Raw genomic sequence first — 54,745 nt, 5'->3', positions numbered from 1 at the left:
CACGAGCATATTTGCCAAAAGGCTCTGGCCGCCGAGGATTGGGACAACCGGGGAGAGGAGCACCCCTCCGATCTCACCAATCTCCGGGAGGATGTAGTTGTTCTGGATGACCATCGCCGCCCCCTGCCATGCGACAAGGATGAGAACGATGACCACAAGGCCTTTGCCGTATTCACGCAGTGTTTGTCGTAAAGTCAGTACCATAAAATTTCACCGAGAGATTTTCGTATTCACATGCCTCGCGCACCATGTCCTCAGGGATGGAGCTCTGCACGGTCGCGATCACGACGGGTTTCCCGGCAGCAGAGCGGATTTTTGCCCAGCGGACAAAACCATCCCAGTCGTTACAGGGAGCGGTGTTTGCGACCACGAGGCCCGTGCCGCCCGTGTTAATCGACTGGATAATGGTCGCCGGGTTGCCAAGGCCGATCTGGAGTTCGGCCGGCACGGATCCAAGGTAGGCGCCTTCGAGGGCTTTCTGGCCGATCGTGGTCATGATCCCCCCGCCCGACTGGCCGGGTTCCAGGGTGACGTGGGCCATCGGGGTCCCGTTATAGAGAAGCGTGCAGGCGACCGGCCGGCTGGCTGAGGGGGAATCGGGGACGAGGCAGAAATTGTACCGGTCGCAAAAATACTGCGAGTCCTTGACCATGACATAGAGCGGAGCGTAATTATCGCTTGAAGGGATGTACCCGATGTTGAGGGTCGGGATATTTTCAGGAATCCGCGGGACGGCCGAACCATTTAAGAACGCGAGCCCCCGGAGCACTACGGCCCCGGGGTTGTCGGCATCAGGTGCTACCGCTGCCACACTTTTGACAATGCCGGAATCCGCAGGAACTGCAGTGGCAGTAAAGACCATGTTGTTAAAGGAGCGTTGTTCCACGGCGAGCGGTTCAAGCGATCCCACGGGTGTCAGGATCGGTTCATCCCCAAAGACCCATGCCGCCGTGATCTTCTCGGCACGGGCCGGGTCATCGTTGGTGCGGTTAATGGCTGCCATGGTCAGTGCGGAGAGGAGCGCCGAGATGTCCGGGTACTGTTCGATAGTATCGTTGCGCAGGACGAGGACGTTGATGGCGGCCGCATCCCATTTCCCCGGGGGCGGGAGATCTGACGGGACCGCAACCCGTTTTCCGATACCCGAGAGCTCGGCATTGGAGACCACCGGTTCCCAGACGAGAAACGCATCGATCTGGTGGGTGTTGAGCAGCTGGGGCATTGTTCCTGCCGAGGCGTACAGGAGGTAGACTGACGGGGAAGCACTGGTTGGGGAGGAAAGCCCGGGGACTGTGCCGAAACTTAACAGGATCAGAAGGGAGACGAGGAGGCAACTGGCAATAACAAGAGCGATAATCGGTTGGACTCCCCTCATGATGGCACAACTTTCGGATATGTACGGTCTTCCGGTATTTATGCTGCCGGAAAATGATCACGACAGCCCGGTTTTAGGTTACTATCGCAAAATTTTAAAATTCCCGTTCTGGTTTTCAGTACCGATAAATAGCATAGTCGGCCAATTTTTACAGGCAGAATCATGAAAGTCCCGTCCAGTGAACTAACACGAAGAATGGCCCGGTTCCGGGACCGGATGGACCGCGATCACCCGGACTGGGAGGTCGCGGGGATCACCGGGAAGATCAATCTCTATTATTTCACCGGCACCATCCAGGATGGACTGCTGACTATCCCGAGAGACCGGGACGCGGTCTTCTGGGTCCGGAGAAGCTACGAACGTGCAACCGCGGAATCAGAATTCCCGGATATCCGGCGGATGACGAGTTACCGGGACGCAGCGGCAGTCACCGGGAAAGTGAACAAACCGGTGTACCTGGAACTCGATACGGTCACGCTCGCCCAGTACGGCCGGATGAACAAGCATTTTGCATTTTCCGGCGTTCAGCCGCTTGACGCACAGGTGGCGAAAGTCCGGTCGGTAAAAAGCCCGTACGAATTTTCCCTCATGGAGCGGGCGGGAAAGATCCACCGGCATGTGTTAGAAGACCTCGTGCCGGACCTTCTCTTGGAAGGGATGGACGAGGTCGCGCTTGCCACCGAACTCTATTCGGTCATGGTACGGGAAGGTCACCAGGGGATCATTCGGTTTGGCATGTTCAACGAGATGGTTCTTGGCCAGATCGATTTCGGGACCAGTTCGATCGCTCCCATCTGCGTCGACACCCCCGGGGGGATCTCCGGCCTGCACCCCGCGATCCCCCTCATGGGGAGCCGGGAACGAAAACTCAAGAAAGGCGATCTCGTGGTGATCGATATCGGCTGCGGTGTCGAGGGATACCAGACCGACAAGACCATGACGTACATGTTCGGAAAAGCGATTCCCGATGTGGCGATCCGGGCCCACGAGCGGTGCGTCGCGGTGCAGGACGATGTCGCCTCGCTCCTTGTACCGGGTGCGATCCCCACCGAGATTTATTCAACGGTCATGGGCAGGCTCGAACCGGAATTCCTCGAAAACTTCATGGGCTACGGGCAGAACGCGGTGAAGTTCCTCGGGCACGGGATCGGCCTTGAGATCGATGAAAGCCCGGTCATCTCCAAAGGATTCGACGAGCCGCTCGAAGAGGGCATGGTCTTTGCCATCGAGCCAAAGAAAGGGATTAAGGATGTCGGCCTTGTCGGGATCGAGAACACGTTTGCCGTGACACCGGTCGGCGGCCGGTCCCTGACCGGGAACCACCCCGGGCTGCTGCCGGTCTATTAGGGCGGCCGTGATCCGGCCCGGATAAAAATCCATACCTATTTATCCCGTCTCATGATATCGCTCACCAATGATCGGTATCTCGACCTACTGCCTCATTGAAGAGCCGCTCTCCGATGCGCTGGACCGGCTCTCAGCTCACACCCGGCTTATCGAGGTCATGGACGAGGGCCTCCATTCTGTAACAAGCCCGGAACTTTTCGGGAGTTATTCCGCAGATTTCACGATCCATGCCCCGTTCCACGGCCTCAACATCGCCTGCGTCTTTGAGCCGATCCGCACGGCAAGTGTCGGGGTGATAACCGATTGTTTTGCGGTAGCCGCAGAGATTGGCGCCCCGGTTGTCCTCCACCCGGGGTATTTTGCCTGGGAGAACGAACGGGAGCTTGCCGGCCGGCAGTTCAAAAAATCCCTTCGGGAACTCAACGCCGCCGCCCGCGATCTCTCGGTCACGTTCTCGTTTGAGAACATGGGAGGCATGAATTTTTTCAACCTGCGGACTCCTGACGATCTTGCGATCATTGAAGGTTCAAAATTCACGCTCGATGTCGGGCACGCGAACCTCAACCGGTGCCTGCCGGGATTTCTTGCCACACCCTTTTCCCACCTGCACCTTCACGACAATAACGGAAAACAGGACTCCCACAGTACCGTGGGGGAAGGGAACATCGATTTTCGCCCGGTTATTTCTGCGATGAAACAGAAGAATGCGACCGCAGTTATCGAAGTAAAATCGTTCGACGGGGCCGTGGAGAGTTTACGGATCCTTGAAAGATGGTGAGGGTTTTCGGATTTTACATCACGCGGTCCCATTTTAAATAATTTTATGCCATACCAGCAAAGTATGATCGAATCACTTGTTGAAAAGGTCAGGGGATTCCTGTTCAGTCCCGGTGAAGCATTCCAGAAAGCAAAAGCCGATGAGACAGGAAACGTGTTTACCTATTTTGCCATTCTTGTCGTGATAAACGCAGTCCTATCTGCGATTATCGCTGCCATCTGGACGTCCATGACGCCCCTGTATGCACACGTGCTCGGCGGGGCGGCCGTTCCGATCCTTGTCTTTTTCATCGTGCTTGTTGCAGAGATCATTATCACGCTGGTTTTTGGGGCCTGGCTCCACCTGTGGGTCTATGTTCTGGGCGGACGCAAGGGAATCATGCAGAGCATCAAATCGGTGATTTACGGAAGCACACCGCGCCTTCTCCTTGGGTGGATACCGTTCATCGGCATTATCTTTCTCATCTGGTCGCTCATCCTCTGGATCCTCGGAATCCGCGACCTTCAGGAAATGAGCACCGGCAAAGCGATCCTTGCTGTCGCCATTGCGGTCATCATCCCGCTCATCGTCATCCTGCTCCTCGCAGCATATTTCATGACGTCGTACGTGATGACCTCGGAGACCCTCTCGGCGCCAACCAATTTCCTCTGATCATTTACCACTCTTTTTTTTACAACCAGGCCGGTTCACGCGGTTTAAATAATGCCGATAAGAAATTACACCGTGAACTGAAATGATCGATAACCGTCTCGTGATCATCCCGATCGTGATTCTCGCCGGGCTGGGCCTCATACTTGTCGCAAATATCTATTCTGCTCCCGCCCCGGGAGGGACCGGAGCCCTGCAAAAGACCGCGGTTTCCCTTCAGGATACCCCGACCATTGCCATAAACCAGAGTATCGCCCTGCCGGAGCCGGACCACAGCACCGCTAAAACGCTGGACGATGTCCTTCTAAACCGGCGCTCGGGCCGGCAATACCAGAACTCCGCACTCACGCTCCCACAGGTATCAAAAATACTCTGGGCCGGGCAGGGAATAACCAATAAAACAACCGGGAAGCGAACCGCACCCTCCGCGATGGCCACTTATCCGCTGACCCTGTACCTTGCAGCACACAACATCACTGGACTTCCGCAGGGTGTGTATGCGTACCAGCCAGCCGGCCACTCGCTTGTCATGTACGAAGATGGGGCGGGGATGTCGGCACTTTTGCAGGCAGAAGGTCAGAATTCTGCACTCACTGCTCCGGCAACAATCTTCATCGTCGCAAATTACACGCCGTTTGCACAGTTCGGCAACGACATGGCCCTCCAGAGCACGAGCATTGAAGCAGGGCACGTAGCCCAGAATGTCCTCTTAATGGCAACCGAACTAAATCTCGGCGGCGTTCCTATGACCGGGTATAATGCGACCAGTGTGGAAAACGCCCTCTCCCTTGACAAAAACCACCATGCGATCTACACCATCGCGTTCGGGGTCTCCCAATAATTTTTAGTGATCTTTCCCGTTTTTGATTTTTTATTTGCAGGAACGGATTCCCCGGGTCCAGTACTTCTCTATTTTTACGTTGAAAGAACAACCGCCGAAAATTCGTATGAGCCAGATCTGGAAGCGGGAGTACCCTTTTTTTGGCAGCCGCCACCCTCCTTTATGCCAGGAGGGGGTACCCCTCATTTAGGTGACACCCCCCACACCCGGGCCACAAGAGGGGGGTGGGGGTATCATGCTATTAAAAAATCGGTCGGGGGTCAGGGTACCTCTCATTTTTGGGAGCGGGGGGTACACCTTTGCAAGAAAAGAGGCCCCTACCCCCCCAAGCCATCGGCCGGCAAAATATACCTTCAGACGATAACTCCACGCGAATCACAGGTTTTGGAAATGCAGGAATGGGGGGTAGGCCCCCTCTTATGCCCGGACAGGTGGGTGGGGGTATCGTGCTTTTAAAAAATTGGTCGGGGGTCAGGGTACCTCCCGGTTTTGGGAACGGGGGGTGCCACCCCGGGCTGGTTGAGGTGGGTACCCCCAATGGACCGGGAATCGATTCGGCAAGTCCTATTAAAAAATTCTGATGTTTGCAAAGGAAAATTTAGAGAAGTACTGGGGTCAGGAATAAATTACCTGCGATTTTCCGGTCACACCCGCTTTTTCTTTTGATGTGGCGGGGGGAAGGAGAATTCTTCCCCATCGATAAACCGTCTCCAGTTGAGTTGGGTCATCAGTTTCATCTGGAAGATCGTACCCTTGTTCCTCGTATTGAGAACCGAAACCGATCCTGATACAAACGGCGGGATCATGAGAATCTCCTCGTCATCGACGAGCAGTTCAAGGGTATTTGCAAAATTCATGAATTTATTGGCTTTTGCAAATTCCGGGGGCGCAAATGGTGGAGGGACCATAAATTTTTCCGAGGATACAACATGGAGGTCTGCATTTTTTCCCGGGAATAGTTCATGCAGTTTTCTCTCAATGTCCGGTGAATCTGAGATCACGATAAGCCGCAACGAAACATTCCCGATGTTACAACGCTCAATACATGGAAGGTACCGCTCACCAATCATGCAGGTGATCTGGCTTTTTGCCTTCCTGAAAAGATCACGGATTTTGTACCCGATATTTGCATCACCGTAGATTGTCCACAGAGCGTCTTCCTTATCGGTCGGCACCTTCTCTGTTTCCAGTTTTTTTAAGCCCTCCAGTGCCAGGTGTGCGGCCCGCTTGTGATTCCCCATCAGGAGATCAATGGCCATTTCCGGGGAGACCGCACTGTACCGTGCCGGCTTGGACACTCTTTTTACGGCAAGCCCCATTTCCGCCAGATGATCCAGGGACTCGTACACGCTTGGCTTTGAGATGGAGAGAAAACCCACGAGATCTTTTGCTTCTGCATTATCGTACAATACCAGCGCGGCGTATACGCTCGCCTCGTAATTGGATAAACCGAGATCATTGAGCGATTTGACAAGAGACGCAGAAATGCCCACCATCTATCTAATGGTGATCGTTGAGTTGTTAAAAATTTTACTGCTTTTACAGAAACATTATTAACAATGTAAGGTAGACCTAACAAAGCAAGTTGTAAAAAATTTTACTACAAGTTTGAGGAAAAGCAAATGTTTGGAATAACACAACTTCGGAAAGACCCGGGTATCCGGGATCTGACAACACACAACAGATTGTCGCATCTGGGATCCGGGAAACAAATTTCCCCCCGCCGATCCGCGTTCGGAGCGTTCCTGCTCCTTATCGTAGCCATAGGATTTCTGGTACTTCCTGCAGGTGCCTACACTACACCCGACTCCCTTGTAGCTGCGGGCAAGGTCTACGTATCCAGTTATACGATCGATCCGGCCGTCCTCTTTTCCGGCGATACCGCCACAGCGACATTTTCTGTCACCAATGGCAACTCGAACTCCGGGAATACAACCACGCAGGGCATTGTAGTCAACCATGCGACATTCGGGGATAATAATATCCGGCTCGTGAGCGGGACATACGACACATCCTCAAATGTCGGGCCTCTCCAGATCCGGACATACGTGTTCTCCGTTGCAACCGACGAGTCTGACGGAACCTATTACCCGACGTTCTCGTTAGACCTGCGGGATGCCGACAGCCTGTTTTATCGTACCCCGGTCAAAGTGGACAATACCCCCCTTATGATGAGTGTTATAAGCAAGCCGGACACGTTCACTCAAGGGAAGAAGGAATCGGTAACCGTGCAGATAGCCAATCCCCGGCAAAATGATGTGAAAAATGTCATTCTTGAAGTAACTGGTAACGGGACAACGATAACGCCTTCAACGCAGTATCTCGGTGCGCTCAGCGCAAACTCCGCCACAAATGTGACGTTTTCTGTTACCCCGGATACGGAATCAGTTCCGACCATGACGGTGAAATATGACAACGGGGACAACCACCACTCGATCACCCAGTCACTACCGATAACGTTCGGGACCGACAAGAAGCAGGCAGCCCCCGAGATCAGTAATATTGTAGTGAAACTTAACGATGGGGTCTATCACGTTACCGGAGATGTGACAAACGCCGGCCTTACAACTGCAAACGGTGTGACGGTAAATGCCCTGTCTCCGGCCGTACCTCAGGACCCGTACAAAACCTACGTGATCGGTGCCTTAAAGCCTGACGATTTCGGCAGTTTCGAAGTAACCTTCGCCGCCAGCGGAGAGACCAGTATTCCGCTTCAGGCATCCTACAAGGATTCCGACGGGAACCTCCTCTCATCCGGGCAGATGGTGAGCCTGAGCCAAGCCACAGAAACCGATTCAAAGAACCAGCAGGGGGGCACATCGTTTGTCATCCCGGGCATCATCATCCTGATTGTGCTGGGAGCCGGCGGTTGGTATGTTTACACTAAAAAGATCAGGAAACAGTGAGGCCACATCATGGCACCGGTCATCCAGTTTAAGGATGTCGTAAAGATCTACCCGCTCAAGTCCGGGGATGTGATGGCACTCGATCACATCTCCTTTGAGATGGAGCGTGGGGAGTTTATCTCGATCATGGGGCCGTCAGGTTCGGGCAAATCAACACTCCTGAACATGATGGGCTGCCTTGATATGCCCACGAGAGGGGATATCTTTATCAGCGGGATTGGTGTCCGTGCGATGAGCGATGTCGAACTCACCAACCTGCGGCGGGACCGAATCGGGTTTATCTTCCAGTACTTCAACCTCTTCCCGCTCCTAAACATCATCGAGAACGTCAGTTTCCCCCAGATGCTCAAAAGCCAGAAACAGGTAGATGAGAAAAAGGCGATCGAAGTACTCCGGGCCGTCCAGCTTGATGAGGCACTCTATACTCATACTCCCCTTGAACTCTCGGGCGGCCAGCAGCAGCGGGTTGCAATCGCACGGTCGCTGATTAACGATCCCGACATCCTGCTCTGCGATGAGCCGACAGGCAATCTCGATTCAAAGACAGGGGCAAGCATCCTGGAGCTCATGACAGAACTGCACAGGAAAGGATCGACGATTATCGTGGTTACCCACGATCCCCATGTCGCGGAGTACACTGAACGGACGATCCGGATCGTTGATGGGAGAATCGCATCATGAGCGGGATATTCTGGGAGATCTCAAAGCGGAACATCCGGATCCACATGCTGCGCTCGAGCCTCGCCATGCTCGGGATCATCATCGGCGTCGTCGCCATAGCGTCCATGGGAATTCTCGGAAACAGCATGACACAGTCTATCAGTTCGAGTCTGTCCTCGGTCGGGGACAGCGTGATTGTCACACCCTACGCTGGCAGCGGCGGCATGGGACCGGGAGGCGGTGGAGGTGGCGGATCATCATCCGATCTGTATCTGACCGATCAGAACTACCAGAAGATCAAACGGGCAGTTGCCCCGAACGTGGCGATTCCGGTAATGTCAAAATCCGCCCACATGAAAGTGGGGGTGGGCAGTGATGATATCGTTGCGACCATGTACGGTCTGCCCCAGGATGATACAAAAGACCTGCTCCCGGATCTTGAAGCCGGGGATTACCCAAGCGGAAACTCGGCCTGCCTTGTTGGATCGACGTTTGCAAAGGACCATAATGTCAAAGTGGGGTCGCGGATCACCATAGGGCAGGACGGAGAGTACGGTACGCTCAGGGTGTCCGGCATCATCAAGGAACGGGGCATGAGTTTCGACATCAGCACCGACAGCGCCCTTGTGGCAACCAAGGACTGGTTCAAGACGGCCTTCGGCACGACCGATGACGAGCTAAACGAGGTCATCGTCAAGGTCAGCGATGGCGATACTGCCGATGTCAAGACCACCATTGAAAAGCAGCTCAACCGGAATACCAAGGATAAAACCGTTTCCGTAACCGACAGCAAGGCAACGCTCTCATCCATCTACGAGACGTTTGGGACGGTAACAACATTCGTGACTGCGATCGGCGGGATCTCAATGCTTGTTGCCGGGGTCTCCATCTTCAACATCATGATGATGTCCGTAAATGAGCGGATAAAAGAGATCGGGATCATGCGGAGCATCGGCACCCAGAAAAAAGAGGTGATGAATATGTTCATCTACGAGGCAGCGATCATCGGTGTGACCGGGAGCCTGATCGGAGGGGTCCTCAGTTTCCTTGGAGGGTATGCGGTGAGTGCCCTGATGCTCGGAACCACGGAGTATCTCTTCACCATAGCAAGCCTGGAATCCGTGGTCGAGGGCGTTGGGTTTGGGATCTTAATCTGTATTGCCTGTGGGGTATACCCCGCGTGGCAGGCAGCAAACCTCAACCCGATCGATGCGTTGCGGCATGAATGAGGAGGAATAAATGCGTATTCCATTTTTTCAGCCAAAGAAAAAAGATCCCGTAACCGGGTGTAGTACGGACTCGACAGAAGGCGTCGAGATCCTGACCGGCAATCCGAAAAAAGCGATCATCAGCCTGTCAACACCGCTAATCATCGCCATGCTCCTGATGTCCAGTTACAACGTGGTAAACGCTATCTGGGTCGCAGGGCTTGGCTCCGATGCTCTTGCAGCTGTCGGGTTCATAAGCCCCATGTTTATGATCCTTCTCGGCCTGGGCACGGGTATAGGGGCAGGTGCAACTTCGGCGATTGCCCGGAAAATCGGTGCCGGCGATCGGAATGGTGCGAGTAACACGGCCCTTCACGGGATTGTTATTGCGGTCATTATTTCCCTCGTCCTCACGATCCCGCTTGTCGTTTTTGCAAAGCCTATCGCGATCCTGTTTGGCGCCGGGACAACAGCGGGTCTTGCTACATCGTACGGGCAGGTCATTTTCGGCGGCACGTTTTTTATTATCTTTGTCAATGCCGCATATGGGATCCTGCGGGCGGAGGGCGATGCCAAGAGAACCATGTACGCCATGGTGGCAGCGTCCATCCTGAATATTATCCTCGACCCGATCCTAATCTATGGCTTGGGCCTCGGAGTCGCCGGGGCGGCCTGGGGGACGGTCATCTCCCTTGCAGCAGTAACCGCGGTGCTCCTGTACTGGTTCTTTGTCAAAAAAGACCTGTTCGTCTGCCTCTCGTGGCGGATCTTTGCACCGTGCCGGAGTGAGGCACAGGATATCCTGACCGTCGGGATTCCGGCCAGTGTCGAGTATCTTGCGATGTCGATCTTAAATATTATTCTTAACCTGATGCTGGTTCTCGTAGCAAACACCGATTCGGTCGCCGTCTTTTCGGTGGGCTTTCGGGTCGTATCGTTTGGGATCGTCCCGGTCGTTGCAACCGGGACCGTGGTCGTATCGGTAGTCGGTGCAGCGTACGGGGCCCGGCATATTGACCGGATCCGGGAAACTCACCGGTTTGCGATCCTGTTCGGGATCCTGATTGCACTCTGCGTGAGCACGATCACCTGGGTGTTTGCCAATCAGATCGCCGCGATATTCTCGTATTCTCAGGAGGGGGCGCATCTCTATCCGACAATTGCCGCATTCATCCAGGTGATGTGCCTGTTTTATCCCTTTGTGCCGTTGGGGCTTATCTCGTCTTCAGTCCTTCAGGGTGTGGGAAAAGGGCCAACCTCGCTGTTCCTGACTATCATGCGAAGCCTGGTTTTTGCCGTTCTCTTTGCATACCTGTTCACGTTTATCTTTGGTATGGGAGAGACCGGAATCTGGTGGGGCATAGTGGCTGGGGAAATAGTCGGGGGGTTGTTTGCCTTTTTCTGGGTGTGGATATACCTGTCAAAACTGGAGGTCCAGAAACCGGGGGGTGACCAGCATGTATCAGAGTAACCACTGGTTTATCATCACCTCTGATGAAATCAGCGAAATACGCAGGCATCTGCAGGTTCTTGAAGAAGGGGGATCCCAAAAATGCCGAGACAGCGCCCGAGTCATTGCCAAAATCCTCAACACGGTTGGACAGCGCCTAGCATGACCGGGTAATGGGAGAGCAATGAGATGGAGGAAAATTACGATAAAGTGCTAGGTGAATGCCAGTATGGAACTTAGAGAAATTACCTATTTCACAGAAGATGATGAAACCGTAATAGATCTTCTCGTAGAACTTGGAGTCAAGAGATCCTTTTCCAAAGTACTTGTGTACCTGCTATCAAAACCGGAATCCACAATACGAGATATTGAGAGAGGGGCAAATCTCCGCCAACCTGAAGTCAGTCTTGCGACTACATACCTGCTCAACAGAAACTGGATATCCTGCCGAGCAGCACAAGGTGGGGTAAAAGGGCGGCCGGTGAAGAGATTCCGGCCCGCAAAGCCATTTGCGGAGATTCTCGCGGACATTAAAGAACAGAAAATGGAGGAGGTCCGTGCCATGATGCTGAACGTGAGGATGCTGCAGGCCCATGCTCGTGATTGTGGCATTCTGAAGCCATATTAGTTCCGTGATGTAAGGGATCCTCTCCGAAATAGATGGAGAAGAATTCTAACCTCTAAAATACCGGAACAGGAGATCCCCTCAGTGCTATAAATCGCCGGGGTGGTTTGTGTGTGATTTATTGAGTGAACGATGCCAAGACCCGAGACGATCCAGAAGACGCCATACCCAGAGAACATTTCCATGCCAGCGAGGTCGGCCGGACTGCAAACAGCCCTGCTCGTTGCGGAGGATCTAATGCCACCGTACCCCAGTGCCCCACCCGCACTGGACCGAGATTCACCGATCCTCATTGCCGTCATTAATCATGCCATGCAGATTATATTCACCGTCGCATCAGGCACTCGCATTCGCATACAGGATCTGCCTTTTACCGTTGGGTATCCGGGGACGAAATTTTCCAGGATCTGATGAGATGCTGCGGGATTACACAGCAGGATAAAAATGGAATTCAGGAACGTCATACCCGGGAACAATCGCCGGTACATGGCGATGGTCCCTATAAGGAGGTAGTGAAGCCTTACCGGAATACCGGTGAGGCAGGAGCGGGCAAATGTACAATGGCAATCTCCTTGTACTTTTGCGCCCTCCCTTCCGTTGAGGACACGCCGGGGGTAATTCCTTGCTGGTATGATCAGCCAGAAGTACCCTCTCCCCCTCTGTCGTTCCGGCCCCGGGGACGAAATTCCTGAATCCCCCCAATCCGTGGCATATACGACCCGGTAAAACGATTTGCATCTCTATCTCATTACATAACCGGCCCCGTCACGGTATTTTTTCGGTTCTGCTAAAGGCATAGTGATTACTAGACTTGTGGCGACCCCGAATGTATTTCGAATGGCGCTCTCCTCTCTAAGACCTTTTTTAAGCTCCGGGTAAAACATTAGTGGAACTATATGCAGAAGGAAACTGCAGATCAGAGGATGCGCGAATGTTCTTATATAACCGCTTTGTAAATGGCCATGGAATCCGGGATATATTGTTTGAAAGGAAGCAGGGTGTTTTGGGAAAAGGGGCACGGTGTATGCCCCGCAGCACCCGAACCGGTTTTGTACTATTCATGTTCCTTCTTGTGGCATTCGGAGCGCTCGTCCTTCCGGTGAGTGGTTACACAACATCGGATTCAATTACCTCTGCAGGCAGGGTGTATGTATCCAGTTATACCATCGACCCCGCAGTCCTCTTTACCGGAGATACTGCAACCGCGACCTTTGCAATCACCAATGGCAATTCAAATACCGGCAATACCACAACTTCAGAGGGTATTATGGTCAACCATGCGACATTTGGTGACAATGACATCGCTCTCACCAGCGGCACGTACGATTCCTCGTCCAATATCGGCCCGCTCCAGACCCGGACGTATGTATTCAATGTTATGACCAATGAGCTGGATGGTACGTATTACCCGACGTTCTCTCTTAATTTCCGGGATGCGGACAGCCTGTATTACCGTACGCCGGTAAAAGTGGACAATACGCCCCTTATGCTAAGTGTCATCAGTAAACCGGACACTTTTACTAAAGGGAAGAAAGATACAATCGTTGTCCAGATAGCCAACCCTCGTCAGAATGTAGTGAAAAATGTTATTCTTGAGGTTACTGGTAACGGGACAACGATAACGCCTTCAACGCAGTACCTTGGCCAGCTCGGCGCCAATTCCGCCATAAATACAACGCTTTCTGTTACCCCGGATATGGAATCCATCCTGACCATGATGGTGAAATATGACAATGGGGATAACCACCACTCAATTGCCCGGTCATTACCGGTAACATTTGGAACCGATAAGAAACAGGCAACTCCCAGGGTCACCAATGTTGTGGTGAAACTCACCGGAGGGGTCTATCACGTAACAGGTGATGTGACAAACGCCGGCCTCACGACCGCAAATGGCGTGACGGTTACGGCATTATCCCCGGCGATTCCCCAGGATCCGTACCGATCCTACGTGATCGGTGCGCTCAAGCCAGATGATTTCGGTAGTTTTGAAGTAACCTTTACGGCAGCAAACAACACGGTTAGCGTACCGATCCAGGTATCTTTCAAGGACTCAGACGGGAATGTCATCTCCACCCTGCAGGATGTCGGCATTTCCGGTGCAATGGCCGACACTGCGAACCAGCCGGGGAACCCGCTGCTCTTCCCGGGGATTATCATCATCGTCATTCTTGCAGCCGGCGGCTGGTACTACTACACCAAACGGATCAAAAAACAGTGAGGCTGGAAGCCATGGTTCCGGCTATCCAGTTTAAGGACGTGGTGAAAGTCTACCCGCTCAAGGCAGGGGATGTGACCGCACTCGATCACATCTCTTTTGAAGTGGAGCACGGGGAGTTCATCGCGATCATGGGGCCGTCAGGTTCGGGCAAATCCACCCTCCTGAACATGATGGGCTGCCTTGACACGCCGACCACCGGGGATATTTTTATCAGCGGGATCGGTGTCCGGTCCATGAGCGATACCGAGCTCACGAACCTGCGAAGGGACCGTATCGGGTTCATCTTCCAGTACTTCAACCTTTTTCCCCTCTTGAACATCATCGAGAACGTCAGTTTTCCCCAGATGCTCAAAAGCCAGAAACGGGTCGATGAGAAAAAAGCAGTCGAAGTGCTCCGGGCCGTCCAGCTCGAAGAACGGCTCTATACCCACACCCCGCTTGAACTCTCGGGCGGCCAGCAGCAGCGGGTCGCAATCGCCCGGGCACTCATAAACGATCCCGACATCCTGCTCTGCGATGAGCCGACCGGCAACCTCGACTCAAAGACCGGGGCAAGTATTCTGGATCTCATGACCGAGCTCAACCGGAAGGGATCGACGATCATTATAGTCACGCACGATCCCCGTGTCGCGGAGTACACCGACCGGACGATACGGATCGTTGACGGGAGAATTGCAGAATGACCGGGATATTCTGGGAGATCTCAAAAAGGAACATCCGGATCCATATGCTCCGGTCGAGCCTTGCGATGCTTGGGATCATCATCGGCGTCGTTGCTATTGCATCCATGGGGATCCTGGGAAACACCATCGTGCAGGAGGTTTCCTCCAGTCTTTCCTCGGTGGGAGACAGCGTGATTGTTACCCCGTACGCCGGTGGTGGCGGCATGGGCCCTGGCGGTGGTGGCGGGGGGAGCTCGGCCAACCTGTACCTGACGGACCAGAACTACCAGCAGATCAAACGTGCGGTCGCCCCAAACGTGGCAATTCCCATCATGTCGACATCGGCGCACATGAAAGTCGGGGTGGGTAGCGACGACATCGTGGCGACTATTTACGGCCTTCCTACGGATGATACCAAGAAACTCCTCCCTGATCTTGAGGCCGGCGATTATACCAACGGGAACTCCGGCTGCCTTGTCGGGACGACGTTTGCAAAGGACCATAATCTCAAGGTCGGATCCCGGATCTCTATCGGCAAGGACGGTGAGTACGGGACGCTCCGGGTCACCGGTATCATCAAGGAACGGGGGATGAGTTTTGATATCAGCACCGACAACGCGGTTGTGGCAACCAAGGACTGGTTCAAGACCTCCTTCGACAGGAGCGACGACGAATTAAATGAGGTTGTCGTCAAGGTGACTGATGGCGATACCGCCGATGTCAAGACTACCATCGAAAAACAGCTCAACCGGAATACCAAGAACAAAACGGTGAGCGTGATCGACAGCAAGGCGACGCTTGCTTCCATATTTGAGACGTTCGGCATGGTTACGACCTTTGTCACGGCCATTGGCGGGATCTCGATGATCGTTGCCGGGGTCTCCATCTTTAACATCATGATGATGTCCGTGAATGAACGGATTAAAGAGATCGGGATCATGAGAAGTATCGGTACCCAGAAAAAGGAGGTGATGAGCATGTTCATCTTCGAAGCAACCATTATCGGTGTTGTCGGGAGCGTGATCGGAGGGATTCTCAGTCTTGTTGCCGGGTACGCAATAAGCTCCCTCATGTTCAAGACTACCGAGTATCTCTTCACCGTGGCGAGCATGCTATCGGTTGCTGAAGGAGTAGGATTTGGTATTGTCATCTGTATTGCCTGCGGGATATACCCCGCGTGGCAGGCGGCAAACCTTAACCCGATCGATGCACTCCGGCACGAATAAGAGAGAGCTCAACATTTTTTATTTGCCGGAATCCGGTTGACTATCTTTTAAGTCAGGGGACCGGTACGTACCGGCTTTGTGCAGACAAAAACCGGTGTTATTCCGGTTTTCTTCCCCGCACGAGCCAGCCGGTGTACCCGGATGTGAACGTGCCCGCTTCGGCCTGGCATGAGAGATCGTTGTTGATCGCGGCAATGTCGCTATCGCCGAAAATACCGGCCTGTTTCATCCGGCCGAGCAGGGCCGGGATATCGAAAACTTTCTCCGCGAGGAAGAGATCGGTGAGCGTGAGTGTCTTTGGCTCCGCACAAATATCGGAGAGCCCGGCGTCCCGGAAGATGCCGGCCAGATCTTTTCCTATCCGGCCCGATGCGAAGCTGTCGCTCCAGAACCGGGTGAGCCGGGCCGATACATCCGTGTTGTTCGTCCCAATGGAGAGCGTGTCCCAGTCGTTGTCGAATGCGACGAGCGTCCCACCGGGTTCAAGCACCCGGACGAGTTCCCGGATCGCCCGCCCGGGGTCAGGGATGTGCTGGAGGACCCGGTCGATCCGGCAGGCTGAAAACATACCGCTCCTGCAGGGGATATTCGTGAGATCGCCCCGGACGAGGCTGCACCGGTCCCGGTAAGCCATCGTCCGTTGCGCTGCGGTGGAAAGAAGGGTGGCACTCGCATCAAGCCCGGTAATCCGGGCAGCGGGCGGCAGGAGTTGGGCGAGGGCACCGAGATCGTTACCCGCCCCGCAGCCGGCATCGAGCACGTGGGCCGGTTCTGTCCCGGCAATGATCCGGAAACTTTCATTTTTTATGTCGCGGAAGAACGGAATATCGGCGAGCAGGTCGAGGCAGTTTGTGCAGGCCGTGGTGTCGCCAGACCGGTCCACGTCGCGGAAGCCGGTCGCGAGATACTGCTGTGGGGATTTGCCGGGAACGGTCATACAGGGCCTCTGGAATTTGCAGGGTTTAGCGGAGGAGGTTGAAAGGATTGAGACTGGTGGAGCCTTGGACACCTCTGAAACGGCGGTGCCGGCAAAAGCCGGCAGGTCCGAACGGTGCTCCCCTTCACCCGCCATGAGTCCCGGGGAGATCATCCGGGGGAACCGACCGCTTCTCCCACATCCGGTCCGTGAAGATCACGATAACCGCCCAGGCAAGCAGGAGGAGATCAAAGATCCGGGGCGCCCAGCCGGTCTGTGCCGGCAGGATCTGGGAGAAGGAGTCCATGGATGCATGGAAGAGCACTGCAATGAGGAGGTTTCCCCCGGACCGGTTGTAGATCCAGGTAACGACGAGGACGCCCGGGATGAAATCGACCAGCCGCAGGATGATCGCGGTCGTATCAAACGCATAGAACCCGGTGAAATAGAGCGGGATGTGCCAGACCTGCCAGAGGAACCCGAGGATGATGCTTGCGACGATCGGGTTGTACAGGATCTGGAGCCGGGGGAGGGCAAAGCCCCGCCAGCCCGGTTCTTCCTGGAGCGGCCCGCCCAGAAGGAAGATCGTGGCAAAGAGGATGAGCGCTGACAAGGGTTCGATGGCGAGGAGTCCCGCAGCGTACGACGAGAGCGGCTGGCCGGAGATCAGGAGATCGAGAACGCTGCTTGCCATGACAAGGACCGGCCAGGCAAACAGCGCGATGGCAAACCAGACCGGGTGGACTCTCCACCGGCCAAACGAGGCCATGAGATTTTGCACCCCGGACCTTCCCGCAAAGAGGCTGGAGATGACAAACGCCGAGAGGAACGAAAGGACCGCACAGAGAAGAAGGAAGGCCGGATCGGCCGGGTTGCCTTTGAGGCCGGGCCAGTACACCGCAAACGGGAGGATGACGCAGAAAAGAATTGCGCAGATTCCCCACCGTTTCAACGGAGATCTCCCGGTCGGCTCCGGGCGCAGGAAACCTGAAAGGGCAATGGCGGCCGCAGCCGGCCCGAACGCTCCGATGACCCCGACAAGCATGACATAGGTTGGGTTCTTTACGGCCGCAGGAGTCGGGATCGCCCAGATAATCCATGAGATGCCAAACGCGAGAATAAAAAATGCCGTGATCGGATGACGACGGATCTGGTCGGACAGGATATTTGTCATGCGTATTCTGAATAATTCTTCTTCGGTATCCGATTTAGGTTTGTCTTTTTGAGATTTTCATGAGCCGTAAAATGGCCGGGTGTTCACCGTGGGGGAGGGGTCAGTGGGGGAATTTTGGTTTTTGTGAAAACCGGGGCAAAGCAATATTTCTGTCGTAATTTTCTCAGTTCACCCTTTTGTTCAGGCTAAAATAAACAAAGTGTACCCATCTGACCCCCCCTCCCTCCTTTCGCATTTTTCGGGAAAAATGTCTGTATTTAACGTGACATATTGAGGATATTTGTGGCTGAATGGTGTGAAGGGGGTCGGGTGGGTACATTATGTGGAACAGGATATTGACCGCTTGAGCAAGGGGATATATGGAACTTTTGAAAATTTTCTCCTACCTGCAATACAGTATCAAAAAAAAGGTGAATCGAATTTGCCTTTTTTAAGTAATTGATGAAAAACCCCGGGTGGTGTTTCATGCCTTGTTACGGGTTGTCGGATAGACCCCGGAGTTTGGCCTCAATATGCGGTGAGATCTGGTAACACCCGGGGGTGGATAACGAACCCGTTTCCCGGTTGATCGCTATTTCTAAATCATCTTCCGAGATCCCATGTTTATCAGGGTCTATTATTTCGTGGAAGAATAGTTTTCCTGCAGCGGGCACGATCCGGCACAGGAATCGTATGTCATTCTCCGCACGAATATAATAGTAGGATGATCCGATGAGCGAGCGGTGGTACTCCTGCAACTGCTCAAGGAGTTCATCGTATTCCGGAACCGACATATCCGGCTTGATGTACCGCGGTAATGGTTCCATACCGCGAATTTTTTTTACTTTCGGCATATTCCCCTCCCCCCATTTCCTGCATCCCCAACCCGTATCTTCCGGATACGGTTGAGGTACGAAGGAAATATACTTCCAACGTTAATATAACTTTTGACAATAATATGACCTGTCGAATGTGAAATTTACCATTTTCTATTTGCAGATGACCATATGCAATTTTGAAAAATTGCGAGAGTTCCCCCATCTGGTGCAGGTCGTTTGATCACTTTTTGAGGGGCCTTGCAAAACCTCATTTTCCCAAAGCTTCACCGGAAAAAACCGGGTGAAAAAATCAGGGGGAGGACCGGATAAAGGTGCCGTTTCGTCCTGGCAGGTCGAACTGGGAGAACCTGACGTTTGTTACCGTCCCGTCTTTTCCGACCGTGAAAATCACACCGGTATTTGACGTTATATCCCGGAATGTGTCCCCGTTATAGGGAACGAGGATTATCGGGGTCGTGCTCTTACCGGCGTACGCCAGGAGTCCTGTGGAATTCGTGTCGATCCTGACCGTCCCGATATAGTCCTGCGTGTACGAACCGCTGTAGGTGGCAGGGGACCGGGCCGGCTTTGCATTGGCCGGTGCAGCCGGGAGTTCCGTAGTGGGGCTCATGGTCGAGGCCCCGGGCTGGAGCGCCGCAAGGATCTGCGGCTCGATCACGGCGTACCAGTCATTCCGGACTGCGCCCGTGGAATACAGGTCGTCCCATCCGTGGAGCAGCGCCTTGTTGAGGCTGTATCCCCCGGGGAACCCGTTTGAGAGAATGATAACTTCCATCTTCTCGTTCGGGTAGAGTATGAGATCGGTCGAGGCGCCGGTCTCAAACTCGCCGTCATGCCAGACTCTCGTCCCGCTGTTCTTTGCCGAGACCTGCCACCCGAGGCCGTACCCGGAAACCCCGGTGTTGTCGGAATGTATGACGTTCTGGACCTTGTGGGTTTCTGCGAGAGCCGTGGGGTCGATCAACTGTTTCCCGTCAAGACTGCCATCGTTGAGCTGGAGCCGGGCGTACCGGGTCATGTCGTTGATGGTCGAACTCACGCTGCCGGCGGGACTGTTGACATCATCGTTCATGAGTTCGCTGGCCGTCGCCGTGCCGTTGAAGACCTTGTAGGTGTCCGCGTGGTTTTTTGCCGCGACAAAGTCAGCGAACCGGGCGCTCGTGTTGTTCATGCCGGCCGGGACAAAGACCCGTTCGGTTACGAGGTCTTCCCAGGGCGTTCCCGCCCGGTGTGCAGCCGCGTCGGCAGCGGCAGTAAAGCCGATGTTTGTGTATGCGTAGGAGGAGCGGTAGTCGCCGGTCAGGTTGACGTACCGGAGCCGGCCGAGGATCTCCGACCGGTTGTACCCGAGGTCCTGGAGGTCGTCGCCGGCGTACTCCGGCAGCCCGGTCCGGTGGGAGAGGAGGTCGCGGAAGGTGACATGCTGGCTCACCCACGGGTCAGAGAGCCGGAAGTCCGGAGTGATGGTTGCAACCTTCGTATCCCACGAGAGTTCGCCGTCGCCGACCATGGATGCGATCGTGGCGGTGGTAAAGGATTTCGAGATGGACGCGAGCTGGAACCGGGTGTCGGGCGTGACCGGTTCTTTGGTCGTGGTGTTTGTTACCCCGAAGCACCGCATGTAGACAACAGAATCATTCTGTACGATGGCGACTGCCATCCCCGGGACGCCGCTCCGGTTGAAGGTCTGTTCCGCGTAGGTATGGAACTGCGGAATGAGGGCGGTTACATTTTGTGGACCGGTTGTTCCGGAAAGCGTTGTCCCGTTTTGTACTGCTGCGGTCTTTTCTGGTGAGGATGTCGTGCAGCCGGAAACGAGGAGTATGCAGAAAAGCCCGGCGATGAGGAGGTGTGTTGCGGGTTTTGTGAGAATGGTATCAGATCTCCCTTGTGTCAGGTATCGTTATTTTCCCGGCGGGATTTTAGTGTTGTGATTTGGAACCGATGATACGTGGATAGGGGAACGGGAGTCAATCCTAAAAAAGAGCGAGGGTTCCCACCACCTGATGGGGGTCGCTCGGCCTTCTTGTCGGGGCCTCTGCCCGGGCAAGGGAGGTGAAAATCTTATTTTTATTCGTGTTTGGGTACATCAGAGATGAATTATTTTGATATCACGAAAATGTCGCTGGATGTATTCCGCCAGTAGTCTCCGATGACACTGATCCGGGTGTTCTTCACTGCAAAGAAGACATGCACCGTCAAGATTCACAGGCTCCAGTGTTTCACTAATTTTTCTTTTTTCCAGCAAAGCAAGATATTTATCTTGGTATTCAGTCCAGGAAATCTCTCCCTTCTGATATTGTTTTAAGATATCCTCTGTGGGCGCATACATGAGAATATGTACATAGGAAATTCCTGCAATTTCATGAAGGAAGTACTGCAAATCCTCCCCTTTACTAAATCCTGCCAGTTGGGATTTATTATTTAACCGGATATCAATTACTTTTTTAACGTTATTCTTTTTTAAAATTTCAAAAAACTGTTTTGCCGTTTTTTTTGTAAATCCGATAGTATACAGGATCACGTATATCACACATTCAGGGTCTGGTTTTCAAGTCGTTTGTGTGGTGTCCGGGCCTCTTTATTCACTGAATACCCAACATCCTGATTTCTGAGTTCATACAGTTTTTCTGTTGGAACATTCCCATACTTTTGCAGTAATTTTTGTTCAAGATCTCCATTTGAAATCGTATCGCCACTTGCAAGGATATGATCGATTTCCACCTTTTTTTGAGCCAGACTGTGGGATACCAGTAAAAAGCGGTGACAATCCAAAGGATCTTTTTCTGTGCACATTATGGCCACAGATTTACCCATCAGTATTAATTTAAATAAATCTTCCAGGCCCTGCTGGAATTTTGTAGTTTTTCTGACTTTATTGTAATCAACCACACCGTTTTTGAAAAATAACGTGCGATCCTCGTAACGCCCCCCCAGTTTATCCCCCATATAGATATACTCAATTTTTTGGGAGGGTGCAAGGTCCGTTGCTTTTGTGAACCCCTCTCCCGCAATGAAGGTTTTCGTGTTTTGGGTAGTAATATCTTCGATTAACTGGTTTTTATTGAATTGCGGCTGGTACTGGCTGAAGGGAGTGCTTCGTACATCGACAAGGGTATCGATGTTATATTTTTTGAGCAGTTGGAAAAAATCCTCTGAAGTATGATTTGAATGCCCGATGGTGTAGCAATGCCATGAAGGTGAAGTGGTCTCTCCAAACCATGATCTCATATCACTGTCCCTCCGGGATTCTGATTATCCCTACAACCAGTTTAAAGTGTGCACCATTTGCTGCATCAAATGAGTGTCCCAGTCCAATTGTTACATACGCAGATTTCATTTTTTCTGTCGCTGGCCTTGCAGTAGGATCCTGAGGGATTTTGATATCCGTAATTTTTAATTTATACCGGATTCCCCCGCACTTAAATCGTAAACTGGGTTTGAACCCTTTCTTTTCATTGAAATAAATTATTTCTGCTTCGTCAGAGTGATAATTAATTTTACGGAAGATCAAAGATTTTTGGATTGGTTGTTTCTTTAAGGTATCCGGCAGTACCCGGTCAAAATGTTCAGCAGGATCATACGGGTGAGTGCCCATCCACTCATAGGGCGTAGTATCCTCAAATTCGTGTAATCTCTCTAACGGAAACTGATTAAGAAGGATCCATTTGTCCCCGGGTTTTCCGGCTGGTAATACTCCGGGCATTTTTCTGTGAAGGGAACGGTATAACATTCCAGCAGGTCCGGGCCCGATTCGCGGTTGCAGAGAAAAAGGAGATCACTTCCCGTAAACGGTTCTGGTTTGTTGTTGATCAAACGGATCCATTCACCGGTATTCAGATCTTTACCCGCAATACAATGTCCATGAAATTTTTTAGAATTCGCTAATATAGCGATATTTCGTGTATACATTGTATTCCTTTAAAAAAAATTTACATCTTAATCTGCGCCAGCGCATCGTACGCCATCTTCCGGAACACCGCCGGATCGAGAGAGGGGTACTGCTCTTTTGCCTTGAGGATGTCCGGGCTCGTGCCGGTGGCAAGTGCATCGACGCGGTCGAGCGTGCGGGCAGCCGTGTCCAGCGTCCAGAGGTCCCGGGTGTCCTTGTCCACGACATTGATCGATTCGACCCGGACGGAAACGAGTGGTGCACTTGCAGGGTCTTTCTGGTAGATAGAGGCTTTCCCGATGACCGCGACAAACGCGGGCGTCTCGATTTTCGCCAGCTGCTGCATCGCCTCAGGCTGGTAACTCCCGGCCATGATAAAGAAGGTCCCGGTCGGGTCGATGACCCGGCCCCGGTAGAAGACGTTCTGCTCTCCCTGCCGGTTCTTCTCGGTCAGCGTGCCGACAATAAAGATCCGGTTGCTGCGCTCGCCTGTCGGGAGAAGCACGAACGTCGGGCTCTTCTCGTCCTCGCCGTCCTTGAACTGGTACCTGCACTCCCGGAGCTCGGCAGCAAAGACTCTCCGCGCCGGTTCGCGCTCGAAACTTCCGTCGCGCCTGCCCATCTCCGGCGGATTTGCGCTCATCATGCACCCCCGGCCCGGTTCAGGAGTTTCGCATGCTCTCCGCTCTCGAACTTCTGCCACTCGCAGGTATTGACCAGCAGCCGGTTCTCGATCTCCCGGCCCTTGCAGTCCACGTACCGGCCGAGCACCTTGTCCCGCATCTGCAAGAAGACCTCGTCCATCCCGAGCGGGTTGTTCTCCGCGATCTCCTTTGCCTGGTCAAGCGTCATTCCCGTCAGGGCCTCGACCACGTCGCGCTTCAACAGCATGTTATGCGTCTTCTCACCGTCATCGAGCCAGCCCTTGAGCCGCAGGTCGTAGACGAAGTTTGGCTGGATCTCGTGGATCGGACAGTAGTTCTGCCGGGAGAGGGCACGGTTGCATCCCTCGACCGGGCAGCGCTTGATGATCCCGGAGCCGGGCGCGATATGCACGATGGCGCCCTTTACCTCTGCGTCGCCGCCGCTTGCGGTCGCGATGTCGCCTTCCTCCTGCATGATCGTCGCGCCTGTGATGTTGAGCGAGAGCCGCTCGTTGAACTCGTCGGCCTGTGCGTAGAAGACGGAGTAGACCGAGCCAACGGCAAGTTTCTCCTTCCCCTGCTCTTTCCAGATGATGAACTTGATCGTCCCGGTCTCGTCACCTAAAAGGCCGGACTGGAGCATGCGGTCGTGCGTGACGTCCCATTCCTGGATCACTTTTGCCCGCACGCTCGCGACGCCGGTCTTAAGATCTTTTACCGGGACCGGTGCCGGGATGAGCGGGTCGGTCTTCTCGATCTCTTTAATGGTGGTGCCCGAGTGCACCTTGAGGTTCGGGACTCCTTTGTACTCGTCCACGACCGCGGATTCGAGCCGGTACCACTTGCCCTCCTCCATCTTCGGCGCGTTACTCTTTGCCCAGACCACAAACCGGATCCCGCCCGATTCGTCCGCGAGAATCCCGCTCTGGGCAATCGCCGGCGATGCGGGTGCGGCAAGAGAGACCACTTTTCCTTCAAGGGTCACCCAGTCACCGGGCTGTGCATCGGCGACCAGTTTCTGTTCATTCGCGCCGCCCGCGCCTCCGGCGCTCCCGCCAAATCCTGTGGCGGGGACAATATTGAATTCCTTCGCGAGTTCGTTTGACACGCTGCGCTCAGCCTCGGCAGGCTGGACGCCGAACTCATCGATGAGCCTGCGCAGCTTGCCCTCGACCTTCTGCCGGTCGATCTCATGCCCTGTTTTTGAAAACTTTCGGGAGATTCTTTCAGTAGCTTCGGAATAATCCATTTCTTACATCTCCAACAATAGGTCCATTGCAACCTGATTTATAGCAGGTACCGTGCGCTGCGAAAGTAAAGAGACTTGCGATTTGTCGCCGCGATGGTGAAGTTTATGACCCTGCACGGGAACTAAGTGTAGTATGGCTGAATTAACCGCAGACTCTACAATTTACGACCTTCTCCAGGCAAAGCCCGAAGCGACCGAGGCACTCTTCAAGTTCGGCATGGGCTGTGTCGGCTGTGCAATCGCCCGTGGCGAGACCATCCGTGAAGCCGCCGAGGCGCACGGCATTCCCCTCCCTGAGCTCTTAAAGGCACTTGGGATCAAGGAATAATTTTTTTCTTCGTTCTCTCATTTTTAAAAATCCAGCCGGGTTTTTTGATTTTTCCGGGGAGCCATTGAGAGGATTCTAACGGATCCGTGGCTTTGATAGCAGGTGGCGTCCTCATAATCATAGGAATCTTCTCATGCAGCGATCCAGATGGATATACTTCGTGATTCTCCTCCTCATTGCAGGAGCCGCAGTCTTTGCCACCGTCCAGTACTTCAGGTGTGCGTACACCCAGGCCTCCGATACCGTAACCTACGCGACGGACACGACGCTTCCCGCACCCCGCTATTACACCGGCATCGACGTCGACACCTTAAAATCCAACGACCACCTCACGGTTCTCCCCCTCAAAAGTTTCCGTCAGCAGGTGACCAATTATACCTGCGGCCCGGTTGCGGCCATGACCGTGCTCTCGTATTACAATAAGCCGGTCCCCAATACCGATGCAGACGAACTGGAGGTCGCACGGCAGATGAACACTTCAGAGAACGGCACTACACCCAAACAGATTGCCACCTGGTTTACGCAGCGGGGATGGAACGCCACATGGGGAACGAATGGATCGTACCAGATGCTCCGCGACAACCTTGATGCCGGCATCCCCACCATGGTCGAATGGATTGACTGGGGGGGCCACTGGGTCGTGGTCGTCGGCTATGATACCCGGGGCACGGACACGATCTGGGACGACGTGATAATCTTTGCCGATTCCTCGGACTGCGCCGATGACCGGGTGGACGGGATAACCTACGCCAACTACGGGAAGTTCGATGCAATGTGGTTCGACGCCCATTACTTCCCGGAAAATATGCGGAACCGTGCCTGGGTGGTTGCGGTCCCGGCGTAAACCCTGAAGAGATCCCGGTAGTATTTCGATGGGCGAGCTGTTGCCACGGACGTCCGAAAAACATTATTTTTTCTGTTGCATCCTGTAGCGCACCAGTTCTGCAAGCGGGGCGTCGGGGTTTTTGATCAGATAGTCTGCGACCGCCGGCTCGTGGAGCAGCGTGCAGCGCGAACAGTTCCAGACCCGGCCAAACGTCAAGCTCTCCGACCACTCGCCGAGCGTCTCGTCTTTGCACGGGTAGAACGGGCAGTAGCAGAAGTCGCAAGCCTGACCAGGAAAATGGCAGGGATAATACGGGCAGTTGTGGGGCGACCACTCCACCCAGTGCTCTCCCTGGAACCGGCTGTAGATAAAAAACGCCGGCTCCTTTATGGTCCCGCTCTCGTACCTGCGCAGGGCTTCGGGCACGCCCTTTAAGACCGCGTCCCGCACCCTCTGGCCCGGCCCGGTGATCCGGCCGGCATACTGGTGTTTTATTTCCCCTTCGCACGCGGCGATCACGGCATCGGTGGGCGTGCCGGAGACGCGACCTTCGGCAAGCATGGCCTCGGTCTTTGCCTCGGTCGCGACCATGATCGTTTCGAGCAGCGCCGAATCTTCCATCCCCTCGCTGCTGTAAACGATGATATTGATCGTCCCTGCACCGCTTTCCCCGGCCGGCTCCTGCCGGATGCCGGCGGTCACAAAGACCGTGATAAAATCGTACTGGAGCACGCAGAGGTTCCGGATCGGGACGGCGGTAAGAAGCCCCAGCACGTCCCTGCCGGCACCAGCCGCAGCAGCGATGAGTTCGATCTCCTTTGCCGGTTCGGCATGGCTCCAGTCTGCCGGGACAGTGTGGTTAAAGAGCGTGGCGACGCTCCGGATACCACCGGAGATACCGGTGCTTGCGGCGCGGAACGCACCGCGGACAAAAAGAGTATCAGAATCGAGATAATATCTCATGCAACGGAGTATCGGACCCGGTCTTTGAGTTCCTGCTGCTTGCCGGCGTTCCACCCGGAGACGTCCTGCAGGTATCCTGTCACCCGGCTGATTTGGACGACATCGTGGGACCCGCATTCGGGACAGATCGGTTTGCCGCAGAGTGGGCAGTACTCGATCCCGGAGACCATCTCGTGTGTGCAGTGGCAGTTATCGAGCGGGCACATGATCTCGAGCTTGGTCTCCCCACAATTCGGGCACGGGGTCTGGTCCACGATGAGGTGGCAGGTATGGCACTTGTATTTGCGCTCTATTTCAGGAATATCGTCGAGTTTCTTGTATTTTTCCATTATTTTCCGCTGATCTGTGCTCCAGTCCATACTACTACATTGCAGAAGTGCTTAATAAATTTTTAGAACGTTCCCTGAAGGTAATATCGCATTCGCGGTACGTACGGGCGCGCACCGAAGGATCGGGCCGTAAAAAAGGATTAGTTTATGCTTTTTTGTCTCTGCGGAGGTGTGCGTAGGACTGCGCTGCGGCCGCAGGGTCCGGGGCTTCGTAGATCGACCGGCCCACGATAATGCCGTCAACGAGCGAGGCTACCGCATCCGCATCCCCGCCCTGCGTCCCGATCCCCGGGGAAAGGATCTTCTTATCGCCGACAAAACCCCGCAGGACCCGCACCCGGTCCGGCCGGGTGGCCGGCGCGATGATCCCGTCAGCGCCCGCGATGATCGCGTTCGAGGCAATCTGCTCCGCAATCCCGCCGGAGAAAAATTCCTTCCCCCCCGGGTGGCTCATCTCCGCGACGACATAGCATTCCCCTTTGTGTGCATGGGCAGAGGCCACGCAGGCCTTCACCGAGTCCATGCCGGTAAAACCGTGGCAGATGATCCCGGAGAAGCCGGCGGAAAAGACCTGGTCGCAGATGAGCGTGTCCGTGTTCGGGATATCGGCGACCTTGAAATCCGCTATGAGCGGCAGGCCTTCCCGGGCGAGTTCCCCGGCGATTCCAAGGCCGGCCGAGAGCACGAGCGGGTATCCGATCTTGATCGCGTCAAGATGCGGGGCACAGGCGTGTGCGACGCGAAGCGCCTGTTTCTTTTCGGTTACGTCCAGCGCGAGGATCAGGTCAGGCATGAGTGAGCCGCTCCATCACGGCCGCGACGAGGACCGGGAGTGTGATGGTCGCATCGGCGTACACGGTCACGGCCTGCGCTTCTTCGGTGATCTTGCCCCATGACCGGGCCTCGTCGAGTGTCGCACCCGAGAGCCCGCCAAGGTCCGGCCGGTCCCCGGTGAGCTGGATCGCGTAATCGAAACCGTTCGGGGTCATGAGCATGCTCTGGAGGATGAAGTTCTTGGGCACGCCCCCGCCCACGAGCAAAGCCCCGGCTTTCTTTGTCGCAAAGCAGGTGTCAAGGAGCGCCGGCATATCGGCAAATGCGTCCACGGTCACCTTGTTTGTCTGCGAAAAGAGCCAGTACTGGAGGCCGACCATCGAGTCCTGCACGGCCGGGCAATAAACCGGGATCCCTTTCTGTGCGGCAGTCGCAAGGATACCCGTTTTCAGGTGCGAGCCGATGTGGCGCAGGAGCCCGGAGATCGAGATCTTGCTCCCGGGTTCGAGTTTGCCGTACACATCCTGCATGAACGTCTCGAAGTGCTCGAAGGCTTCGTTCGGGAGATAGACATCGTAGATCCGGTTGATCTCGTCGTGTCTGAGCTCGATGTCGTTGCAGAACGCGGTGCCGTGGAAGTGGTGGCAGCCGATCGCCTCGATGATATCGTGCGTGAGGTTTGCACCGGTCGAGACGAGGATGTCGATGTGGCCGTCCCTGATGAGGTCAGAAACGATCCCGCCCATGCCGGCCGGCACCATCGCACCGGCAAGCCCGAAGAATTTTGTTGTTTCCTTGTCCCGCAGCATCTGCTCGTAGATCTCTGCCGCATGGTAGAGCGAGCCGCCGTTATACGCCCCGGCTTTTCCCATCGCATTGACCAGTTCGTTAACCGTCATGCCCGGTTTCAGGTGCATCTGGGTGACCGGTTCATCGCATTGGTGTGTCATCGCTTTTCTCCCCGTATGCTGCAAAAGTATTGGTGCTCCGGGCTGATAACTGTGTTTCAGGAACCCCTTCTTCCGATGGTTCGAAGATAATTACAGCGTCCGAAACCCTGTTGCCACCCGGGCCCGGATTGCAGGACTGCCACGGGTTCTTGCAGCAATCAGTAAAAGTTCCCGTAAAAACCCATTTATCGCACCCGGTTCAATTGATCCAGTACATGGTTCTCCCGTTTAATATTGTCGATGTGGTACTGCATTTTGATAAGTACCTCCCGGTGATTCTCCAGCAGTACGGGATGTGGACGTACGTCATCCTCTTTCTCATTATTTTTCTGGAGACCGGCCTTGTGGTCACGCCGTACCTTCCGGGAGATTCTCTTCTGTTTATCGCAGGAGCCCTTGCGGCGGCCGGGATGCTCAATATCTGGATCCTGCTTGTCACGCTCATCCTTGCGGCGATCCTTGGCGACACGCTCAACTACTGGATCGGCTACACCTTCGAGATGAAAGTACTCGAATGGAAGTATTCACCGGTAAAGCAGGAGCACCTTGATGAGACGCAGAAATATTTTGAGAAGTACGGCGGGTTTACGATTGTCATCGCACGGTTCATGCCCTTTATCCGGACGTTCGCCCCGTTTTTGGCCGGTGTCGGCCGGATGCGGTACTCGTGGTTCCTTGGCTACAATGCTCTTGGCGGGATCATGTGGGCGAGCCTGTTTCTCCTGGTCGGGTACTTTGTCGGGAACCTGCCCATCGTAAAGGACAACTTCTCCCTCATCGTCTACGCGATCATCGCGGTCACGATGCTTGCACTCGTCTCGATCTTTGTGGGTATCTTTGCGGCGATGAGGAAAGAAAAGGAGATGAAAGTGGAATAACCCCTCGTTTTTTTGTTGATTCACTTTTGTTTTAGGATTCTTATGGATAAAACCGGTTGCCGGGGATTTCCCTAAAGCCCGGTTTTCCCCTGCCTCAACCCTATTTTGGAGGAACGACGCTGATCTCCATCTCCGCTATCTTCCGGTACACCTTCGCGGTCTCTTTCTGCGTCCACCGGTCGAATACGAGCGACTGGAACGGCTGCCAGATCGTGACCCAGCAGAAGATGACCAGCACGTTCTCCGCGACTTCCACGAGTGCGTCTCCCTTGAACTGCGAGCAGATGGCGATCCCGACAAACGAGGGTACGCACACGGCAACGGTCAGCCGGCACTCCCGCAGGCCGACTCTCTGGGTGAGTATCATGTCCTCCTTCACCTCGCCGGCCCGGCGCAGGAAATGTGACCGGATCGCAGAGCAGATCGCGTCCTCCCGGCCGGGCGTCAGTTCCTGTGCCGGCACCCGGATGGTGAGATCCCGGCGCAGGCCGGCCCGGAATCCTTTCGGCACGGCAAGAACCGCGTGGAAGATCCGGTCCTCGGCCCGATCCGAGAGATCGCGGTGCCCTTCCGGAGACGGGTCGTCCCCATCGTAGATCTGGGCGACGGACTTGAACGCAACCGTCCCGCTCGTTTTTGTATCGTTCTCGTGTTCCATGCATGCTCCCTGTATGCATCCTCTTTGGCGCAGGCGGGAATTAAAATATGCACGCCAAAAAAACGTGCGGCAATCTGAAACCCTTATCAGGGCAGGGACAGATCACTCATACCAAAGGAATAAAATCATGGCTGAATCCCCGACCCCCACAAAGATGTCGCCCAAAGACCTGCTGATCGTGATCGTGGTCGCGCTCGGCTCGTTCATGGCCGGCCTCGATGCGACGATAGTAAATATCGCCCTTCCCGCGATTGCCAAATCCTTCGATGTCTCCACGGTTGCCGTATCGTGGGTGCTCAACGCGTACCTGATCATCCTTGTCAGTCTCCTGCTCGCGGCCTCGCGTCTCGGGGATATGAAAGGGTACCGGAATGTGTTTCTGGGCGGTTTTGCCCTGTTTACCACCGGCTCCCTCCTCTGCGGGCTCTCGCCCTCGCTTGACATCCTGATCGTCTCACGGATGGTCCAGGCCGTCGGCGGTGCGGTCATCTCCGCACTCGGGGCCGTCATGGTCACGTCGTACCTTGCCGCCTCCCTGCGGGGACAGGCGCTCGGGATCGTTGCCATGTTCACGATGCTCGGTGCTGCACTCGGGCCGGTTGTCGGCGGGTTTTTGACCAGTGCATTCTCCTGGCAGTACATTTTCTTTGTGAACCTGCCGGTCGGGATCGTCGCGATCGTCCTTGGTATGCACATCATTCCCCGCCTCGCCCCGGTCTCGCCGTCGTCAAAGATGGACCACGGGGGCATCGTGCTCGTGTTTGTCGCGCTCGCGACCCTGATCTTTGGCCTGACTACGCTACAGGGGACACACCCGGTGATGGGTCTTGCTGCGCTCGTGATATCGGTAATCTTCTGGTGCCTGTTCTACCTGCAGGAACGGCGCAACAAAGAACCGCTCGTCAATATCTCCCTCTTCTCGAACCGTGCGTACTCGCTCCAGAACGTGTGCGTCCTCTTGATCCAGATGGCGATGAGCGGCGTCATGGTCATCATGCCGTTCTATTTAGAGATCGTAAAAAAGATCCCGACCGACAACGCGGGCACGATCCTACTCGCGCTCCCCGTAGGGATGATCGTCACCGCCCCGATTGCCGGGAAGATCTCTGATGTGATCGGGACAAAGAAACCCATCATCACCGGTTTTGTTCTCTGTGCGGTTGCACTCTTCCTGCTCTCGACGCTTTCAGCCACGTCAAGCGTGGGCCATGTCTGCATCTACCTGTTCCTGTTAGGGGCCGGCACCGGTGTTGCATTCTCGCCGTTGAATAGCGCTGTGATGGGCGAATGTTCCGTAAAGGATCGCGGCTCTACGAGTGGTCTGGTGAAGATGATGACCAACCTCGGGTCGTCACTCGGTGTCGCGACCGTCATGCTTGTTGCGATGGTTGCGGCCGGGCCTAAACTTGCCGAGTACTCCGCCCATCTGATTGCCCCGGGAAAACTCGCGGGAGCCTTCGATATGGCCTTTTTGTTCTGCATGGTGCTCGAAGTCATAGGTGTCGTGCTGATGCTCGGTGTACGGGCAAAAGAGCCGTCGGGCGATGCAGGGGAAAGCATCCCGGCAATCTGATCCTTTTTTAGCCCGGTATCCCCGGCAACATTCTTGTTTTGACCGCGCCGAGTACTACCATCATGCGGGGGCCCGGTGCCGATCTGGAGGGTGAAGAGACAACAGCCCCGGCTCCCGGCCCGGAAACGGCATTGTATGGCGATCTCTGTACCTGGCGCGAGCAGATCGCCCGGAGCGTGGCCCGGAACAATATCGGGATGCGGAGCGGGGAGATCGGGACAGCGGTTCACCGGGTCGTGTTCTCTCTCGTCATCCTTGCCGTTGCAGAAGACCGGAGACTCATCACTCCGGGAAATCTTCGGGAGATCCTTGTCGCGGAGAAGAGTGATTGCCGGCGTACGGAATTGTTCGCGGCAGCCGGCGATCCCTGGGAGGGTCTTGAAGAAGATCCGGCCACCTCCGCCCGGCGCAAACCGGCCCCGGCACAACGTCCCGTGATCGATGATCCGGTCATAAAATTAATTGCTGCCCGGCTCTCGTCCGCAAACCGGCCCTACGATTTTTCCCGGCTCTCATTAGAGGAGATTGCCGGGGTCTTCGACCGGTACATTGCCCGCACCATCCGGCGGTCTGCCACCCACCAGGCGATCGTTACCGACCGGCCGGGTGCCGGGACCGTGCCTGCCATCCCCTCACCGACACTTCTGGATTACGCGGTGGAACGGACCCTTGCCGCTGCCCGGGATGGCCGGTCGCCGGATGAGGTGCTCCCGCTGCGTATCCTCGATCCCGCGTGCGGAGCCGGGTCTCTTTTGATCCGGGCATACCACGGGCTTGTCCCGCCGCAGGGTAAGTATTCCGCATTTGCGGAGAGAACCGATCTCCTGCGGTACACCCTTCACGGTCTTGATGCCGATCCCCACGCGGTCGCGGCTGCCCGGATGCTCCTTGCCCTTGCGGCCTGCGAAGGGGAAGATGCCGGGACGCTGCCCGATGGTTTTTTCGCGGTGTTTCGCGACCTCGTTTCGATCCTTACGGGTACGATCCGGTGCGGGAATGCGCTTGTCGGCCCTGAAATCGCGGACGATGAGTCGTGGGCGTTCTGCCCGGCCCGGGAACGTCACACGCTCCGGCCGTTCAACTGGCATGAGGGCTTTTCAGAGATCCTTCTTCCCGGCGGGTTCGATGCGGTGATCTGCTGCCCGCCCGGGAACCCGGTGCCGGCCCGGGAATGGCTCCAGCAGTACGCCCAGCGGCATTTTTCCGTGTACGACCAAAAAGCCCCGGTCTCCGCGTTTTTTATCGAGAAGGGTCTTTCGCTCCTGCGGCCCCGGGGCGTGCTCGGTGTTGTGACCGACGACCGCTGGCTCCACGCGAAATCCGGCGCACCGCTGCGTTCATTCCTCCTCGGCCGGCAGATCGAGGAGATCGTGACTGTGGGTGATACTGATGAGGGTGCGTGTTTCCTCCGGCTCGAGAACGCCCCGCCCTCGCATCCGTTTATGGTCCGGCTTGCGGGGCCGGCTACGACCAAAACCGTTGATTGCCCGGGATTCCCGGTCGACCAGCAGGCGCTTTCAGCCGGGGGCTGGACGCTCAGGGACACGAGAAAGGAACGTCTGCTTGAAAAGATCTCCCGGGCCGGAACACCGCTTGAAGAGTACGTGCTTGGTGAGATCCGGTACGGCATTGCGGTTGAACCGGCATTTGTCATCAGTGCAGAACAGCGAAAAGAGCTGGTCCGTGCCGACCCGCGCTGCAAAACCCTGCTGCGCCCGTACGTTGACGGGGCAGAGATTGGGAGATACCGTATTTCCTCTCCCCAGAAATTCTGTATTTTTATTCCGCAGGGATGAACCGATTGCCATCCGGCAGCTGCCGGCCAGGAGTGGCGGTGGCTGAAGAAACGGCACCCGGGCATCGCCCGGCACCTCAAAGAGCACGAGGAGGCCCTGAAAGCCCGGCCCTCGCAGGGTGATTACTGGTGGGAGGTTGCGTGCGACACGGACGCGGGGCCGCAGGAGAAAGACCGGATTATTTTTACTGCAAAAAAATTCCCGCCACGCTTCACGCTCGGGACCGGCCGGGCAGTGTTCGGCCGGCTGACCGGGATCATCCCGTCCGGGAGTCCGTACCTGTCAGGCATTCTCAACAGCCGGCTCGCCGCGTTTGTGCTCCGCAGTCTCGCAGAGGAGGCGGGTGTAACCGGTGACCGACGACCGCCCGGTGAGATCCTGGGCCGGTTCCCGGTCCCCACCCCGGATTTTGACGACCCGGACGATACGGCCCGGCACGGCCGTATGGTCTCGCTCGTAACTGAGATGCTCGATCTTCACCGGCACTTTGGGCTGGCCGTGTCCGAACAGGAAAAACGGATTATAGCACAGGAGATCGACTCGACTGAGAAGCAGATCGATTCGCTGGTGTACGGGATCTATGGTTTGTCGGTCGATGAGATCGCCGTCGTGGAATCAATTATACCCTGACACACTGCTGACAGGATCTCCCCATTGCAGCTGACCCTCCCGGTGTGGGGAACCATCACAAAGTCTCCGGCGCTCCCCGGCATAATGGTTTTGCAAGATGCCTGCGGGCAGTGGGCGGCACTTCATACCACCCGGCAGTAAGCGTCCGTGGAGTTTCCTGCACTTCCGGCTCCATCGCGTGCACCCCGCATTTCCGGCACTTGTAGCCCTTACCCTTCCCGTCGCTTGTCATGCGTTTGTTACACGCAGCGCAGAGCGGGGCCTGAATCCGGAGATCCCGGGCCGGCGCGACAAGGCACAGTTTCTCCAGGTTGATGCTCCCCTTCTTGAAACTCCCGACCGCGACGATCTCATCGCCCGGCACGAGCGCCCTTACCGTGTCTCGGAAATTCTTGGTCGGCTCGTAGGCCATGCACCGGGCCTCCGCCTCGCCGTCCCGTATCGCAAACGAGACATGCCCTCCGGCTCCGGTTGCCGGCCGGCCGGCAACAACGCCCCGCACCCGGTACGAGATCCCTTCGCGGAGTAAGCCGCATGTCCCGGGGACAAGGTGGGCATCGGTCCCCTGGTTTGTCACCCAGATCTGTTCGAGTGCAGTTTTCTCGGATTCGATGACCGAGCGGGCCGCCATCACCCATGCCGGACTCTCGCCCCGGATACCAAAGAGGACCGGGTCCGGCGTATGCGGCACGCAGACTACGACCCGGTTTGCAAGATCCACGGTGTCCCACGTGTGCGGGAATGTCGCCTCCTCTGCGGCAAAGAGGCTCTCCTTGTCCACCTCCCGTGGCGTGCCCCACCGGGCCGGCTCGCGGTACGTGAGGATCTCGTAGGTTGCATCGGGAAAGACGCTCGCGACTGCTGCGGTCGCCCCGACAAGGCCGCGCCGGTTTTTCCAGCCCCGGTACCGGGCGCCTGCCGCTTCGAGGACGTCCACGGCCTCATCGATCTCGCAGAAGTCCGTCACTGCCTTCCGGTAAAACGCCGGGTCCGGCCGTCTCTCTGCCACGACAACCCCGGGGTTCGTCTTCTCGCAGGAGAAATCCGCAAGTTCTTCCACGATCCCGCACGCGAGTGCGAACCCCTGCTCCGGGTCGCCTTCCACATCGAGCGCGATCGCCGCGTTCCCCCGAGTCTTGAAGGTCACGTTCGGGTTGAGCCGGACGAGGCGGGCTTCCCGTACCCGCATGTGCTCCCGGATCAGCCTGCGGGCCAGCACCGCGCCAAGATAGGTGGTGCACATTCCCGCCGGAGAATCCGTATCATCAATACCGATCAGCATATCTATATTAATATATGGGAACGCTCTATCCATTTGTAACTACATGTCCCAGGAACGCCAGCTCCATCTGGTAACGAGCGTGATGATATCGGCGGGATTTGAGGTATCTGAAAAGTTTACTCTCCGCCCGAGGAGTTTTGACCTCATCGCACGCAACAGCGGGACCCTGCTCGTGATAAAAGTCGTAACCCACATCGACTCGGTGAGCGAGGAAGCTGCGTTCGATCTTGACGTTATCGCCCGGCACTTGGGCGCCGTGCCCCTGATCGTGGGTGAACGCGCCCGTGAGGCCGAGCTCGAACGGGGGGCGGTCTATGTCCGGTACGGCATCTACGCCATCAGCATCGCGACGCTGTACGATTATTTTGTCGAGAAGATCCCGCCGCTTGTTTACGCCTCACCCGGCGGGCTGTACGTGAACATCAACGGCGACGCCCTGCGGGAGCTCCGCGAGCGGCGCAACATGTCGCTTGGCGATCTCGGACAGGTACTTGGGGTGTCCCGGCGCACGATCAGCAAGTACGAGAGCGGGATGGGGACGACACTCGAAGTCGCGATCAGGATCGAGGAATACTTTAACACCGGTGTGGTCGAGTCCATCGATCTTGTTGGCAGCGAACCGGCAAACGCCGGGCGCGAGACCACCCATAAACGGCATGACTCGGGCATACCCATCGAGTTCCTCGAACAGCTTGGCATGCAGCTCCACACGCTCCGGGGCGCACCGTTCCAGGCGCTCCTCACATTCGACAAACATACGATCCTCACCGGCTACGGCACGGCGCAGAAAGTGGTTAAGCGTGCCGCGCTCATCAGCAACATCTCAAAGATCGCAAAGAAGCATGCGATGTGTATTATCACCGATTACCACCACGAAAAAAAGATCGGGAGAACGCTCCTGATCGGCGAGGAGCGCCTTCATGCAATCGAGGACGGGTTCGAGCTCCTCGATATGCTCGGCGACTGATTTTTAGAGAATATTTATATAGAACCACAAACCACTTTTACTGCTAAAAGTGGTGATAATTTAATGTCTCAACAACTTGGAGGACAACAGATCCTCATTCTCAAGGAAGGCACCAACCGCACACGCGGCCGCGATGCACAGGGTATGAACATCACCGCTGCAATTGCAGTCGCAAATGCAGTCAGGACAACACTCGGCCCCAAGGGTATGGACAAGATGCTTGTCGACACCATTGGCGATGTCGTAATTACGAACGATGGCGTCACCATCTTAAAAGAGATGGACATCGAGCACCCGGCCGCAAAGATGATGGTCGAAGTCGCAAAGACCCAGGACGATGAGGTCGGCGACGGAACCACCACCGCAGTCGTCATCGGCGGCGAACTCTTAAAGAAGGCCGAGGCACTCCTCGAACAGGATGTCCACCCGACCATTATCGCCGCAGGATACCGGCAGGCCGCAGAGAAGGCCCAGGAATTCTTAAAGGACATCGCGTTCGATGTCAAGGCAACCGACAAGGCGATGCTCAAGAAGATCGCCGAGACCGCGATGACCGGCAAGAGTGCAGAGGCCTCAAAGGACAAGCTCTGTGACCTCGTCGTAAAGGCGGTCACCATGGTCGCCGATGAAGACGGCACCGTTGACACCGACAACATCAAGGTCGAGAAGAAGACCGGTGGCAGCATCGATGATTCCGAGATTGTCGAGGGCGTCCTTGTGGACAAGGAACGCGTTCACCCGGCGATGCCAAAGAAGGTAACAAACGCGAAGCTGCTTCTCTTAAACGCAGCCGTCGAGTTCAAGAAGACCGAAGTCGACGCCGAGATCAACATCACCCACCCCGACCAGTTACAGGCATTCCTCGACGAAGAGGAACGCATGGTCAAGGGCATTGTCGACAAGATTGTCAAGAGTGGTGCAAATGTCCTCTTCTGCCAGAAGGGTATCGACGACATCGCCCAGCACTACCTTGCAAAGGCCGGCATCTTCGCCGTCCGCCGTGTCAAGAAGAGCGACATGGAGAAGCTTGCCCGGGCAACCGGTGGCAGCCTCGTCTCCTCGATCGATGCAATCGGTAAGGATGAGCTCGGCAAGGCCGGACTCGTAGAAGAGCGCAAGGTCTCCGGAGAAGAGATGACCTTTGTCGAGCAGTGCAAGAACCCGAAGGCGGTCTCGATCATCGTCCGCGGCGGCACCGAGCACGTAGTCGACGAGCTCGAGCGTGCAATCAACGACGCACTCCGCGTTGTTGCAGTCGTTGTCGAGGACAAGAAGGTTGTCGCCGGCGGCGGCGCACCCGAGACTGAGCTTTCCCTCCGGCTCCGCGAATATGCGGCAAGCATCGGCGGCAGGGCACAGCTCGCCATCGAAGCGTTCGCATCCGCCCTTGAGATCATCCCGAGGACCCTTGCAGAGAACGCCGGCCTTGACCCCATCGACATGCTCGTTGAGATCCGTGCAGCGCACGAGAAGGGCAAGAAGACCTACGGTCTGAATGTCTACGAGGGCAAGGTTATTGACATGAAGGCAGCCGGCGTTGTCGAGCCGCTCCGTGTCAAGACCCAGGCAATCTCATCCGCAGCAGAAGCCGCGATCATGATCCTGCGCATTGACGATGTCATTGCATCCCAGAAGAGCGCAGCACCCGAAGGCGGTATGCCCCCGGGCGGCATGGGCGGTATGGGTGGAATGGGCGGCATGCCCGGCATGGGCGACTACTAAGTCACCCCTTTTTAAAATCCCAGCATTTTTTAATTCCCGTGAGTTTTTTCTCATATTTTTTCAAGAATAGTTTGTATTTCATTGCGAACAGGCAGCTGCCGGTGTGATCGGTGTGCCGGTTCTGGTGTGCGAATAATACAAACCAACCGGGAGAACCGGTGCCTGGTGTTTTCCGTATCTGCCTGCCGGAATCTGGCATTCTCATTTGCTACCGTATTTACTCTTGGCGGGTCATCAATCCGAATCATGGCATTATCGGGAACCAGCAATCCAGAGATTTACATCGGATGGTCTCTAAAAAAAGACCTTTGTAGGCGGATACTTCACGAAAAAAGAGAAAAATAAGTATCTTTTGATTAGCCGGAGAGAGAACGTCCTGCTTTAACGATGATAGTCCCCGTGATGGAGGTGTTATCTGCAAAAGCGTAGGTGTATGTACCGGTTTTTTCGCTGAAGGTGTATGAGAACTGTCCGTTCGGAAGAATATCCCCGGAGTTAAACATTCCCGTATTATTCCCGATCGTCTTGATCGCGTGGGTTGTGTTGTCATCGTTTATCCAGAAAATGCCGGTCCCCGGGAGCACCACATCAGTCTGGGGGGTAAAGCCGGCACTCGTGATACGGATCTTTGTGACGCCGCTCGCAGCAGTGACCTTTGGCGTGACCTTTACGGGAGCAGTCGTTGCCGTAGTGGTTACGGTTGTCGCCGGTGTCGTTACAGTGGTTGCGATACTGGTTTGCACGGGGGTCGGTACTGTTGTCTGCAGGGTGGTAATGGTAACAACCGGGGTAGCCACCGTTGTGGCTTCAGTGGCCGGAGCCGTTGTTGCGGTTGCGTTCTGTGCTGAAGAGGGTACGGTCTGAGTACATCCGGTGACTGCCACCAGTGTCACCAGAAGAATAATAAATCCCATGAATAATTTCATATGGAGTATACATGAAATGTCCATAATTAAATAAATTTACCTTTTTTACGGCTGAATTTTGTGCAGATTCTAAAACCTTCTTCAATGCGAGGTGCACGGGATGCAACCGCTGCATGAGCCGGTGCTCGTCCGGGATACCGATCAGCCGGGGGGTTCCCTTTGCGACAGGTTAATGATACCTGAGATGTATCCCTCATTCATGAACGACCGGTTTATCAACACGAGCTACCGCACAGACTGCTACCATTGCAGGCAGGTGGCAGACCAGCTTATCCGGGCGATGCCCAACCGGGCCGATGTCACCTGCGAAGCCTGTGGGGCGACCCGGGTTTTCGTGCCCCGTATTGAGGATGTGGACGAAGCCGGGAAGTTTGCCGGATCCGGTCCCTGGCCGATCTGGTCCCTCTCCGTAGAGGCAGCGTGCCGGAACTGCGGGGTTACCGGGTTCCACGATCTCACGGTCAGCTGCCGTAGTATCACGGTGCGGTGCCGGAACTGCCGGTTTACGCATCTCTACCGGTTCGATCTTGAATATATGGCGGATGATCCGGCCGGGGGCAAACCGATCGGTGTGGTCACAGGGCATGCAGGTACCTGCCCGTAAAATATTTCAGAACAGGAACAAAATTCCCGCCCGGTATTGCCCCCATCGCTGAAGGTAAACCAATCACGTACAATCTAAAAAAGTGAACAGGTAATACTGGTTTATTTCTCTTCCCGGACCATCGCAATGGCTTTTTTCGGGCATTCGTTTGCGCAGATCCCACAGCCCTTGCAGTACCTGAGGTCGACCCTGAGGTCTTCATCGATCGCCCCATCCGGGCAGTACATCGCACAGAACCCGCATTCGTTGCACTTCTCCTTGTCGACTACGGGTTTAAACACCCGCCACGAGCCGGTCTGGCCGGCTGCGCCTTCGGTTGGCCTGCTCACCGCAAGCCGGTCGCGTTGTTTTACGCTGCTCATACATTCATCTCCTGGTATGCGGTTTCAGCAGCCTTGACATTGCGCTCATCGGCAAACATCTCCCGAATTGCCGTCTTTGCCGAATCAACCGAGATGATCCCCATCTTTGCAAGCGCCCCGAGCACCGGGGTGTTGAGGATCGGGTTTCCAGCGACCACAAGTTTTTCTTTTAAGGCGATCCCGGTCAGGTCAACATTGGAGGTCGTGTAGCCGGCAAACTCCGGCCGGTGGGCGCTGTTGATGAGCACCCGGCCTCCTTCCTTAAGCCCGTGCAGGACATCGACTGTTTCCATCACGCTCGCGTCAAGCACCACGACAAGGTCCGGGTCCCGGATCTGGCTGTAAACCTTAATCGGGTGGTCGTCGATCCGAACAAACGAGACGACTGGCGCCCCCCGGCGCTCTGCCCCATAGAACGGGCACGCGGTCGCGTACTTGCCGTCATGGAGTGCTGCCATCGCAAGGAGCCGGGCCGCAGTTACGCCACCCTGCCCGCCCCGGGAATGAATACGGATCTCAAACATGGCTGGTCACCCCGAACCAGAACTCCCCGCCCATTCGACGGGTCCGGACAAACTCCGCCATATCGTCGTAGGTAACTTCCTGGCCGCCAAGGCCGGCGATCACGCTGTAGACTTCGCAGCGGTTCTTTGCCATAATCTCGTGAGCAACGATGCCACCATAGCCAAACGAGTAGTCCCGGTCGATCACGACAACCTCTTTTCCGGCAAGATCGAGTTTCGGGAACGGCCGGAACCAGCGCAGGCGCATCGAGCCGGCCTTTATACCCTCTTTTCGCAGGATGTCGATGGCGACCTCCGCTTCTTTCCCGAATGTTCCCATGGCGATGAGGATCACGTCAGCATCATCGCACCGGTAATTCTCGGTCGGTCCGTAACTGCGCCCGAAGCGTTTGGCGAAATCTTTCTCGGTTGCCGCGATTACCTTTCCGGCGTCGCGCATCGAACGTTCGATCTCCCACCGGAACAGGGCGTGCTGATCCGGCATGGTAAGCCCTCCGTACCCGCACGGATTTTTCATATTGATAGCATGAGGCAGGTGGATCGGCGGGATAAAGTCCCCGGGTTCCACGGTGTCCAGCGGCTGCATGATGTGGGAAAGGGAGAACCCGTCGAGGTTGACCATCACCGGCAGCAGCACGTCGTTATGCTCCGCAATCCGGAACGCCATGAGGGTCGTGTCGTATGCTTCCTGCACGGTCGAGACATACACCTGGAGCCAGCCGGTGTCGCGCTCCTGCATGGCATCGGTATGCTCAGCCCAGATGTTCCAGCCTGGACCAAGTGACCGGTTCACGTTTACCATCACGATCGGCAGGCGTGCACCTGCGGCCCAGTTGGTCATCTCGTGCATGTACAAGAGGCCGTGGGCGCTTGTCGCGGTAAACGTCCGCACACCCGTGATGCTTGCTCCTATGCAGGCCGCCATTGCGGAGTGCTCGCTCTCGACCGGGATGTACCGGCTCTTCATCTGGCCGCTTGTCACGTAATCCGCGATGGTCTCGACAATTTCTGTCTGGGGGGTGATCGGATATGCCGCGACAACGTCCGGCAGTGCCTGTTTGACTGCTTTTGCGACTGCCTTGTTTCCCGTTGAGATCTCCTTCATGGTTGCGCCTCCTCTGCGGCAAGTTTCTGGAGATTTGCAGCAAGGTGCTGTTTGAGGATCTCAAGCGACTTTGCGTCGATGCCCGCAAACCGGCCCTGCGGGTTGAGATAATCTTCGAGCGGCAGCGGCTTTTTCATCGCTACTTTCGAGGGTGCGCTGATGGTAAGCTTACCGTGCTCGCGTTCGTACATCACCCACATGCCGGATTTGACTGCGAGTTTTCCCATCTCGATCGTCTTCTCGGTCGGGTACCTCCAGCCGGGGGGGCAGGGGGCAAGGATGTGAATAAAGGTCGGCCCCCGGAACGTGAGCGCTTTTGCGACTTTTTTATAGATGTCCTGCGGGTACGCGCTGCACGAGGTCGCCATGTATTCGAGGTGATGGGCGGCCGCGATCGCGTCAATGTCTTTTTTCTCGACAGTCTTGCCGGTCGGCGTGGTTGTGGTCTTTGCGCCAAGCGGCGTCGCACCCGAGCGCTGCATGCCGGTGTTCCCGTAGGCCTCGTTATCATAGCAGATATACAGGAAATCCGTGCCCCGTTCAAAAGCGCCTGACATCGACTGGATACCGATATCAAGCGTCCCGCCGTCCCCGGCGTAGACGATCACGTGGGTCTTTTTGCCCATCGCCTGGAACGCTTCGGTCATCCCCGATGCACATGCGGCAGCGGAGGCAAACGCAACGTTATAAACCGGCACGTTCATCGCGGTGTTTGGGTAGGCCCCCTGGATAACGCTCGTACAACACGCGGGCACGACAAGCACGCTGTCATGCCCGGCAGCTTTTAGCACGTAACGCAGTATCAGGGACGAACTGCATCCTGCACATGCGGACGTGCATTTTTTTATGTACTCTTCCTTTGGGATTTCTGCGATGATGACCAACTCCTCTGAAACCCGATTGCGGGGTGAACTGTCTCCGCAAAACAAATAATCTATCATTATTTATCATCAGGGATAGGGAAAAAAGGATCTGTTTTGCCGGTCGTTATTCTGATGGGGGATACTCCGGAGCGTTCACTTTCACCCCGCCCGGTCCGGGGTTTAAACACCGGGTCGTTTAACAGGTGGTATGGGGAGGATGGAAAAACCCTAAAGAACAAAAGTTCCCGTGCCCGGCACAAGTCCGGCATGGTGAGCAATCCTCCCGGCCTCTCAACTAAAAAACCCCTTGAATGATATCTGTGTCAGATGCATGAGCGGGATCCTCTCACCCTCTCCATGCGCCCAACACTCTTTTCGTTTTTTATGATATTTCCTGTTTCTGTCAATAAAAATAGTCGTCAGGAGGGGACAATCCCCATTTTTTAATTTCCCCTTATTTTATTCCCGACGGCCTGTCAGCGTACCAGAACGTTCAGCGTCAGGTTATTTTACGAGATCAGGATGATTTGCCAGCTCTTGTAACGCCCTCTGCTTATGGACGTATCCCGGATACCATACGGTAAAGACGATAGCGATTACCATAAAGACCCATTTCAGGTTGTCCCAGAACATAAGGCCCGGTTCAGGTCTGATCAGCAGGAGGGCATCCACCGCAAAGCTGAGAGTGAATGCAACTCCCCATACCGCAGTGATGATATAATTTACCCGCATGAATGGCGCACTTTTGACACGCTCGGGTTCCACGCCTTCCCTTGAATACTGGAGGGTGAAGGGGAACCGGATCAGCATCGTCACCCAGCAGACAACCGTAAGCATCAGCATTGAGAGTACCGAAATGTAATTCGCGAGATGATACTGCTTTAATCCGATGATCAGGATAAAGAACACGACGAAAAACACAATCGTGACAACGGAAAGGATATAGCCCTTGAGCAGTTGCCGGTAACTCGTCAGGACGGTGATCACAATACCGACAATAAAGGCAAGGGTCAGACACATCAGGGGATTTCCCAAGGGCGCTTCAGCAATAAGGGTGAACGCGATCCATGGCACGAATGCTGTAAGAAGTGATATCAGGTTCATTGTATTATGAAAAAGAATTCGTCGAATAATAACCCTTTTGTTCTACGTCGGTTCCCGGTTCCGCCTGAATTACAGGTACATCCCGTTCCAAGGGGGATCAGCAGGCATTCCCTACTGTTCCGGGTCCGGAGTTTCCCCTTTTCAGGTCGTCACCCGAAGGTGTGCTCCACGCCGGGAAAAGCGCCGGAAAATGATGTTGAAAAAGGGAGGAGTGCAACAAACATGAGCGTCATGGGATTCATCCCGGTGAATATCCTGTCGGAGGTTCGTGCTGAATGGAACTGCATGTGCTGGCTTGAGCCAGAACGCCCCGTGGATAAGGAACGTGAGAGCTACTGTATGAAACCGAACCAGAGATTGATGAAAACGAGAAAGAACGGTTGATTAGGGAGAATGATATCAGGAATTTTTCTCATTGTAGTGTGCCAGCGGAGGAGTAATATATTTCAGGAACATTTCTCTAATGTCATCTATGGCTCTTCGATCCCTCAATCTTCCCGGTATCGGCACAAAATACGAATTCGAGACTGACAAGGGCGATACGGTCGCGATATTTTTTACAAAGACCGGCACTATCCAGATGTATACCCTCCAGAAGGGCTGCCACACACCGAGCGCAGCCGAAATGACACCGGTGGAAGCACGGAGGCTCGGGAATATCCTTACCGGGGCTATCATCGAAGCCGACCAGGAGAGTGTTGAGATCGCGTTCTCTGCGCTTGCCGATCTCCGGGTCACCATCCATACGTACATCGTTCCCAGGGCCGTCGCAGGAAAAACAATCGAAGACCTCAGGATCCGGGCAAAGACCGGGACGACCGTTATCGCGGTCTCAAGAAATGACAAAAATATCATTAATCCCCCGCCATCGTTCGTGTTTGAGACCGGCGATGCCGTGCTGGTTATCGGGGAAACAGACCAGCTCCGATTATTCGAACGGGAAATCCTGGTGGATTGATGGAAGGTATCATACTCGCACTTTTTGTCTGCCTCGTGCTTGCGCTGGTCAGCAAGTACCTGTCTCTCCCCGCGATCCCGTTTTACATTATTGCCGGTGTAGTCCTCGGAAAAGCCGGCCTCGGGCTCGTTGCATCCGACCAGATCAGCAGTTTCTTCTCAGACCTTGGGTTGATCTTTTTACTCTTTTTCGTGGGGCTCGGTCTCAAGATCGATAAAATTTCCGAGAACCGGTCGGCGGTGCTCGCGAGCGGGATTATCGATCTCAACGTCAACATGATCATCGGTTTTCTGGCCGCGTACCTGCTCGGCTTTTCGTTTGTCGAGGCGCTTATTGTTGCCGCCGCCTTCTACATCTCCAGCACCGCGATGACGGTTACCTCGTTAATCGAGAACCGCAAACTGATGATGCGGGAGTCCGAGACCATCATCTGGCTGATGGTCTTTGAGGATATCGTCATGATCATTGTCCTTGCCCTCCTCTCGGCCGGCGACCAGAACCTGTTCTTCTTTGCCGCAAAGATCGTCTTTGTGCTGGCCATCCTCTATGTGCTCGCCCACTACGGGAAGGAATTCCTGGTTTCAATCCTCGACCGGGATGACGAACTGCCGGTCCTCTTTACGTTTGTTGCCGTGCTCGCGACTGCGGGGTTCTCCCTCTTACTGGGGGTTCCCGAGACCATGATGGTGATCGCCCTTGGTGCCGTGTTTGCGACCACCGATCCGGACGCGTTCGAGCAGCATGCCCGCCCCTTTAAGGACGTATTTATCGTGATCTTCTTTGTTTTTTTCGGGATCACCATCGATCTGTCCGGCAGCGTGAGCCTCACGGTGATCGCGATCATCTGCCTTCTTGCTATCGCAAGCAAACTCATTTCCGGTGTGCTGACCAGCCTTTACCTCTATGGATCGGCAAAGTCCGGTCTTGAGATCTGGGCAAACACGATTGGCCGGGGCGAGTTCTCCATCGCCCTTGCCGCACTCTACGGCTCTCCCCCGGTTGCGCTCACCATTGCCGTCATGGTGATCGTGACTTCCCTTGTGGGATCGTTTGCAGCGAAGTACTCCGGCTCGCTCTTGCACGGTTTTTCGGTGAGAAGCCGCCATCGCGGGCCGCCACCACACTACAAGCGTGCGGGCCATTGATCATTTTACGCGATGAGTACGAGCCCGACGGAGTGTACATCGCTGTGCACGATCTTCCCATACTCCATATCTTTGCAGGGAATTGTGTGCAGATCCCAACCGGCGTTCTTTGCCGTGGCAAATACATCCATCCCTGCGGCCTCCATGCTGGGCCTGACCAAGTCCATATGCCGGCACTTCCGGCGCAGGCTCTCATCTACCACGCCATCAGACTCCTCCGCAACGCAGTGCTGGTGTTCGCACCAGATACATGGGTAGCCTCCGAACCCGAACGCCTTGTAAAATCCGTCGTAGAATGCAGTCTTTTCAAGGAAATGGACCGTCCCGTTTACCCAGATGATCAGGTCGCGGAAATACGGGTGGAAGTCATCGGGGATATCATCGGCTTCAAACGCACCATGGCCCGGCACACCGTCAAAGCGGATCAGCAGCGCTGTTGCGTATTCCCCGATCATCCTCCTGGTCTCATCCGGGGAGGGAGCATACGGCGGGCAGCCGAAATGCTTACCGTACCCCTTGCAGCCGTAGCGGCACTTGAACCTTACCCATTGTGCCACAACAATGTCTTCTGAAGCGATCTGCTGTGCATGTGCGCCCCGTTCACGAGCAAGCCCGATCAGTTTTTTTACTTCCCCACTACAATCCAGCATACGATCCACCTCATGCAGAGGATACCCGCCCGGATCAATAAAGTTTTTCCTTTAAAGGGCCCCTCTCTTTTGACAACACGGGATTCTCATGACAGACTACCGCACCGGGTGCATGGTCTGCGGCAAACCGCTCCGCTACCTTGAAACAACAGAGAAGCATGAATGCGCCTACTGCCATGAAGTCCGGCCAACAAATACCCTCTGCACGGATGGCCACTTTGTCTGCGATCGCTGCCACCAGCTCGGGGCTGACGATGCAATAGAGCAGTACTGCACAAAGACAACCGAGACCGATCCGGTCCGGATGGCGATCACCCTGATGCAGAACCCGGTCGTGAACATGCACGGCCCCGAGCACCACTTTCTCGTGCCTGCCGTGCTTCTTGCGGCGTACTGCAATGTCTCCGGGCAGCCGGACCGGAAGGCAAAACTGATCGCGACCGCACGGGAACGTGCGGGGATGATCAAGGGGGGTTCATGCGGGTTTATGGGTGACTGCGGCGCTGCGGTGGGGACCGGGATCTTCATATCGCTTGTTACCGGCGCGACGCCGCTCTCGCATCGCGAATGGCAGCAGGCAAACCTCGTGGTGGCAAAAAGTCTCATGACGATTGCCATGCACGGCGGCCCGCGCTGCTGCAAGCGCAACACGTTCCTTGCGATACAGGGAGCGGTTGCATTCGCGGAAGAAAACCTTGGGGTAAAAATCCCGATCGACCCGAAGGTCACCTGCATGTTTTACGGTATGAACAAAGAATGCAGGACCACCGACTGCCCGTTCTATCCCCGCTGATCGCCACCACGGGCTTCGATGATACGCTGGACGATCAGGCGCGAGCTCGCAAGGTCGCCATCCGCATATTTCCCGATCCGGACAACCTCTGCATTGAGATGGCGTCCGGCAAGCTGGCCCCGGAGTTTATCCTCATCGAAGTACTGGTTGAACCCGATCGTAATAACATCGGGGCGGATCTCTTCAATGGGCCGGAACATGTCGGTCGGGTCGCCGAGGATCGCGTGGTCCACCGGTTTGAGCGCGGCGATCATCGCCCGACGCTGCTCCTCCGGGATGATCGGGCGGGGCTTGTGCTTCACGTTTGCATCCCGTGCCACGATCACCCAGAGTTCGTCGCCGAGTTTCTTTGACTCGGACAGGTAGTAGAGATGCCCCGGGTGAAGGACGTCGAAGGTGCCCGTAGCAACGATGCGCCGTGCGGTCATTCGATCACCGCAAGTTCGCAGGGTTCCCCGTCTGCGGTAAAACACCGCCAGTCGTTCTCGCGGTACGGGGCGCCAATGATGAAGTGGTATCTTCCAGCCCGGGGAAAGAAGTTAATGTCTGCATCGGAGGGCCGGCAGACACCGTTCGGGTGGGAATGTGCACTGCCTGCAAGGTGGGTATCGAGCGGCATCATGTCAAAGAAGATCGAGGCGGATGAACTGCCGGTGATCGTGCCAGGGAGAAGATTGAGTTCGCTTATTACCCCTTCATCTTCTTTGAGGAGTGCGGCAAACTCGTTCGGGTGACTGTTTTTGCCCAGCTCGAGCAGCAGCCTGATAAGTTCCTTTTTGATCCCTCGGATGATCATGGTGGTTCACAATAAAAAGCGTTCCGGCGCTTGTATCGATCCATTCGTGCTCGTATAAGAAAAAAGGCTCGCAAAATACCGGGAAACAACGGGAACCGTCACAGTTGAAGCCGCCATGATTACGGCACCTTCGGGGGGTATCCCCGGATTGTGGGTGACCCGCGTGCGGGGCCGCAACGGCACCAGAGTGCAAAAGGTCCCCTTGTTTTGAGTCTGCTAAAAAAAGGGGCATCGCCCAAAAAAATACGCGGATCTTTTCTTTATGGAAACGGCAGAGTGGGATCTGCCGTTACTGTTCGACCGCGGCAAGCGCACCGCTCAGATCGGCTGTCAGGTTGGTACCGGCAAATGCACCCGATGTCGGGAGCGCCATGGTAAATTCCGGTGTCACGTCGTACTGGACCGTGCTGCTCGCGGGCACAATCATATCGAGGATGTGGCCGCCCCTCAGGTGATCGTCGGCAAGGAAGTGGAGATGGTAGCCCTGCGCATTGAGGCCTTTTAAGAACACCGGCGTGTAGAACCCGACGACCGTGCCGGTGACGTTCGTGTACGTGTAGACCTTCTGTTCCTTTGCCGCATCGGTGAGCGTGGGATACGGCGGCTCCTGCGCCGGGATCGCCCGGACCGTGACCGACGGGAAGGTGTCGTGGATCTTTACCGCGTAGATCATGTTCTGCGAGGGGATTTTTGCGGCCATCGCGGTCGTGAACTCTGAATAGTTCATCGCACGATCTGTCGTGGTCTGCCGGATATCGGTGTCGAAGTACGTGACGGTCGCAAACGGCGTGGTCTCCTGGTCGGTCGCCGGGGTGACCGTGCCGTCGGATTTTGCGTGCCAGACCCGGCCGTCGAGCACGATCATCTCGCCGTCGAGTTTGTCAAATGTCCCGATCCCGAAGTCGCCGTACTTTTTGAGGTCCCCGACCGTCACGTTGCCATCATACACGCCCTGCATCAGCGCATCAATGGTCGAGACCTGGTACAGGGTGTCACGTACAGGTGAGTCTGCCGGGACGTGTCTGGTAAAACCGGTATAGACTGCCGCCCCGGCAAAGATGATTGCCACCGCGACGCCGATGCCAAGAAAAAATTTGTAATCCATGGTGTATCAGGGCCGGCGCGCTTACTTCTTGCCGGTGACCTTGATGATATGGTACCCGAACTGGGATTTTACCGGCCCGACAACCGTGCCCTGCTCGGCGGCAAATGCGGCCGCTTCAAACTCGGGGACCATCTGTCCCTTGCCGAACCAGCCGAGATCCCCGCCGTTCTTTTTCGACGGGCAGGAGGAGAAGCGCTTTGCGACTGCAACAAAGTCCTCCCCTCCGGTGATCCTCTTCAAGATCTTGTTTGCGTCGTCCTCGCTTGTGACAAGGATATGGGATGCGCGAACCTGTGTGGTCATGTATAGTGATGGGGAGGTTTTGGGATAAAAGGGTTGATGGGTCGGGGCTTGAACGGGAAATGATCCGGCCGGATATTTACGGAAAAGTCCCGGTCCTGCGCTGGAGATTCCGGAAAAACCGGGCCGGTAATCTTGGGCACCTCCTCTCTCACGCCCTGATCGGGGTACTACCTTCGCCAGGCTTCTTACATGGGGGCAGTTCCTCTCCCTCAAATCCGGGCTCAATCTGGCCCCGGAATCCCCCTCCCGACACCCGATCGGAGCCCAATTTGGGCTCCGTTTAAAAATAAGCCCAAACAAGCCTTATTTTGGCAAACGGGCAAATTAAAAGGCTCTCATAAACGCGTTTTTCTGGCCGAAATCAGGGCCCGAAGGGTGATTGCATGATCCCGGAAAAAGAGGCTGCCGGAAGGCGTCTATGGCCCCTATAAGACCATTATATGGGGCACAATTTGGGCTTATTTTATCAAATAAAGTGAAATAATCGCTCCTTTTCAGTTCCCGTGGAATCGGACGGCTTTACGGGCGTATTTTTGGGAGACTTGCGATGTGTCCCTCTCCCTGCTTTCGCAGGGAATCACCCGGTCGCCTCGTCGGATCCTTGCTGGGTGTCCGAATCTTTTCCTGTATGAAATCTAGTTGGTCCCTGATATTTTTCGGCATTTCAAATTTTCATCCAAAAAAATTCGGTCGGAAAAATTTTGCGCCAATTTTTTTTACGATTTTCAAATTTCGCGGCAAAAATTTTCCGGCCCGGGAAATTTCACGGCCAAAAAGATCCGGTCGTACCAACGTTCAAACCAAAAATTTTTGGCTGGAAAAATTTCGCACAGAACGGGTGGAAAGCGATTGGCCGGAAAAATTTCCGGGCACATTGCACATTCCTTCGGAAGCACCTCCCAAAAAAGGGGTTTTCTCAACGTTCGCGGAGATCGTCCGGGATTTTTTCGTGCGAAAGTTTGTCCTCCGCATAATTTTGTGGCGCGAAATGTTTTGCGCAGGGAAAAGTTTGGGTTCAAAGCCGTTTTGGAAAAGACAATCTGTACCAGCACCGGGGATAGTGCAGGTTTCTTTTGCCTTTTGAATAGTACCTATAGTATTCGGAAGTTCACCCGGTCTTTTCCGTTTCTGATCCCATTTCATCCAACACGGTTCGGATCTGCATTTGGATCCATTCTTTCCCCTCTTCTGATTTCAGCCATTCGATCACCTGTTCTTTACCACCGGTATTACGATCGTTAAAAAATAAGATCATGGCGGCAGTGATCACATCGTTTCTGGATGCATATTCTCCGCTTTCGATTACCGCAGCAATTTTCTGTAAAATGTCATGCGGACACTTATACGATATTTGCTCTTTTGGCTTCCCCTTGATAGACGGCATTCACATAAGAATGCAAGAGCAATATAAACTATTTTTGTAAGTTTTATGAGGTTCTAGAAAACCTTTATACTATGGGTTATTCATATACCGCTGATCAGTATTAATGTACGTAAATGGGACTGTATTATTAAAAGAGCCTAATGAGATCAAATCGATCTTTCATGCCATTCCCGGAACATCCCCCCGGTATGGCGGGCTAGGAATACCTGTACGGACGCATGCCCGGGAATATGCCGGCCTGCGGCTCATGTTTTGTGATGACAGTATCTTTATTCCTCGGGAAGACAAAGGAAAAAATTCTTTCCGGAAATACTTTGACCGCAACACCCGGCCTGGCCTTTTTTTCATCTTAAATTTTTTACGCCCCACATTACTTCCATTACAGAATCCGGAGATGAGGGTCGGGAAGCGAACATTGAGATCCCGGTACCAGATGGGAGATTCCGGGTTTTTCAATAAGAACCCCGGCTGTGAAGGCTGCGTAGAGAGGATTCTATCCGGGCAGACAATGGTATTCTCGTTTTAGTATCGGGGAAGATCCATATGGAGGTACAGAATGCTCAGCATACGATCCTGTTTGAATGCAGGAAGCCGATATCCCTGTTGTATGTCGACGATGACCCCGGGCTCCTTGAAATCTGCAAACTGTTCCTGGAACAGTCCGGGCAGATTCATGTTGACCTGCTTTCCTCTGCACAAACTGCGCTGGAGAAATTAAAATCATGCACCTATGATGCAATCATTTCTGATTACCAGATGCCGGGGATGGATGGCATCACCCTCTTAAAAACGCTGCGATCGCAGGGGAATTTTATCCCGTTTATTCTGTTTACCGGAAGGGGAAGGGAGGAAATTGTCATCGAGGCTCTCAATAACGGTGCCGATTTTTATCTTCAGAAAGGAGGCGATCCGGAATCCCAGTTTGCCGAGCTGGAGCATAAAATCAAACTGGTTGTCGAACAACGCAAAATAAAAACCGAGCTCGTCGAATCCCGGCGGCGATTTACCGATCTCATCGATTTCCTGCCGGATGCGACCTTTGCCATTGATCTTGAGGGCAAGGTCATTGCATGGAACAGGGCGATAGAAGATTTGACGGGAGTTGTAAAAGAATCCATCGTAGGAACGGGGAATTATTCCTACGCCCTCCCGTTTTATGGGGAACGGCACCCGATCCTGATCGATCTGATGCTTTGCCAGAATCCGGAGATTGAGAGACAATACCTGCACGTCAAGAAAAAGAGCAATAAAATTATTGCGGATACGCATGTCCGGATTCTCAACGGTAAAAAAGATCTCACTCTGTGGGGGATTGCCTCGCCCCTCTACGATACGAAGGATACCATTGTTGGTGCGATAGAATCGATCCGGGATATTACCGACCTCAAAAAGGCTGAAGAGGTTCTTGTGGAGAGCGAACAGCGGTACCGGAATGTGGTCGAGGATCAGACCGAGTTCATCTGCCGGTTTTTGCCGGATGGAACCCATGTCTTTGTCAACGAGGCATATTGCCGGTATTTTAATAGAGAACATAATGATATCATCGGGAAACGTTTCGCTCCAAGAATTCCGGATGAGGATCTGGTTTTGGTACGAAGTCACTTTGCTTCGCTCACCCACGAAATGCCAATAGCGCATATCGAACACCGGATCCTCATGCATTCCGGGGAGATCCGGTGGCAGCGGTGGAGTGACCGGGTAATTTTTAATCCCGACGGCAGGGTCGTCGAGTACCAGTCTGTCGGGCGAGATATCACAGAGCAAAAACAGCTTGAGGAATCCCTCCGCCAGACCAACAAGAAACTCAATCTCTTAAACAATATCACCTGTCACGACATCCTCAACCAGCTTACCGCACTCCTCGCCTACCTGGAGCTCAACGGAGAGAAAATCAGCGATCCCGAAGCACTTGATTTCCTGAAAAAAGAAATCCATGCGGTAAATAAAATCCGGACCCTGATCAAGTTCAGCCGGTATTACCTAGATCTCGGAGTTAATACACCGGACTGGCTGAACCTCCGCGATGTGTGCATGGGAGCAATTCCCGGTCGCGAAGGGATTACCGTGACCTGTCTTTCCGGTGATCTCGATATCTACGTAGACCCCCTGCTCGAAAAAGCGTTCTCCACCCTGTTCGACAATGTCATCAGCCACGGGGAACATGTGACCGCCATAACCGTCAGCTACCGTAAAGATCCGGAACCCGGCGGTGTCACCATTACGGTTGAGGATAACGGGGCCGGTATCCCGGACGATGAAAAGGAGCAGATTTTCAAACAGGGGTACGGAAAACACACCGGCCTCGGCCTCTTCTGCTTACGGGAGATCCTGCTGATCACAGGGATTACAATCCGGGAGACCGGTGTGTGGGGTGAGGGAGCACGCTTTGAAATCCGTGTTCCTCCGGGAAGATTTCGGGATGCGTCATCTGCCTGATCGGGGATGGGCCGGGGAGCCATCCCCTATTTTTTGAGGACCCTCTGGGGGGAGGAATCAGCAGCGGGTGGAGCGGTACATGCAGGGGAGAGTGTGGTGAAAAACAATACCGCGATGAGTGTGAGGATGACAATCGGTTTCATGGGAATACCCGGTTCATGGAAATTGCTTTGCAGTTCTCCGGTACACAGTTTCATTTCTTTTTGCATCTCATGCAGGCTGCTGCGCCCAGACCCGTTGCAGCGATGGAAACTGCCAGGGGGAGCGAAGCCGGGTGAGTTGTCGGCACCTCATGCGGAGGATTTCCGGTTGGAGCGGTCGTTGTTATGGAGAAATTTTGCAGGGATGCCGGGGAAGTTGTGGTATTTCCGGCGGGAGCCGTTTGTGTTAGGCTCGGGCGCTCGGTAAGGTTGAATTGCGTACTCACCGGCTCACCGTATCCCGGGTTGACCGGTGTGAGACGGACCCTGTACGTAAACGGCGCCCAGCCTGCCGTATGTACCGGGCAGGACCATTCCCCGGGGGAACTTTTACCCGGCTGCACTATGGCCGTTGCGGACATCCCGAGTTTCCTTGTTTCGCCCATACTAAATCCCCGTGAATCTTCCGGTGAAGCGGAAAGTATGTCAACGAGAATTTCTTCACCGGGCGGCATATTTGCCGTACCGTGCACTACAAAGGAATCGCCAATGTAATGATCTCCAACAGGATCAATAGCTATCGACACGTTCGCAGAATTATCCTGATACGGTGAACCAAAGAAATACACGGCATCCGCTATCGCCCCGGTTGCATTCCCGTTGCCGGACATGGCAACTGAAGAAACCCATGCACCGGTGGGATAATCTCGGAGTACGGAACCATTGCGATCAACGGTCTGGACAGAACTGCCGTTCCCGAATACAATGGAATTCCCGTCATTTGCAGCAGCAATATTCCGCGACAGGCTGGGGGTTTTGATCGTCCAGAGAATCGTGCCGGCATTATCCAGCCCGTACACGGATCCCCGGATAGATCCTACGATAATCCGGTGTGCATCGTCCGACATGGCAAGTGACGACCCGGTCTCCGGAAAAGAACGCTCACCGACAAGACCCCCGATCCGGTTGAAGAGGTAGAGATTGCCAAACGTACCCCCCACAACGGCTATTACCGAATTGTCCCCGCTGATTGCGACCGTATTTGGTCCGCCGGTCCGGTATTTCCAGAGCAGGGATCCGTTCTGGTCGTACAGGAACAGGTCTTCCGGATAATTGACCGTCCCCTCAGGGGTTGTGCCGGGATTTGTTCCCGCTGCTGCGATCAGCGTACCGTCTCTGGAGAGGGTGAGAGCATATATCGGCGCGTCCGTGTCCCGCGTCCACAGGACAG

The 54,745-nt window shown here is 55.0% G+C and carries 60 protein-coding genes (2 of these 60 only partly in view); 28 read left to right on the top strand and 32 right to left on the bottom strand.

The genetic code is table 11. The features are described 5' to 3' along the window. Together WCX19_RS00880 and WCX19_RS00875 are read right to left on the bottom strand one after the other, a co-directional pair. Positions 1-204: the 5' portion of an ABC transporter permease gene (locus tag WCX19_RS00880; RefSeq protein WP_373003561.1), read on the bottom strand. 582 nt of this gene lie to the left of the window's left edge; 204 of the gene's 786 nt are visible here — the first part of the coding sequence; its start codon is at positions 202-204; its stop codon lies beyond the left edge, outside the window. Further along, on the bottom strand, positions 173-1,375 hold the full coding sequence (locus tag WCX19_RS00875) for an ABC transporter substrate-binding protein (RefSeq protein WP_373003558.1): 1,203 nt from the start codon (positions 1,373-1,375) through the stop codon (positions 173-175). The genes WCX19_RS00880 and WCX19_RS00875 overlap by 32 nt, the downstream gene beginning before the upstream one ends. On the opposite strand from WCX19_RS00875, the gene WCX19_RS00870 reads away from it, so the two are divergent. The 5 genes from WCX19_RS00870 (at position 1,374) to WCX19_RS00850 (ending at position 4,989) form a co-directional block, all read left to right on the top strand. Then, positions 1,374-1,541: a hypothetical protein gene (locus tag WCX19_RS00870; RefSeq protein WP_373003555.1), complete on the top strand. Its 168-nt coding sequence runs from the start codon at positions 1,374-1,376 to the stop codon at positions 1,539-1,541. The genes WCX19_RS00875 and WCX19_RS00870 overlap by 2 nt on opposite strands. Continuing rightward, complete coding sequence (locus WCX19_RS00865; RefSeq protein WP_373003551.1) at positions 1,538-2,722, top strand: M24 family metallopeptidase; 1,185 nt, start codon at positions 1,538-1,540, stop codon at positions 2,720-2,722. Before WCX19_RS00870 ends, WCX19_RS00865 begins: the two co-directional genes overlap by 4 nt. 67 nt (positions 2,723-2,789) lie before the next feature. Next, positions 2,790-3,500: a sugar phosphate isomerase/epimerase family protein gene (locus tag WCX19_RS00860; protein WP_373003548.1), complete on the top strand. Its 711-nt coding sequence runs from the start codon at positions 2,790-2,792 to the stop codon at positions 3,498-3,500. 63 nt (positions 3,501-3,563) lie between these two features. Next, positions 3,564-4,151, top strand: a complete 588-nt coding sequence (locus WCX19_RS00855; protein ID WP_373003545.1) for a YIP1 family protein — start codon at positions 3,564-3,566, stop codon at positions 4,149-4,151. An 82-nt stretch (positions 4,152-4,233) separates the two neighbouring features. Further along, positions 4,234-4,989, top strand: coding sequence for a SagB/ThcOx family dehydrogenase (locus WCX19_RS00850; protein ID WP_373003542.1), 756 nt, complete (start codon positions 4,234-4,236; stop codon positions 4,987-4,989). A 644-nt stretch (positions 4,990-5,633) separates the two neighbouring features. On the opposite strand, the gene WCX19_RS00845 is transcribed toward WCX19_RS00850, so the two are convergent. Further along, positions 5,634-6,485: a TrmB family transcriptional regulator gene (locus WCX19_RS00845; RefSeq protein ID WP_373003539.1), complete on the bottom strand. Its 852-nt coding sequence runs from the start codon at positions 6,483-6,485 to the stop codon at positions 5,634-5,636. A gap of 126 nt (positions 6,486-6,611) precedes the next feature. Here WCX19_RS00845 and WCX19_RS00840 point away from each other — a divergent pair, with 126 nt between their 5' ends. From WCX19_RS00840 to WCX19_RS00805, 8 genes are all read left to right on the top strand, one after another. Next, positions 6,612-7,895 carry a COG1361 S-layer family protein gene (locus WCX19_RS00840; RefSeq protein WP_373003536.1) on the top strand — a complete coding sequence of 428 codons (1,284 nt, stop codon included), beginning with the start codon at positions 6,612-6,614 and terminating at the stop codon, positions 7,893-7,895. A gap of 9 nt (positions 7,896-7,904) precedes the next feature. Continuing rightward, the gene (locus WCX19_RS00835; protein WP_373003533.1) at positions 7,905-8,576 is read left to right on the top strand and encodes an ABC transporter ATP-binding protein; all 672 of its coding nucleotides are present in this window, start codon (positions 7,905-7,907) and stop codon (positions 8,574-8,576) included. Then, positions 8,573-9,784: an ABC transporter permease gene (locus WCX19_RS00830; protein ID WP_373003531.1), complete on the top strand. Its 1,212-nt coding sequence runs from the start codon at positions 8,573-8,575 to the stop codon at positions 9,782-9,784. Before WCX19_RS00835 ends, WCX19_RS00830 begins: the two co-directional genes overlap by 4 nt. A 10-nt stretch (positions 9,785-9,794) precedes the next feature. Next, positions 9,795-11,234, top strand: a complete 1,440-nt coding sequence (locus WCX19_RS00825; RefSeq protein ID WP_373003528.1) for an MATE family efflux transporter — start codon at positions 9,795-9,797, stop codon at positions 11,232-11,234. Positions 11,235-11,442: 208 nt separating this feature from the next. Continuing rightward, a complete protein-coding gene (locus WCX19_RS00820; RefSeq protein ID WP_373003525.1) occupies positions 11,443-11,841 on the top strand; it encodes an ArsR family transcriptional regulator in 399 nt (132 codons plus the stop codon). Between the two features lie 1,021 nt (positions 11,842-12,862). After that, positions 12,863-14,059 carry a COG1361 S-layer family protein gene (locus WCX19_RS00815; RefSeq protein WP_373003522.1) on the top strand — a complete coding sequence of 399 codons (1,197 nt, stop codon included), beginning with the start codon at positions 12,863-12,865 and terminating at the stop codon, positions 14,057-14,059. An 11-nt stretch (positions 14,060-14,070) separates the two neighbouring features. Continuing rightward, positions 14,071-14,742: an ABC transporter ATP-binding protein gene (locus tag WCX19_RS00810; protein ID WP_373003519.1), complete on the top strand. Its 672-nt coding sequence runs from the start codon at positions 14,071-14,073 to the stop codon at positions 14,740-14,742. Then, positions 14,739-15,947 carry an ABC transporter permease gene (locus WCX19_RS00805; protein ID WP_373003516.1) on the top strand — a complete coding sequence of 403 codons (1,209 nt, stop codon included), beginning with the start codon at positions 14,739-14,741 and terminating at the stop codon, positions 15,945-15,947. The genes WCX19_RS00810 and WCX19_RS00805 overlap by 4 nt, the downstream gene beginning before the upstream one ends. A 97-nt stretch (positions 15,948-16,044) precedes the next feature. On the opposite strand, the gene WCX19_RS00800 is transcribed toward WCX19_RS00805, so the two are convergent. The 10 genes from WCX19_RS00800 to WCX19_RS00755 form a co-directional block, all read right to left on the bottom strand. Continuing rightward, complete coding sequence (locus WCX19_RS00800; RefSeq protein ID WP_373003514.1) at positions 16,045-16,884, bottom strand: methyltransferase domain-containing protein; 840 nt, start codon at positions 16,882-16,884, stop codon at positions 16,045-16,047. 124 nt (positions 16,885-17,008) lie between these two features. Beyond that, a complete protein-coding gene (locus WCX19_RS00795; RefSeq protein ID WP_373003511.1) occupies positions 17,009-18,037 on the bottom strand; it encodes a lysostaphin resistance A-like protein in 1,029 nt (342 codons plus the stop codon). Positions 18,038-18,510: 473 nt separating this feature from the next. Next, the gene (locus WCX19_RS00790) at positions 18,511-18,843 is read right to left on the bottom strand and encodes a hypothetical protein (RefSeq protein ID WP_373003508.1); all 333 of its coding nucleotides are present in this window, start codon (positions 18,841-18,843) and stop codon (positions 18,511-18,513) included. Between the two features lie 301 nt (positions 18,844-19,144). Beyond that, a complete protein-coding gene (locus WCX19_RS00785) occupies positions 19,145-20,680 on the bottom strand; it encodes a serine hydrolase domain-containing protein (RefSeq protein WP_373003680.1) in 1,536 nt (511 codons plus the stop codon). A gap of 264 nt (positions 20,681-20,944) precedes the next feature. After that, positions 20,945-21,379: a DUF488 family protein gene (locus WCX19_RS00780; RefSeq protein ID WP_373003505.1), complete on the bottom strand. Its 435-nt coding sequence runs from the start codon at positions 21,377-21,379 to the stop codon at positions 20,945-20,947. A gap of 5 nt (positions 21,380-21,384) precedes the next feature. Then, the gene (locus tag WCX19_RS00775; RefSeq protein WP_373003502.1) at positions 21,385-22,086 is read right to left on the bottom strand and encodes a DUF488 family protein; all 702 of its coding nucleotides are present in this window, start codon (positions 22,084-22,086) and stop codon (positions 21,385-21,387) included. Position 22,087: 1 nt separating this feature from the next. Further along, positions 22,088-22,588, bottom strand: a complete 501-nt coding sequence (locus WCX19_RS00770) for a hypothetical protein (RefSeq protein ID WP_373003499.1) — start codon at positions 22,586-22,588, stop codon at positions 22,088-22,090. Then, complete coding sequence (locus WCX19_RS00765) at positions 22,495-22,767, bottom strand: hypothetical protein (RefSeq protein ID WP_373003496.1); 273 nt, start codon at positions 22,765-22,767, stop codon at positions 22,495-22,497. The genes WCX19_RS00770 and WCX19_RS00765 overlap by 94 nt, the downstream gene beginning before the upstream one ends. 20 nt (positions 22,768-22,787) lie before the next feature. Further along, on the bottom strand, positions 22,788-23,390 hold the full coding sequence (locus WCX19_RS00760) for an RPA family protein (protein WP_373003677.1): 603 nt from the start codon (positions 23,388-23,390) through the stop codon (positions 22,788-22,790). Further along, the gene (locus tag WCX19_RS00755) at positions 23,390-24,640 is read right to left on the bottom strand and encodes a nucleotide-binding protein (protein ID WP_373003494.1); all 1,251 of its coding nucleotides are present in this window, start codon (positions 24,638-24,640) and stop codon (positions 23,390-23,392) included. The genes WCX19_RS00760 and WCX19_RS00755 overlap by 1 nt, the downstream gene beginning before the upstream one ends. A 133-nt stretch (positions 24,641-24,773) precedes the next feature. Between WCX19_RS00755 and WCX19_RS00750 the strand changes: the two genes are divergently transcribed. Together WCX19_RS00750 and WCX19_RS00745 are read left to right on the top strand one after the other, a co-directional pair. After that, complete coding sequence (locus tag WCX19_RS00750; RefSeq protein WP_292370942.1) at positions 24,774-24,968, top strand: DUF1858 domain-containing protein; 195 nt, start codon at positions 24,774-24,776, stop codon at positions 24,966-24,968. Positions 24,969-25,101: 133 nt separating this feature from the next. Then, positions 25,102-25,812 (top strand): C39 family peptidase, encoded by a 711-nt coding sequence (locus tag WCX19_RS00745; protein ID WP_373003490.1) that lies wholly within the window; start codon positions 25,102-25,104, stop codon positions 25,810-25,812. A gap of 63 nt (positions 25,813-25,875) precedes the next feature. Here WCX19_RS00745 and WCX19_RS00740 read toward each other — a convergent pair whose 3' ends face one another. The 4 genes from WCX19_RS00740 to WCX19_RS00725 all read right to left on the bottom strand — a co-directional run bounded on the left by WCX19_RS00740 (position 25,876) and on the right by WCX19_RS00725 (position 28,810). Further along, the gene (locus WCX19_RS00740) at positions 25,876-26,757 is read right to left on the bottom strand and encodes an adenosylcobinamide amidohydrolase (protein WP_373003487.1); all 882 of its coding nucleotides are present in this window, start codon (positions 26,755-26,757) and stop codon (positions 25,876-25,878) included. Next, positions 26,754-27,116: an anaerobic ribonucleoside-triphosphate reductase gene (nrdD, locus tag WCX19_RS00735; RefSeq protein ID WP_373003484.1), complete on the bottom strand. Its 363-nt coding sequence runs from the start codon at positions 27,114-27,116 to the stop codon at positions 26,754-26,756. The genes WCX19_RS00740 and nrdD overlap by 4 nt, the downstream gene beginning before the upstream one ends. A gap of 115 nt (positions 27,117-27,231) precedes the next feature. Further along, entirely contained in the window at positions 27,232-27,879 is a 648-nt protein-coding gene (gene pyrF, locus WCX19_RS00730) for an orotidine-5'-phosphate decarboxylase (protein WP_373003480.1), read from the bottom strand. Next, a complete protein-coding gene (locus WCX19_RS00725) occupies positions 27,872-28,810 on the bottom strand; it encodes a deoxyhypusine synthase (RefSeq protein WP_373003478.1) in 939 nt (312 codons plus the stop codon). Before WCX19_RS00725 ends, pyrF begins: the two co-directional genes overlap by 8 nt. A 215-nt stretch (positions 28,811-29,025) precedes the next feature. Here WCX19_RS00725 and WCX19_RS00720 point away from each other — a divergent pair, with 215 nt between their 5' ends. After that, positions 29,026-29,688, top strand: a complete 663-nt coding sequence (locus WCX19_RS00720) for a VTT domain-containing protein (RefSeq protein WP_373003475.1) — start codon at positions 29,026-29,028, stop codon at positions 29,686-29,688. A 100-nt stretch (positions 29,689-29,788) separates the two neighbouring features. Here WCX19_RS00720 and WCX19_RS00715 read toward each other — a convergent pair whose 3' ends face one another. Beyond that, positions 29,789-30,346: a hypothetical protein gene (locus tag WCX19_RS00715; RefSeq protein WP_373003472.1), complete on the bottom strand. Its 558-nt coding sequence runs from the start codon at positions 30,344-30,346 to the stop codon at positions 29,789-29,791. Between the two features lie 127 nt (positions 30,347-30,473). Between WCX19_RS00715 and WCX19_RS00710 the strand changes: the two genes are divergently transcribed. The 3 genes from WCX19_RS00710 to WCX19_RS00700 all read left to right on the top strand — a co-directional run bounded on the left by WCX19_RS00710 (position 30,474) and on the right by WCX19_RS00700 (position 34,345). After that, positions 30,474-31,919 carry an MFS transporter gene (locus WCX19_RS00710; RefSeq protein ID WP_373003469.1) on the top strand — a complete coding sequence of 482 codons (1,446 nt, stop codon included), beginning with the start codon at positions 30,474-30,476 and terminating at the stop codon, positions 31,917-31,919. 38 nt (positions 31,920-31,957) lie between these two features. Then, positions 31,958-33,715, top strand: a complete 1,758-nt coding sequence (locus WCX19_RS00705) for an Eco57I restriction-modification methylase domain-containing protein (RefSeq protein ID WP_373003467.1) — start codon at positions 31,958-31,960, stop codon at positions 33,713-33,715. 234 nt (positions 33,716-33,949) lie between these two features. After that, a complete protein-coding gene (locus tag WCX19_RS00700) occupies positions 33,950-34,345 on the top strand; it encodes a hypothetical protein (protein WP_373003464.1) in 396 nt (131 codons plus the stop codon). 55 nt (positions 34,346-34,400) lie between these two features. Here WCX19_RS00700 and WCX19_RS00695 read toward each other — a convergent pair whose 3' ends face one another. Next, positions 34,401-35,627 carry a DUF1743 domain-containing protein gene (locus WCX19_RS00695; protein ID WP_373003461.1) on the bottom strand — a complete coding sequence of 409 codons (1,227 nt, stop codon included), beginning with the start codon at positions 35,625-35,627 and terminating at the stop codon, positions 34,401-34,403. Between the two features lie 43 nt (positions 35,628-35,670). Here WCX19_RS00695 and WCX19_RS00690 point away from each other — a divergent pair, with 43 nt between their 5' ends. Together WCX19_RS00690 and thsA are read left to right on the top strand one after the other, a co-directional pair. After that, positions 35,671-36,594 (top strand): transcriptional regulator, encoded by a 924-nt coding sequence (locus WCX19_RS00690; protein WP_373003459.1) that lies wholly within the window; start codon positions 35,671-35,673, stop codon positions 36,592-36,594. A 63-nt stretch (positions 36,595-36,657) separates the two neighbouring features. Next, on the top strand, positions 36,658-38,316 hold the full coding sequence (thsA, locus tag WCX19_RS00685) for a thermosome subunit alpha (protein WP_373003455.1): 1,659 nt from the start codon (positions 36,658-36,660) through the stop codon (positions 38,314-38,316). Between the two features lie 356 nt (positions 38,317-38,672). Here the strand turns inward: thsA and WCX19_RS00680 are convergent, their stop codons facing one another. Continuing rightward, complete coding sequence (locus WCX19_RS00680; RefSeq protein ID WP_373003452.1) at positions 38,673-39,242, bottom strand: hypothetical protein; 570 nt, start codon at positions 39,240-39,242, stop codon at positions 38,673-38,675. A 100-nt stretch (positions 39,243-39,342) separates the two neighbouring features. Between WCX19_RS00680 and WCX19_RS00675 the strand changes: the two genes are divergently transcribed. After that, positions 39,343-39,846: a hypothetical protein gene (locus WCX19_RS00675; RefSeq protein WP_373003449.1), complete on the top strand. Its 504-nt coding sequence runs from the start codon at positions 39,343-39,345 to the stop codon at positions 39,844-39,846. A 101-nt stretch (positions 39,847-39,947) separates the two neighbouring features. Here WCX19_RS00675 and WCX19_RS00670 read toward each other — a convergent pair whose 3' ends face one another. From WCX19_RS00670 to WCX19_RS00650, 5 genes are all read right to left on the bottom strand, one after another. Beyond that, positions 39,948-40,208: a 4Fe-4S binding protein gene (locus WCX19_RS00670; RefSeq protein WP_373003446.1), complete on the bottom strand. Its 261-nt coding sequence runs from the start codon at positions 40,206-40,208 to the stop codon at positions 39,948-39,950. Beyond that, positions 40,205-40,732 (bottom strand): 2-oxoacid:acceptor oxidoreductase family protein, encoded by a 528-nt coding sequence (locus tag WCX19_RS00665; RefSeq protein WP_373003443.1) that lies wholly within the window; start codon positions 40,730-40,732, stop codon positions 40,205-40,207. The genes WCX19_RS00670 and WCX19_RS00665 overlap by 4 nt, the downstream gene beginning before the upstream one ends. Beyond that, on the bottom strand, positions 40,725-41,837 hold the full coding sequence (locus WCX19_RS00660) for a transketolase C-terminal domain-containing protein (protein WP_373003440.1): 1,113 nt from the start codon (positions 41,835-41,837) through the stop codon (positions 40,725-40,727). Before WCX19_RS00660 ends, WCX19_RS00665 begins: the two co-directional genes overlap by 8 nt. Further along, positions 41,834-42,712: a thiamine pyrophosphate-dependent enzyme gene (locus tag WCX19_RS00655; RefSeq protein WP_373003675.1), complete on the bottom strand. Its 879-nt coding sequence runs from the start codon at positions 42,710-42,712 to the stop codon at positions 41,834-41,836. Before WCX19_RS00655 ends, WCX19_RS00660 begins: the two co-directional genes overlap by 4 nt. Positions 42,713-43,204: 492 nt before the next feature. Beyond that, complete coding sequence (locus WCX19_RS00650; protein ID WP_373003437.1) at positions 43,205-43,804, bottom strand: hypothetical protein; 600 nt, start codon at positions 43,802-43,804, stop codon at positions 43,205-43,207. Positions 43,805-43,810: 6 nt separating this feature from the next. Here WCX19_RS00650 and WCX19_RS00645 point away from each other — a divergent pair, with 6 nt between their 5' ends. The 3 genes from WCX19_RS00645 (at position 43,811) to WCX19_RS00635 (ending at position 45,907) form a co-directional block, all read left to right on the top strand. Next, positions 43,811-44,188, top strand: a complete 378-nt coding sequence (locus WCX19_RS00645; protein WP_373003434.1) for a hypothetical protein — start codon at positions 43,811-43,813, stop codon at positions 44,186-44,188. 88 nt (positions 44,189-44,276) lie between these two features. Further along, complete coding sequence (locus WCX19_RS00640) at positions 44,277-44,762, top strand: cation:proton antiporter regulatory subunit (RefSeq protein ID WP_373003430.1); 486 nt, start codon at positions 44,277-44,279, stop codon at positions 44,760-44,762. Continuing rightward, a complete protein-coding gene (locus WCX19_RS00635; RefSeq protein ID WP_373003427.1) occupies positions 44,762-45,907 on the top strand; it encodes a cation:proton antiporter in 1,146 nt (381 codons plus the stop codon). Before WCX19_RS00640 ends, WCX19_RS00635 begins: the two co-directional genes overlap by 1 nt. Positions 45,908-45,912: 5 nt before the next feature. On the opposite strand, the gene WCX19_RS00630 is transcribed toward WCX19_RS00635, so the two are convergent. Next, complete coding sequence (locus WCX19_RS00630) at positions 45,913-46,557, bottom strand: DUF2284 domain-containing protein (protein WP_373003424.1); 645 nt, start codon at positions 46,555-46,557, stop codon at positions 45,913-45,915. Between the two features lie 88 nt (positions 46,558-46,645). On the opposite strand from WCX19_RS00630, the gene WCX19_RS00625 reads away from it, so the two are divergent. After that, positions 46,646-47,350 (top strand): DUF5714 domain-containing protein, encoded by a 705-nt coding sequence (locus tag WCX19_RS00625; RefSeq protein WP_373003421.1) that lies wholly within the window; start codon positions 46,646-46,648, stop codon positions 47,348-47,350. Here WCX19_RS00625 and WCX19_RS00620 read toward each other — a convergent pair. The 4 genes from WCX19_RS00620 to WCX19_RS00605 all read right to left on the bottom strand — a co-directional run bounded on the left by WCX19_RS00620 (position 47,338) and on the right by WCX19_RS00605 (position 49,554). Beyond that, positions 47,338-47,778 carry an adenylyltransferase/cytidyltransferase family protein gene (locus WCX19_RS00620; RefSeq protein ID WP_373003418.1) on the bottom strand — a complete coding sequence of 147 codons (441 nt, stop codon included), beginning with the start codon at positions 47,776-47,778 and terminating at the stop codon, positions 47,338-47,340. The two genes, WCX19_RS00625 and WCX19_RS00620, sit on opposite strands and share 13 nt — an antisense overlap. Then, positions 47,775-48,146 (bottom strand): Mov34/MPN/PAD-1 family protein, encoded by a 372-nt coding sequence (locus tag WCX19_RS00615; RefSeq protein ID WP_373003415.1) that lies wholly within the window; start codon positions 48,144-48,146, stop codon positions 47,775-47,777. Before WCX19_RS00615 ends, WCX19_RS00620 begins: the two co-directional genes overlap by 4 nt. Positions 48,147-48,435: 289 nt before the next feature. Further along, positions 48,436-49,251 (bottom strand): acetolactate decarboxylase, encoded by an 816-nt coding sequence (gene budA / locus WCX19_RS00610; RefSeq protein WP_373003412.1) that lies wholly within the window; start codon positions 49,249-49,251, stop codon positions 48,436-48,438. A 21-nt stretch (positions 49,252-49,272) separates the two neighbouring features. Beyond that, positions 49,273-49,554, bottom strand: coding sequence for a peptidylprolyl isomerase (locus WCX19_RS00605; RefSeq protein ID WP_373003409.1), 282 nt, complete (start codon positions 49,552-49,554; stop codon positions 49,273-49,275). 628 nt (positions 49,555-50,182) lie between these two features. Between WCX19_RS00605 and WCX19_RS00600 the strand changes: the two genes are divergently transcribed. Continuing rightward, entirely contained in the window at positions 50,183-50,638 is a 456-nt protein-coding gene (locus WCX19_RS00600) for a hypothetical protein (RefSeq protein WP_373003406.1), read from the top strand. A gap of 24 nt (positions 50,639-50,662) precedes the next feature. Here the strand turns inward: WCX19_RS00600 and WCX19_RS00595 are convergent, their stop codons facing one another. Further along, positions 50,663-50,938 (bottom strand): hypothetical protein, encoded by a 276-nt coding sequence (locus WCX19_RS00595; RefSeq protein WP_373003403.1) that lies wholly within the window; start codon positions 50,936-50,938, stop codon positions 50,663-50,665. A 543-nt stretch (positions 50,939-51,481) separates the two neighbouring features. On the opposite strand from WCX19_RS00595, the gene WCX19_RS00590 reads away from it, so the two are divergent. Then, positions 51,482-53,374 (top strand): PAS domain S-box protein, encoded by a 1,893-nt coding sequence (locus WCX19_RS00590; protein ID WP_373003401.1) that lies wholly within the window; start codon positions 51,482-51,484, stop codon positions 53,372-53,374. Positions 53,375-53,567: 193 nt separating this feature from the next. Here WCX19_RS00590 and WCX19_RS00585 read toward each other — a convergent pair whose 3' ends face one another. Next, on the bottom strand, positions 53,568-54,745 hold the 3' portion of the coding sequence (locus WCX19_RS00585) for a WD40 repeat domain-containing protein (RefSeq protein ID WP_373003398.1). 523 nt of this gene lie beyond the right edge of the window; the window shows 1,178 of its 1,701 coding nt (coding positions 524-1,701); its start codon lies beyond the right edge, outside the window — the gene reads right to left on this strand; the stop codon is at positions 53,568-53,570.

Source organism: Methanoregula sp. (assembly GCF_041663825.1).
Classification (GTDB): Archaea; Halobacteriota; Methanomicrobia; order Methanomicrobiales; family Methanospirillaceae; genus Methanoregula.
This window is presented reverse-complemented; position numbering and strand designations above follow the sequence as displayed.

What these genes read in the sequence shown, in the direction of transcription:
- WCX19_RS00810 (WP_373003519.1), top strand. Translation starts at nt 14,071, where the DNA reads ATGGTTCCGGCTATCCAGTTTAAGGACGTGGTGAAAGTCTACCCGCTC.
- WCX19_RS00850 (WP_373003542.1), top strand. Translation starts at nt 4,234, where the DNA reads ATGATCGATAACCGTCTCGTGATCATCCCGATCGTGATTCTCGCCGGG.
- WCX19_RS00665 (WP_373003443.1), bottom strand. Translation starts at nt 40,732, where the DNA reads ATGTTTGAGATCCGTATTCATTCCCGGGGCGGGCAGGGTGGCGTAACT.
- WCX19_RS00590 (WP_373003401.1), top strand. Translation starts at nt 51,482, where the DNA reads ATGGAGGTACAGAATGCTCAGCATACGATCCTGTTTGAATGCAGGAAG.
- WCX19_RS00835 (WP_373003533.1), top strand. Translation starts at nt 7,905, where the DNA reads ATGGCACCGGTCATCCAGTTTAAGGATGTCGTAAAGATCTACCCGCTC.
- WCX19_RS00690 (WP_373003459.1), top strand. Translation starts at nt 35,671, where the DNA reads ATGTCCCAGGAACGCCAGCTCCATCTGGTAACGAGCGTGATGATATCG.
- WCX19_RS00695 (WP_373003461.1), bottom strand. Translation starts at nt 35,627, where the DNA reads ATGCTGATCGGTATTGATGATACGGATTCTCCGGCGGGAATGTGCACC.
- WCX19_RS00680 (WP_373003452.1), bottom strand. Translation starts at nt 39,242, where the DNA reads ATGAAATTATTCATGGGATTTATTATTCTTCTGGTGACACTGGTGGCA.
- WCX19_RS00840 (WP_373003536.1), top strand. Translation starts at nt 6,612, where the DNA reads ATGTTTGGAATAACACAACTTCGGAAAGACCCGGGTATCCGGGATCTG.
- WCX19_RS00725 (WP_373003478.1), bottom strand. Translation starts at nt 28,810, where the DNA reads ATGACACACCAATGCGATGAACCGGTCACCCAGATGCACCTGAAACCG.
- WCX19_RS00605 (WP_373003409.1), bottom strand. Translation starts at nt 49,554, where the DNA reads ATGACCACACAGGTTCGCGCATCCCATATCCTTGTCACAAGCGAGGAC.
- budA (WP_373003412.1), bottom strand. Translation starts at nt 49,251, where the DNA reads ATGGATTACAAATTTTTTCTTGGCATCGGCGTCGCGGTGGCAATCATC.
- WCX19_RS00770 (WP_373003499.1), bottom strand. Translation starts at nt 22,588, where the DNA reads ATGTTATACCGTTCCCTTCACAGAAAAATGCCCGGAGTATTACCAGCC.
- WCX19_RS00865 (WP_373003551.1), top strand. Translation starts at nt 1,538, where the DNA reads ATGAAAGTCCCGTCCAGTGAACTAACACGAAGAATGGCCCGGTTCCGG.
- WCX19_RS00745 (WP_373003490.1), top strand. Translation starts at nt 25,102, where the DNA reads ATGCAGCGATCCAGATGGATATACTTCGTGATTCTCCTCCTCATTGCA.
- WCX19_RS00670 (WP_373003446.1), bottom strand. Translation starts at nt 40,208, where the DNA reads ATGAGCAGCGTAAAACAACGCGACCGGCTTGCGGTGAGCAGGCCAACC.
- WCX19_RS00615 (WP_373003415.1), bottom strand. Translation starts at nt 48,146, where the DNA reads ATGATCATCCGAGGGATCAAAAAGGAACTTATCAGGCTGCTGCTCGAG.
- WCX19_RS00625 (WP_373003421.1), top strand. Translation starts at nt 46,646, where the DNA reads ATGACAGACTACCGCACCGGGTGCATGGTCTGCGGCAAACCGCTCCGC.
- WCX19_RS00750 (WP_292370942.1), top strand. Translation starts at nt 24,774, where the DNA reads ATGGCTGAATTAACCGCAGACTCTACAATTTACGACCTTCTCCAGGCA.
- WCX19_RS00635 (WP_373003427.1), top strand. Translation starts at nt 44,762, where the DNA reads ATGGAAGGTATCATACTCGCACTTTTTGTCTGCCTCGTGCTTGCGCTG.
- WCX19_RS00790 (WP_373003508.1), bottom strand. Translation starts at nt 18,843, where the DNA reads ATGGAACCATTACCGCGGTACATCAAGCCGGATATGTCGGTTCCGGAA.
- WCX19_RS00650 (WP_373003437.1), bottom strand. Translation starts at nt 43,804, where the DNA reads ATGAACCTGATATCACTTCTTACAGCATTCGTGCCATGGATCGCGTTC.
- WCX19_RS00855 (WP_373003545.1), top strand. Translation starts at nt 3,564, where the DNA reads ATGATCGAATCACTTGTTGAAAAGGTCAGGGGATTCCTGTTCAGTCCC.
- WCX19_RS00715 (WP_373003472.1), bottom strand. Translation starts at nt 30,346, where the DNA reads ATGGAACACGAGAACGATACAAAAACGAGCGGGACGGTTGCGTTCAAG.
- WCX19_RS00620 (WP_373003418.1), bottom strand. Translation starts at nt 47,778, where the DNA reads ATGACCGCACGGCGCATCGTTGCTACGGGCACCTTCGACGTCCTTCAC.
- WCX19_RS00870 (WP_373003555.1), top strand. Translation starts at nt 1,374, where the DNA reads ATGATGGCACAACTTTCGGATATGTACGGTCTTCCGGTATTTATGCTG.
- WCX19_RS00830 (WP_373003531.1), top strand. Translation starts at nt 8,573, where the DNA reads ATGAGCGGGATATTCTGGGAGATCTCAAAGCGGAACATCCGGATCCAC.
- WCX19_RS00640 (WP_373003430.1), top strand. Translation starts at nt 44,277, where the DNA reads ATGGCTCTTCGATCCCTCAATCTTCCCGGTATCGGCACAAAATACGAA.
- WCX19_RS00710 (WP_373003469.1), top strand. Translation starts at nt 30,474, where the DNA reads ATGGCTGAATCCCCGACCCCCACAAAGATGTCGCCCAAAGACCTGCTG.
- WCX19_RS00800 (WP_373003514.1), bottom strand. Translation starts at nt 16,884, where the DNA reads ATGACCGTTCCCGGCAAATCCCCACAGCAGTATCTCGCGACCGGCTTC.
- WCX19_RS00600 (WP_373003406.1), top strand. Translation starts at nt 50,183, where the DNA reads ATGAAATCTAGTTGGTCCCTGATATTTTTCGGCATTTCAAATTTTCAT.
- WCX19_RS00760 (WP_373003677.1), bottom strand. Translation starts at nt 23,390, where the DNA reads ATGAGCGCAAATCCGCCGGAGATGGGCAGGCGCGACGGAAGTTTCGAG.
- WCX19_RS00595 (WP_373003403.1), bottom strand. Translation starts at nt 50,938, where the DNA reads ATGCCGTCTATCAAGGGGAAGCCAAAAGAGCAAATATCGTATAAGTGT.
- WCX19_RS00845 (WP_373003539.1), bottom strand. Translation starts at nt 6,485, where the DNA reads ATGGTGGGCATTTCTGCGTCTCTTGTCAAATCGCTCAATGATCTCGGT.
- nrdD (WP_373003484.1), bottom strand. Translation starts at nt 27,116, where the DNA reads ATGGACTGGAGCACAGATCAGCGGAAAATAATGGAAAAATACAAGAAA.
- WCX19_RS00645 (WP_373003434.1), top strand. Translation starts at nt 43,811, where the DNA reads ATGAAAAAGAATTCGTCGAATAATAACCCTTTTGTTCTACGTCGGTTC.
- WCX19_RS00755 (WP_373003494.1), bottom strand. Translation starts at nt 24,640, where the DNA reads ATGGATTATTCCGAAGCTACTGAAAGAATCTCCCGAAAGTTTTCAAAA.
- WCX19_RS00630 (WP_373003424.1), bottom strand. Translation starts at nt 46,557, where the DNA reads ATGCTGGATTGTAGTGGGGAAGTAAAAAAACTGATCGGGCTTGCTCGT.
- WCX19_RS00720 (WP_373003475.1), top strand. Translation starts at nt 29,026, where the DNA reads ATGGTTCTCCCGTTTAATATTGTCGATGTGGTACTGCATTTTGATAAG.
- WCX19_RS00815 (WP_373003522.1), top strand. Translation starts at nt 12,863, where the DNA reads ATGCCCCGCAGCACCCGAACCGGTTTTGTACTATTCATGTTCCTTCTT.
- thsA (WP_373003455.1), top strand. Translation starts at nt 36,658, where the DNA reads ATGTCTCAACAACTTGGAGGACAACAGATCCTCATTCTCAAGGAAGGC.
- WCX19_RS00795 (WP_373003511.1), bottom strand. Translation starts at nt 18,037, where the DNA reads ATGACAAATATCCTGTCCGACCAGATCCGTCGTCATCCGATCACGGCA.
- WCX19_RS00675 (WP_373003449.1), top strand. Translation starts at nt 39,343, where the DNA reads ATGCAACCGCTGCATGAGCCGGTGCTCGTCCGGGATACCGATCAGCCG.
- WCX19_RS00765 (WP_373003496.1), bottom strand. Translation starts at nt 22,767, where the DNA reads ATGTATACACGAAATATCGCTATATTAGCGAATTCTAAAAAATTTCAT.
- pyrF (WP_373003480.1), bottom strand. Translation starts at nt 27,879, where the DNA reads ATGCCTGACCTGATCCTCGCGCTGGACGTAACCGAAAAGAAACAGGCG.
- WCX19_RS00825 (WP_373003528.1), top strand. Translation starts at nt 9,795, where the DNA reads ATGCGTATTCCATTTTTTCAGCCAAAGAAAAAAGATCCCGTAACCGGG.
- WCX19_RS00820 (WP_373003525.1), top strand. Translation starts at nt 11,443, where the DNA reads ATGGAACTTAGAGAAATTACCTATTTCACAGAAGATGATGAAACCGTA.
- WCX19_RS00860 (WP_373003548.1), top strand. Translation starts at nt 2,790, where the DNA reads ATGATCGGTATCTCGACCTACTGCCTCATTGAAGAGCCGCTCTCCGAT.
- WCX19_RS00875 (WP_373003558.1), bottom strand. Translation starts at nt 1,375, where the DNA reads ATGAGGGGAGTCCAACCGATTATCGCTCTTGTTATTGCCAGTTGCCTC.
- WCX19_RS00740 (WP_373003487.1), bottom strand. Translation starts at nt 26,757, where the DNA reads ATGAGATATTATCTCGATTCTGATACTCTTTTTGTCCGCGGTGCGTTC.
- WCX19_RS00775 (WP_373003502.1), bottom strand. Translation starts at nt 22,086, where the DNA reads ATGAGATCATGGTTTGGAGAGACCACTTCACCTTCATGGCATTGCTAC.
- WCX19_RS00805 (WP_373003516.1), top strand. Translation starts at nt 14,739, where the DNA reads ATGACCGGGATATTCTGGGAGATCTCAAAAAGGAACATCCGGATCCAT.
- WCX19_RS00660 (WP_373003440.1), bottom strand. Translation starts at nt 41,837, where the DNA reads ATGAAGGAGATCTCAACGGGAAACAAGGCAGTCGCAAAAGCAGTCAAA.